This is a genomic window from Pseudonocardia petroleophila (assembly GCF_014235185.1).
GTDB lineage: Bacteria > Actinomycetota > Actinomycetes > Mycobacteriales > Pseudonocardiaceae > Pseudonocardia > Pseudonocardia petroleophila.
In genome coordinates, this window is record NZ_CP060131.1 from 6,439,527 (window position 1) to 6,490,139 (window position 50,613).

Consider the following 50,613-nt stretch of genomic DNA (forward strand, 5'->3'; position numbering starts at 1 on the left):
GGCGCCATGAGCATCGACTGGACCCACGAGCTCGTGGAGCAGCTGGAGTGGCACTGGCAGGGCCAGCTCCGGCCGCGCCTGAGCGGGCTCACCGACGAGGAGTACTTCCACGAACCCGCGCCCGGCGCGTGGAGCGTACGGCCGCGGGGCACGTCGAGCGCCCCCGTCCAGGCGGGCAGCGGGGCGTTCACGATCGACTTCGCGTTCCCGCCGCCCGAACCCGCCCCCGTCACGACGATCGCGTGGCGGCTGGCGCACGTCGTCGTCGGGGTGTTCGGGGCGCGGGTGCACAGCCACTTCGGCGGCCCGCCGTACGACTACGACGGCCACGACTACGCGGGCTCCGCGCAGGAGGCGCTGCGGCAGCTCGACGCGACCCACGACGCGTGGATCGACGGCGTCCGCCGGCTCGACGACGCCGCGCTCGCGCGCCCGGTGGGGCCGACGGAGGGGCCGTTCGCCGAGCACCCGATGGCCACCCTGGTGCTGCACATCCACCGCGAGGCCATCCACCACGGGGCGGAGATCGCGCTGCTCCGCGACCTGTACGCGGCCACTGCGGGTTGATCCCAGTACGACATCCGGGGTAATCGGGGTCCGACGACGAGCGGAGAGGCGCCCGGGCGGGCAAGGTCTCCCCATGGGCGTGGCACGTGACGCAGGACACGGTGGGGCACGACGCGACGGGGGTGCCGCCGTCGCCGAGACCCTCGCCGCGAACGGCGTCGACACCGCCTTCGGCACTCCCGGCCATCCGCTCGTCGGGCACCTGCTGGCCGCCGGGCTCTCGGTGGTCGGGCTGCCCGACGACGACGCCGCCGAGCGCGCGGCCGTGGCCTACGCGCGGGTCAGCGGCCGTCCCGGGGTGGTCGCCTCGGTCGACGGGCCCGCCGGCGCCGGGTCCCACTCGCTGCTGTTCCTCACCGCCCACGGCGGAGGCACGGTCCGCACCGCCGACGCGGCGGTCGACACCGTCGCGGGCGCGCTCACCGCGATGCACCGGGGACGGCCGCGGGCCGTGCAGGTCGACGTGCCGCCGGAGGTCCTGGACCAGGACTGGAGCGGGAGCCCCCGTTGGGTCACCCCGGCGGCACCGCTCGTCGCCGACGCCGACGGGATCCGGCGGGCCGCGGAGCTGCTGGAGGCCGCGGAGCGTCCGCTGGTCATCGCGGGCGGGGGTGCGGTCGACGCGTCCGACGAGATCACCGCCCTGATCCAGGCGCTCGGCTCCCCGGTGGCCACCACCGCGGGCGGCAAGGGCGTCGTCGACGACGGTCACCCGCTCTCGGCGGGCGCGTCGGGCCGCTTCCGCGCGGTGGCGGAGGCGGCGGCCGACAGCGACGTCGTCCTCGTCGTGGGCAGCGGGTTCACCTGTCCCGACGGGGTGGCCGCGATCCGCATCGACGTGGACGAGGACCGACTGCCCCACAACGGCTCGGGCGTCGGCCTGCTCGGCGACGCCACCGCGACCGTCGCCGCCCTGCGCGGGGCGCTGCCCCCGTGGCGGACGGCGATCGGGGTCGTCCGCGCCGCGGCGCTGCGGGCGGCCTGCCGGGAGCAGGCCCGGGCCGACGGCCGCGCGTTCGAGCTGGTCAACGACGTCCTGCGCGACGCCCTCCCACCCCACGGGGTGCTGGTCGGCGGCAGCACCCCGGTCACCCGGCTCGGCTCGGTGCACTTCTTCCCGGTGCCCGCGCCCCGGCTGTTCTGCCCCGGCGGGGTGCCCGCGGCCATCGGCGCGTCCGTGGCCCGCCCGGCCCGCCCGGTCGCCGTGCTGCTCGGCACCGGTGCGTTCGCCGCCGCGGCCGAGGAACTGGCCGCCGCGGTGGAGCTCGGTCTCGCGCTGCCCGTCGTGGTGGTGCGCGACGGCAGCGACGACGGGCCCGCCGTCGGCCGTTCCCCGCTCGACGTCGGGGCGCTGGAGGTGCGCGCGGACGAGCCCGACGACCTGGTCGACCTCGTCGCCGACGCGTTCGAGGCCGACCGGCCCACGGTCATCCGACTGGGGTGATGGCGGCCACGTCCTGCTGAACCGCGCCCGGTGGCGCACACTCCCCGCTCATGTGGGCCCTCGCGCAGTACCAGCAGGATCCCGAGGCGGTGGGCGGGCTCGGCCTGTCCGCTCTCGTCTCGGTCCTCCCGCTCGCCGTCGTCCTCGTCCTGCTGGGTGCGCTGCGGGTGCGGGCGCACTGGGCCGCGCTGGCCGGGCTGGGCACCGCGCTGGTCGTCGCGATCGCCGGGTTCGGGATGCCGTTCGGCATGTCGCTGTCGGCCGCGGCGCACGGCGCCGTGTTCGGCCTGTTCCCGATCCTGTGGATCGTGGTCAACGCCCTGTGGGTGTTCAACATGACCGTCGCCACCGGGCACTTCGACGTGCTGCGCCGCAGCTTCGGCACGCTCTCGATCGACACCCGGACCCAGGCCATCCTCGTCGCGTTCTGCTTCGGCGGGCTGCTGGAGGCGCTCGCCGGGTTCGGGGCGCCCGTCGCGATCACCTCGGTGATGCTCGTGGCGCTGGGCTTCGCCCCGGTCAAGGCCGCGGTCGTGGCGCTGGTGGCCAACACCGCGCCCGTCGCGTTCGGGGCGATGGGGGTCCCGGTCATCACGCTCGCGCAGGTCACCGGCCTGCCGCTGGACGTGGTGTCGTCCACCGTGGGGCGGCAGACCCCGCTGCTCGCCCTGTTCGTCCCGCTGGTGCTGGTGTTCATCGTCGACGGGCGGCGCGGCCTGCGCGAGGCGTGGGTGCCCGCGCTCGGCTGCGGTGTCGTGTTCGCGCTCGGCCAGTTCCTGACCTCGAACTTCTTCTCCGTCGAGCTCACCGACATCGTGGCGTCGCTGGCCGGGGCCGTCACCGTCTTCGCGCTGGCCCGCGTGCAGCCGAACGCGGTGTGGGCGGCGCGGAAGCCGGCCCTCACCACCGGCGGCTCCTCCACCGGCACCCCCTCCACCGGCGGCGGCTCCACCGGCGACGGCGACCGCGATCCCGAGGAGACGCCCGACTCCCCCGCCGAGATCCGCAAGGCCTACGCCCCGTACGCGATCATCATCGTCGTCTTCGCGCTGGCCCAGCTGCCCGGCATCAAGGACCTGCTGGCCTCGGTGAAGATCGCGTTCGCCTGGCCCGGCCTCGACGTGCTGACCCCCGACGGCGCCCGCGACAAGGTCAACGACTTCTCCTTCGCCGTGCTGTCGACCGCGGGCACGCTGATGGTCGTCGCCGCGGTGATCGTCGCGGTGGTGCTCGGCGTCGGTGCCCGCCGCACGATCACCACCTGGACGACGACCGTCGGCGAGCTCAAGTGGGCGATCCTCACCGTCGCCTCGGTGCTGGCGCTGGCCTACGTCATGAACGCCTCGGGCCAGACGACCTCGATCGGCCTGTTCGTCGCCGGAGCCGGTGCCGCCCTCGCGTTCCTGTCCCCCGTCCTCGGCTGGTTCGCGGTCGCCGTGACCGGCTCCGACACCTCGGCCAACGCCCTGTTCGGCTCGCTCCAGGTGACCGCGGCCCAGGGCGCCGGCCTGCCCCCGGAGCTGCTGGCCAGCGCCAACTCCTCGGGCGGGGTGCTGGGCAAGATGCTCAGCCCCCAGAACCTCACCATCGCCGCCGCGGCGGTGAAGCTGGACGGCCAGGAGGGCACGCTCCTCCGCAAGGTCATCGGCTGGAGCCTGGGGATGCTCCTGATCCTGTCGACGCTCATCGCCCTGCAGGCCTCGCCGGTCCTGAGCTGGATGCTGCCCTGAGCACACGGATACCCGGCGGTGGCCGTGGCGGGCCGCGCGGGCTCCCGTCACACGACCCGACCGTGCCGGTGGGCGGGCACCGACCGCAGCCGTGACGGCCGAGCGGAACTCCGTTGCTGTTCCCGGCGGTCCGCACGGCAACCCGGTTCCGTTCACGCAGGACGGCGGGGCAGCGAACAGCACCGGGCGGCAGGCAACAGCGCCACGGCGGGCGGCGGCGGTGCAGGGCGCGTGCAGAGGGCGGCGCAAGGCGCGGTGCAGGGCACGGCGCGATGCAGGGGGCCGCTCCTCCGGTGGGGACCGGGCTCGGCTGATCAGCGGTGGTCGTGGGGTTCGGTGCGGTAGGTGTGCCCGGTCGGGGTGGTCCACTCCAGTGACCGGTCCGGGTGCAGGGTGACCTGCCAGCCGGGTTGTTCCTTGAGGTCGTGGTGGGCGGTGCACAGGCAGGCCAGGTTGTCCTCCGACGTGGTCCCGCCGTCCGCCCAGGCGATGACGTGGTCGAGTTCGCAGGTGGTCGCGGCCCGGCGGCAGCCCGGGGCCCGACAGGTCACGTCCCGGGCCCGGACGTGGTCGGCCAACGCGGCGGGTGGTCGGTAGGTGGCGCGGCCGTGATCGAGCACCGCGCCCGAGAGCGGGTCGGTGACCAGGCGCCGCCACACCGCGTCGGCGGCGATGTCGCGGGCCAGGTGGGCGGGGATCGGGCCGTACCCGGTGATCTCGCACGGCCCCTCATCCGCCCCGATCAACGTGGAGTAGGGGACCACGACGGTGATCAACGGCTTCCCCGGTGTCACCGGAGCCACGACCGTCGGGTCCGCGGTGGGGTCGCGGATGACCAGCTTCCCGGTGAGTGCGGCGGCGGCGAGGTCGGCACGGCGCTGGTCCAGCGTCCGCGGGTCGTCGGCGCCCATGCCGCGGGCCAGACGGGTCAGCCACTGGAACGACGACGCGGCGTCCGGGGCGGACATCCGCGCCCACACCGTCGCCATCCCGTCCTCACCCGGGAACACGTCCACCCGGCGTTCCTTCCGTGCCGCCTGATGACGTTCCGCGGCCCCGTCCGGGTCGACGGTGAGGATCGCCCGGCGCAGCGCCGCGGACAACTGCGCCCACGTCTGACCGGGCGCCGCAGGCAGCACCCGCTCCTGCACCGCGGCCGCGTGAAGGTCGGACAGGACCGCGAGCCGGTCCAGGATCAACCGCACCCTCGGCACATCGAGCCGGCCTGCTTCCAGGAGGTCTCTGGTCGGGCGCAGCACCCCGTCGAGCCGGATCGCCTGCGCCAACCGCACCTCACCGGCCCCCGGCGACAAGGTCAACGCCATGGCCACCTCGGGCCCGGCCCACTCCCGCGCCGGGACCGCAGCGGTCACCGGCCGGATGGATCCGTCCCCGCCCCGCCGGGAGAACTCGGCGAGAACGGCGAACTGGCGGGCCGCAGCCCAGGAGACCATCGACTCGAACCCGACCACGGCATCCACCAGATCGGCGTCGGACAACAGCGTGAGATCGCTGGTGGTGAGATCGAGTTCGAGCCCGAGGACACCGGACGGAACCGGATCGGGCACGACTCCCTGTGGAGGATCGGGATCGAGAACGGAGGGGAACATGCGTTCGATTCTATCGGTCTGACGTGCGCAGAACTACGAATCGACCGAAGAAAGGTGCAGCAGCACACGTAACCACGGGACCCGGACCGGAAGCACCGATGTCCACCTAACGGGAGAAGTGCTCCCACCCCGCCGGCCCACCCTCATAGGGCCGCCCGTCCACCAGAACAGCAGCGGCCCCGGCCCGCACCTCCCCGATCACCAGCCATCCCTCCGGAACGGAACCGGGGAAGGCGGCGGCGAGGGCGTGGTCCTCCCCGCCGGTCAGGATCCAGTGCAGGGGGTCCACGCCGAGGGCCTGCCCCACGTCGGCCAACCGCCCGGTCACCGAGAACGCCGCGGACCGCACGTCCACCACCACCCCCGACGCCACGGCGACGTGCCCCAGATCGGCCAGCAGCCCGTCCGACACGTCGATCATCGCCGTGGCCCCGGCCCGCGCCGCCTGCGGACCGGCCGCGTACGGCGGCTCCGGCACCCGGTGCGCCCCGACGACCGCCACCGGCGACCGGAACCCCCGCCCGAGCACCGCGAGACCTGCCGCCGACCACCCCAGCCGCCCCGCCACCGCGAGCACGTCTCCCGGCCGGGCCCCGCTGCGCGTGACGGGATCGAGCCCGTCCAGCGACCCGAGGGCGGTCACGGACAGCACCAGCTGCGCCGACGCGGCGACGTCGCCGCCCACCACCCCGGCCCCGGCCGCCTCGGCCTCGGCCCACAGCCCGTCGGTGAGCCCCTGCAGCAGCTCGACGTCGGTGTCGGCCGGGCAGGCCAGCCCCACCAGCAGCGCCGTCGGCACCGCCCCCATCGCCGCGACGTCGGCCAGGTTGGCCGCGGCCGCCTTGCGCCCCACCTGCTCGGGCGTCGACCAGTCCATCCGGAAGTGCACGCCCTCGACCAGCACGTCGGTGCACGCGACGACCCGCCCGTCGGGCGCCGCGACCACCGCGGCGTCGTCCCCGGGACCCAGCAGCGTCGACGCCGGCTGCGTCCGGCCGGCCGTCACGCTCGCGATCAGGCCGAACTCACCGAGTGAAGCAAGGGTGATCTTCTTCTCCGCAGGGGTCGACGATGTGGGCAACGGGGTCTCCTCCGGTACGTTCGGCGTCCGACCTTCCTCCCCACGGACGGTCCCGGACGTAGTCAGAGCTCAGTGGAAGGGGCACGACGTGGTGCAGGCGTACATCTTGGTCCAGACCGAGGTCGGGAAGGCCGCGGCCGTGGCCTCCTCGATCGCCGGGATCACCGGGGTGATCTCGGCGGAGGACGTCACCGGGCCCTACGACGTCATCGTGCGCGCGGAGGCCGACGATGTCGACCTCCTCGGGCAGCTCGTCGTCGCACAGGTGCAGGGCGTCAACGGGATCACCCGGACGCTCACGTGCCCGGTGGTCCACCTGGCCGGCTGAGCATCCCGGTGCCCGCCGCCACCCGTCCGCCGCTGCCGGTCCTCATCGCGATCGCGCTGCCGGTGCTGCTCGCCGTGGTGGTGGCGGGCATCGGGATCACGGCCCGCTTCGCCGGGTCCGAGACCCCCGCGCCCGACACCACGCCGCTGGCCACTCCCCCCGTCGACGCACCCGACGCCGCGGGCCCGGAGTGCACCTCGCTGCTCGCGAACCTCGACGGCGACCTCCCGTCCGGCGACGCGACCCTCCCCGTCCGCGCCCTCGCCGATCCCGCTCCGGACGGCGTCCGCGCCTGGGCGGCCGCGCCGCGCCCGGTCGTGCTGCGCTGCGGGCTGCCGCGGCCGCAGGAGCTGACGCCGACCTCGGCGCTGCTCGAGATCGACGGCGTCCAGTGGCTGCAGCTCGACGACGGCGTGCCGGAGCCGGTGATCGTCAGCTACGTGGCCGTCGACCGGCCCGTCTACGTCGTGCTGACCACGCCCGTCGACGCGGGCAGCGGCCCGCTGCAGGCCGTGTCCGACGTGGTGCGGGACACACTGCCCGCCACCCCCGTCGTGGTCCGGTAGGGGCGTTCTACGCTCGACGCATGGTGACGATGTCCCGGGCCACCGAGGACTACCTCAAGGCGATCTACACGCTCGCCCATCACGGGGGCCCCGTCACCACCAGCACGCTCGCCCACGAGCTGGGGGTCTCGTCGCCGTCGGTGTCGGCGATGCTCAAGCGCCTGGAGGACGGCGCGCTGCTCGACCGGCCCGACCACCGCACCGTCGCCCTCACCGCCGCGGGCGAGCAGGCGGCGCTGCGGGTCGTGCGGCGCCACCGGCTGCTGGAGACCTTCCTCGCGCAGGTCCTCGACGTGCCGTGGGACGAGGTGCACGCCGAGGCCGAGCTCCTCGAGCACGCGCTGTCCGAGCGGCTGGAGGACCGGATCGACGCCGCGCTCGGCCACCCCACCCACGATCCGCACGGCGACCCGATCCCGCCCCGCGACGGCCCGCACGTCGAGGTACGCGGCACGCCGCTGGACGCGGTGCCCGCGGGGTCGCGGTTCCGCGTCGAACGGGTGTCCGACCGCGACAGCGCCGCCCTGCGCTACCTGGGCGGCCTGGGCATCGTCCCCGGGGCGGAGCTGACGGTCGAGGAGCAGGCGCCGTTCGGCGGCCCGCACTGGGTCCGCGTCGGCGACGACCGGCACGCGCTCGGCCCGACCCTGACCCAGCTCGTCCACGGGCACGTCGTCTCGTCGTGAGACACCTCTTGTCGACGTGATCAGGCCCGCCTGACGTCCCGCTTCATGGTGACGACGGCCCGCGGCGGTGACGGCACGCCGTCGCCGTCGGTGCAGGAGATGCGGCGCAGGCCCGGGCTGCGCGGACGGCTGGCGTTCTTCGGGCCGGCGTTCGTCGCGAGCTCGTCAACCGCCGCGCCACCACCGCGGTCGCCGGGCTGGCCGCCCTGGTGATCATCGGGCTGAACGGGTTCCTGATCTGGCAGACGGTGACCGGCGGCTAGCGCAGGCCGGTGCCCCGGGCGAGCGCGGTCTCGACCAGCGTGGACAGCAGGGCCGGGTAGTCGAGGCCGGTGACGGCCCAGACCCGCGGGAACATCGAGATCGGCGTGAAGCCGGGCATGGTGTTGACCTCGTTGACGGTCAGCTCGCCGTCGGCGCCCACGAAGAAGTCGACGCGGGCGAGGCCCTGGCCGTCGAGCGCGCGGAAGGCGGCGACCGCCATCTCGCGGACGCGGTCGGCGACGTCGTCGTCGAGCTTGGCCGGGATGTCGAACTCGCAGACGTCGTCGAGGTACTTGGCGTCGAAGTCGTACCACTCCGCGTCGCCGACGATCCGGATCTCGGCCGCGACGCTCGCGCGGACCGAGCCGTCGGGGAGCTCCAGCACCCCGACCTCCACCTCGCGCCCGACAACCGCGGCCTCCACCAGCACCTTCGGGTCGTGCTCGCGGGCCGTCGCGATCGCCGTGTCGAGGTCGGCCCAGTCGGTGACGCGGGTGATCCCGACCGACGAGCCCGCCCGGGCCGGCTTCACGAACGCCGGCAGCCCGACGCGCTCGCGCTGCTCCGCCGTCAGCGTCGCCGTGCCCGGCCGAAGCACGACGACGGTGCCGATCGGCAGGCCGTCGGCGGCGAGGAGCTTCTTGGTGAACTCCTTGTCCATGCCCGCCGCGCTCGCCAGCACCCCGGCGCCGACGTAGGGCAGGCCCGCCATCTCCAGCAGCCCCTGGATCGTGCCGTCCTCGCCGTAGGGCCCGTGCAGGACGGGGAACACGACGTCGACGCCGGAGAACACCTCGCCGGCGCGGTCGGGGTCGAGGACGACCAGGCCGCCGCGGGTGGGGTCACCGGGCAGGGCCAGCGCGGTGCGGGAGCCGTCGACCGACGGCAGCGCGCGGCCGGAGATCGCCAGCTCGCGGACGTCGTCGGTGCCCAGGACCCAGGCCCCGTCCGGGGTGATCCCGACGGGGACGACCTCGAACCGCTCGGGGTCGAGGTGGGCCAGCACGCTGCCCGCGGACACGCACGAGATCGCGTGCTCGCTGCTGCGCCCGCCGAACACCACCGCCACCCGGACCCTGGTCATGGGGCCCGAGGGTAGGCCGGACGCGCTTCCGCACCGGGATCGGGGGCGGCGGCGGGGGTCAGGGCGCGAAGCGCCGTTCCAGGTCGCGGACCTCGGGCAGGCCGATGAGGTCGGTGAAGCCGTCGAAGGTCGGCAGGTCGGGCAGGGTCGCGGCGGGGGTGCCGTCGCGGTGCAGCGTCCGCAGGAACGCCTGGATGCCCGCGGTGGCCGCGAGCAGCGTGCCGATCGGGTAGAGCACGAGCGAGAAGCCCAGCTCGCGGATCCGGTCGAGCGGGATCGGCGGGGTGCGCCCGCCCTCGGCCCAGTTGAACACCAGCGGGGCGACGCCCTTCAGCTCGGTCGCCACCCGCTCGATGTCGGCGTCGCTCACGGGAGCCTCGACGAACAGCACGTCGGCCCCCGCCTCGGCGTAGGCACGGGCGCGGGCGATCGCCGCGTCCAGCCCCTCGACGGCGGCGGAGTCGGTGCGGGCGATGAGCAGGAAGTCGGGGTCGTGCCGGGCCGCGACGGCCGCGCGGATCTTGCCCGCCATCTCCTCGACGCCGATCACGGCCTTGCCGCTCATGTGCCCGCACTTCTTCGGCATCACCTGGTCCTCCAGGTGGATGCCGGCGACCCCGGCCTGCTCGTAGAGCTGCACGGTGCGCACGACGTTGATCGCGTTGCCGTAGCCGGTGTCGGCGTCGGCGATCACCGGCACGTCGACGGCCGCGACGATCCGCCGCGCGTTGTCGACCATCTCGGTCCCGGTCAGCAGCCCGACGTCGGGCCGCCCCACCAGCGAGGCCGTGGTGCCGAACCCGGTCATGTAGACGACGTCGAACCCGGCCTGCTCGACGAGCCGCGCCGACAGCGCGTCGTAGGCGCCGGGGGCGACGAGCGTGCCGGGCGCGGCGAGCAGCTCACGGAGCCGCGCGCGGGGCGCACTCGGTCGCGACAACAGATCTCCCACGTGCTTCCTTCCGCCGAATGTATGCAAAGTAACCCCGAAGCCTGGACGAGGGAACCTCCACGTCCTAGTTTGCACACAATCTCGCGACAGGAGGTCGGGTGACCCGGGCATCGGAACGCGCCACCGGCGCCGTGCGGGAGCTGATCCTGCGCGGGGAGTTCGCGGCCGGTGCGCGGCTCGGCGAGGTCGAGCTGGCCGAGCGCCTGGGCGTCAGCCGCACCCCCGTCCGCGAGGCGCTGGCCCGCCTGGCGTCGGAGGGGCTGGTCGAGATCGTGCCCAACCGGGGGGCGCGGGTCAGCAGCTGGACGGTCGCCGAGCTGGAGGAGGTGTTCGACCTGCGCGCCGCCCTCGAGCCCCGGCTCACCGCGCTGGCCGTCCCGAACGCGGGCCCGGCCGACGTCGACGCGCTCGACGACCTCGCCCACCGCATGCTCGACGCCGAACTGGACGACCTCGTCCCGCTCAACCGCGCGTTCCACGGCCGGCTCGTGGAGCTGGCCGCGCACCCGGCGCTGGCAGGTGCGCTCGCCGGGGCGGTCCACGCCCCGATCGTGCTCCGCAACTTCCACGCCTACGACGACGCGTCGCTGCGTCGCAGCCTCGCCCACCACGTCGAGATCGTCGCCGCGGTGCGCGCCGGTGATCCCGTCTGGGCGCAGGCCGTCATGACCGCACACATCCACAACGCCCGGGCCGTGATGGTCCGAACCGCCCGTGAGCAGGAGGATTCATGAGCTATCGACTCGGGGTCGACGTCGGCGGCACCTTCACCGACGTGCTGCTGGTCGAAGAGGCCAGCGGCGCCACCTGGCGCGCGAAGACCGCGTCCACCCCCGCCGACCAGGCCGTCGGCGTGCTGAACGGCATCGGCAAGGTCTGCGCGGAGGCCGGGATCTCGCTGGCCGAGGTCGACCAGGTGCTGCACGGCACGACCGTCGCCACCAACGCGATCCTGGAGGGCAAGGGCGCCACCGTCGGGCTGGTGACGACGAAGGGGTTCCGGCAGGTCCTGCAGATCGCGCGGTCCTACGTGCCCGGCGGGCTGGCCGGCTGGATCATCTGGCCCAAGCCCGAGCCGCTGGCCGCGCTGGAGAACACCGTGGAGGTCTCCGAGCGCCTGGCCTCCGACGGCGCCGTGATCCGCCCCCTCGACGAGGACGACGTGCGCGCGCAGCTCGGGACGCTCTCGGGCATCGAGGCGCTGGCCGTCTCCCTGATCAACTCCTTCGCCGACCCCGCGCACGAGCGGCGGATCGCCGAGATCGCCGCGGAGGTCCTGCCCGGGGTGCCGGTGTCGCTGTCCAGCGACGTCCTGCCCGAGCTGCGCGAGTACGAGCGCACCGTCACGACCGTGGCCAACGGGTACGTCCAGCCGCAGGTCAAGCGGTACGTCCAGACCCTCGCCACGCAGCTCCGCGACGGCGGGGTGACCGGCGAGCTGGCCATCCTGCGCAGCGACGGCGGGCTGTCCTCGGCGCAGGCCGCGATCGACTCCCCGGTCACGATGCTGCTGTCCGGCCCGGCCGGCGGCGTCACCGGCGCGGTGTGGGTCGCCGAGCAGTGCGGGTTCTCCGACCTCATCACCTTCGACATGGGCGGCACCTCCACCGACGTCGCGCTGGTCCAGGGGCTCACGCCGCGGATCGGGCGCGAGACCAAGGTCGGCGACCTCACGGTGCGCGCCTCGTCGGTCGACGTCCGCACGGTCGGCGCGGGCGGCGGCTCGATCGCGCACGTCCCCGAGCTGACGAAGGCGCTGCGCGTCGGGCCGCAGTCGGCCGGCGCCGACCCGGGACCGGCGGCGTACGGGAAGGGCGGCACCGAGCCGACCGTCACCGACGCCAACGTCGTCCTCGGCTACCTGCCGTCCTCGCTGGCCGGCGGCGAGATCACCCTCGACGTCGACGCGGCCCGCACCGCCGTCGCGTCGGTGGCCGACGCGATGGGGCTCAAGTCCCCGGAGGCCGCGGCCGCGGGGATCGTCGACATCGTCAACGAGAACATGCTCGGCGGCCTGCGCCTGGTGTCGGTGCAGCAGGGCTTCGACCCGCGCGACTTCGCGCTCGTCGCCTTCGGCGGGGCCGGTCCGCTGCACGCCAACGCCCTCGGCGTCCTGACGGGTGCCTGGCCGGTGATCGTCCCGCCGTCGCCGGGGGTGCTGTGCGCGCTCGGCGACGCGACGACGTCGAAGCGGGCGGAGTCGGCCCGCACCGTGCTGCGCCGCTTCGCCGACCTCACCGGCGGCGAGCTGGCGACCGTGCTCACCGAGCTGGCGCAGGAGGCGGGCGACCGGCTCGCGCAGCAGGGCGTGGACGACCCGACCGTCACCTTCCAGGTCGACGTCCGCTACCACGGGCAGGGCTTCGAGATCCCGATCGAGGTGCCCACCCTCGACGGCGACCCGCTCGCGGCGCTGGCCGCCGACTTCGACGTCGAGCACGAGCGCCTGTTCTCCTTCCTGCTCGGCACCGACCACGAGCTGGTCAACGCCCGCGCGACGGTGTCCGGGCCGCGCCCGTCCGTCGCGGCGGTGACGCTCCCCGAGTCCGAGGGCCCGCCGACGCCGATCGACACCCACCCGGTCCACGTCTCCGGCGGCTCCGTCGACGCACACGTCTACGACCGCACCGCGCTGCGCGCCGGCGACGTGGTCGCCGGGCCCGCGATCGTCGTCGAGATGGACTCGACGACGTTGGTCCTGCCCGGCCACGCGGCCACCGTCCACCCGTCCGGTTCGCTCCTCATCCGCCCGGAGGCCTGAGTCATGGCACGCATCGTCGAGACCGCAACGGGCACGATCGAGAAGGCCGAGGTCGACCCCGTCGTCCTGGACCTCATCGAGAACGGCCTGCGCAACGCCCGCTACGAGATGGACGAGGTGCTGTTCCGCACCGCCCTGTCCCCCGGCATCCGCGAGCAGCACGACGAGTTCCCGCTGATCGGCGACCCGAGCGGGAAGATGGTCGTCGGCCAGTTCGGGCTCTCCATCCCCGACTTCCTCGAGGGCTTCGACGACACCGTCGAGGAGGGCGACGTCCTGCTGACCTCCGACCCGTACGCCTGCGGCGCCGCGATCAGCCACGCCAACGACTGGCTGATCGTCGTGCCGATCTTCAAGGACGGGCGCGTGGTCGGGTGGGCGTCGATGTTCGGGCACATGTCCGACGTCGGCGGCAAGACGCCCTGCTCGATGCCGACCGACGCCCGCACGATCTACGAGGAGGGCGTGGTCATCCCGCCCTTCAAGCTGTACTCGAAGGGGAGGCTCAACGAGGACGCGCTGCGGATCATCCTCAACCAGGTCCGGATGCCCGACTGGAACCGCGCCGACCTCAACGGTCTCGTCGCGGCCTGCCGCACGGCGAGCCGCCGGGTCGTCGAGATGTGCGACCGCTTCGGCACCGCGACCTACCTCTCCGCCCTCGACGCCCTGCTGCAGCGCAACTACGACGCGATGAAGGCGCTGCTCGGGATGGTGTTCGAGGAGGGCCGGACGCTGTCGTTCACCGACTGGATCTGCGACGACGGCGTCGGGAACGGCCCGTACGAGCTGAAGCTCTCGCTCACCCGCACCGGGGAGAAGGTGCACCTGGACTTCACCGGGTCGAGCCCGCAGGCGGCCGGGCCGATCAACTACTACATCAACGAGAACCTCACCCGCATGTTCTTCGGGATCTACATGATCACCGTGGCGGACCCGCAGATCCTGTGGAACGACGGCTTCTACCCGCTCGTCGACGTCACGATCCCGGACGGCTCGTACTGGAAGCCGAAGCACCCGGCGTCGCTCAACGGCCGCAACCACGGCATCGGGCGGGTGTTCGACCTGTTCGGCGGGCTGCTCGGGCAGACCAACCCGGCGCTGCTCAACGCGGCGGGCTTCTCGTCGTCGCCGCACTTCATGTACTCCGGCAACTACTCCACGGGTGAGCGCAAGGGCGAGTGGTTCCAGCTCTACTCCATCGGCTTCGGCGGCATCCCCGGCCGCCCGCTCGGTGACGGGCCGGACGGCCACTCGCTGTGGCCGAGCTTCGTCAACATCCCGTGCGAGTACCTGGAGTCCTACTACCCGCTGCGGATCGAGAAGTGGGAGACGGTCTCCGACACCGGCGGGGCGGGCCTGCACCGCGGCGGCAACGGCGTCGACGTCGCGTACGTGTTCGAGGAGCCCGGCACCATCGCCATCCACGACGACCGCTGGCTGACCTACCCGTGGGGCGTCAACGGCGGCGCGCCCGGGGCCCGGGGCACGAAGTGGCTGGAGCGGCCCGACGGGTCCCGGCAGGTGCTGCCGAGCAAGTGCCACGACGTGCCGGTCTCCCCCGGCGACGTGCTGCACTTCGTCACCTGGGGCGGCGGCGGCTGGGGCGACCCGCTGGAGCGCGACCCGGCCCTGGTGGAGCTGGAGGTGCGGCGCGGGCTGGTGACGGCCGAGGGCGCCCGGCGCTACGGGGTGGTGGTCGGCGACGAGGCGGCGACGACCGCCCTGCGCGAGGAGATGCGGGCGTCACGGCCCGCCGAGCTCCCGGTGTTCGACATGGGCCCGCCGATGGCGGAGATCCTGGCCAACTGCGAGGCCGAGACCGGCCTGCCCGCGCCGAAGCAGCCGGTGTGGAGCTGACCCGCCCGTGCGCGGAGACGGCTGCCCCGGCCGCCGTTCCCGCGCACGAGGGGGCGGCGTGACCGGCCCGCACGGCACCGCGTTCTCCGGACGGGTCGGGTGGGGCGAGCGGCCCGCGCTGGTCGTCGTCGACCTCGTGCGGGCCTACACCGAGACGGGCGGGCCGTTCCTGCTGCCCGATGCGGCGCCGGCCGTGGCCGCCACGGCCGAGCTGGTGGACGCCGCCCGCACCGCCGGGCGGCCCGTCGTCTGGACGGTGGTGCGCTACGACCGCGGCCTGTCCGACGGCGGGCTGTTCGTCCGCAAGGTGCCCGCGCTGGCCGCCTTCGCCGACGGGGCCGAGGGCGGGTGGGGCGGGCTCGTACTGGAGCCCGCCGCCGGGGAGCCGGTCGTCGCCAAGCAGTACGCGAGCGCGTTCTTCGGCACCTCGCTCGCGGCCACGCTGCACGCGGCGGGCGTCGACACGGTGGTGATCACCGGCGTGTCCACCTCCGGCTGCGTCCGCGCCACCGCCACCGACGCCCTGAACCACGGCTTCCGCCCCCAGGTCGTGCGCGACGCCTGCGCCGACCGCACCCCGGAGCTGCACGACCAGAACCTCCGCGACCTCGACGCCAAGTACGCCGACGTCACCGACCTCGCCGACGCCCTGGCCCACCTGCGCCGCTGACGGTCAGCGGCGCGAGCGCCTGCGCGCCGGGCGCGCCGTGCCGATCCCGGCCAGGTGCAGCGCGACGCAGAGCAGGCCGGCGGTGGTGAGCGTCTGCGGGGTGACGACCGAGAGGCTGGTGCCGGCGAGCTCGAGGATCAGGGCGAGACCGAACAGCACCGCGGCGGCGATGGCGACCATGGGGACGTCCTTCGGGTGGGAGGAGGGGGCCGCCAGGATCGGGGATCGGCGGGCCGTCCGCCGGGTCCGGTGCCGAGATGTGACCTCCGCGGGTAGCGTCGGTCCATGACCGATCTCGCCGACGTCCGCCGCATCGTCGCCCAGGACAGCGGGCTCGCGAGCGTGAGCGTGGTGCGCGCCGACGGCACCCCGCACGCGTCGCTCGTCAACGCCGGGGTGCTCGACCACCCGGTCACCGGCGAGCCCGTCGTCGGCTACGTGACCTACGGCCCGGTCAAGCTCCGCACCCTGCGCGCCCGCCCCGCCACGTCGATCCTGTGGCGCGCGGGCTGGCGCTGGGCCGCGGTCGACGGCGACAGCGAGCTGATCGGCCCCGGCGACGTCGACGCCGAGCAGCTGCGGCTGCTGCTGCGCGCGGTGTTCGCCGCGTGCGGCGGCACCCACGACGACTGGGACGCCTACGACCGCGCGATGCTCGACGAGGGCCGGGTCGCGGTGCTGGTGAGCCCTCGGAAGGTCTACGGCAACGCGTGACCGGGGATCAGCCCCTCGTGAGCAGGGACCGGGCGAAGAAGGCCAGGTTGGCCGGGCGCTCGGCCAGTCGCCGGACGAAGTAGCCGTACCACTCGGTGCCGTAGGGCAGGTAGACGCGCACGGTCTCCCCCGCGGCGGCCAGTTCGCGCTGCTCCCGCGGCCGGACGCCGTGCAGCATCTGGATCTCGTAGGCCCGGCCGCGGCCGAGGTGCCGCGCGATGTCGATCAGCACGGGGTCGTGCGTGGCGACCATCGGCAGCCCGTACCCGCTCCCCCGGCCACCGGCCATGAGGACCTCCAGGCAGCGGACGTAGGACAGGTCGACGTCACGGCGTGCGCGGAACGCGACCGACGCCGGCTCGTCGTAGGCGCCCTTGCACAGCCGCACGCGGGACCCGGCCAGGTCACGGCAGTCGCCCTCGGTGCGCCGCAGCGCCGCCTGCACGACGGCGCCGACCCACGGGTGGTCGACGCGCAGGTCGCGCACGATCTGGAGCGTCGAGTCGGTCGTGGTGTGGTCCTCCATGTCGACGGTCACCGTGGTGCCGGCGGCGTGCGCGGCCTCGCAGATCTGCCGCGCGTGGTCGAGCGCGATCTTCTCCCCGTCGGCGCCGGGCAGGGCCTGCCCGAGCGCGGAGAGCTTCACCGACACCTCGACGCGCGGGGCGAGCCCGTCGTCGCCGAGGCGGCGCAGCAGGGTGCGGTAGGCGTCGGTGTTCGCGGCGGCGCGGGAGCGGTCGGTGGTGTCCTCGCCCAGGTGGTCGACGGTGACGAGCCGGTCGGCGGTGAGCGCGCGGGCCGCCGCCACCGCCTCGTCCAGGGTCGTGCCGGCGACGAACCGGTCGACGACGGGGCGCAGCAGCGGGGTGTCCTCGGCGAACGTGCGCAACGGGCCCGAACGGGACGCGGCCAGCATCAGCGACCTCAGCATGGGCCGGAACGTTAGGGCGGTCACCCCGTCGCCGGTTCGTCCGAGCGGACAACGAATCAGGGGTCGGTCAGTACGATCCGCCCATGGAGCCCACCCTCGCCCGGGTGCTGGCCGCGCTCGGCTCACCCCTGGTCGACGTGCGGGTGGCCCCGGCCGGCCTGGACGCCCCGGTCACCGGCGTCGCGATCCTCGACCCCGACGACGACCCGGCCGACCATCCCGGGCGCCTCGTCCTGCTGATCGGCGCCCGCGGCCACGACGCCGTGCGGCCGCTGCGGGCGGCGGCCCGGCACGGGGCCGTCGCGGTGGCCGTCAAGCCCGGTCCCGGCTCCGACGACGAGCTGGTCGCCGCGGCCGCCGACGCGGGCGTCGCCCTGCTCGCCGTCCGCACCGACGCGCGCTGGGACCAGGTCGAGTCGCTGGTCCACGGCGTCCTCGACGACGGCACCCCGCCGGCCGACGGCGACGCGGGCGACCTCTACTCCCTCGCCCAGACCGTCGGGCTGCTCACCGGCGGGCTGGTCAGCATCGAGGACACCGCGAGCCGGGTGCTCGCCTACTCCCGCTCCGACGCGACCGCCCCCGACGAGCTGCGGCGGCTGTCGATCCTGGGCTGGCAGGGCCCGGCCGACTACCTCGCGACGCTGCGCGGGTGGGGCGTGTTCGACCGGCTGCGCACCGGCGAGGACGTCGTCCGCGTCGACGAGCACGCCGAGCTCGGGATCCGGCGCCGGCTCGCCGTGGGCATCCACGCCGGGCAGCGCCAGCTCGGCACGATCTGGGTGCAGGAGGGGGCGACGCCGTTCGCGGAGCGGGCGGAGAGCGTGCTGGTCGGGGCGGCGCGGGTGGCGGCGGGACACCTGGTCCGGCGGCGCTCGCAGCAGTCGCCGGGCGCCCGCTGGAGCCGCGACGTCGTCGCCGGGCTGCTCGACGGCCGGGTCGGGGCCGACCTGGTGGCCGCCACCTTCGGGCTGGACCCGGACGAGCCCGCGGTGGTCGTGGCGTTCGCCGCGTCGTCGGAGCCGGGGAAGGCGGAGCCGGGGGTGGCGGAGCTGGGGGTGGCGGAGCTGACCGAGGTGGTGGCGGTGCACGCCGCGACGTTCCGGCGGGGCGCGCTCACCGCCCCGGTCGGGACCCGGGTGTACGCGGTGCTGCCTGCCGCGGGGACCGGGCGGGCGCTCACCGCGATGTGCGCGGAGGTCGTCGCGATCGCCGGGCGGCGGGCCGGTGCGCGGGTGCGGGCCGGGATCGGGTCGGGCGTCGGCGGGCTGGCCGGGGTGCCCGACTCGCGCGTCGACGCCGACCGCGTGCTCGACGCCATGCCGCCCGGCGCCGACGTGGCCGCGATCGGCGACCTGCGCGCGGAGATCCTGCTCGACGAGACCCTCGCCCGGCTCGCCGACCTGCACGATCCCGGCGCGGCCGCCCTCCTCGCCCACGACGCCGAGCACGGCGGCGACCTCGCGCCGAGCGTGCTGTCCTACCTCGACGCGCTCGGCGACGTCCGCACCGCGGCGGCCCGCCTCACCGTGCACCCCAACACGCTGCGCTACCGCCTGCGCCGGGCGTCGGCGGTGGCGGGGCTGCGCCTGGACGACCCGAGCGCCCGCCTCGTCCACCACCTGCACCTGCTGCGCGCCGCCCGCGAGGTCACCGCCGGGCCGCGGCGAACCGGCGCCACACCCACGCCCCCGGCTCCCGCCGCCCGGTGAGGACGTAGCCGGCGGCCACGGCGTCGGTGAGCGTCCGGTCCAGCGACCGGCGCGCCGACGGGTGCCCGACCAGCAGCAGCTCGTCGCCCGCCCGCAGCGCGACGTCGTCGCCGGGGGCCACGTCCGCGTCGTCGCCGCGCAGCACGAGCAGGACGACCGCGCACACCCGCTCGTCGCGGGCGCCGGGGTCGCGCAGCAGGTCGCCCAGCGCGACCCCGGTCGTCAGCGGTCCCCGCAGCGCGGGGGCCTGCGCGTCGTCGAGGCGGACCTTCCAGATCGCCTGCAGGCGCGGCCCGCACAGCGCGGTGAGCCGGTCGACGAGACCGGCGGCCCACGCGTCGTCGTGCTCGGGGGCCGCGCGCAGGAACCGCCACAGCAGCGGCGTGCTCAGCTGCGCGTACGCCTCGTGCGCCACGACCTCGGTGGGCACCAGCAGCGCGTCGACGGCCATCGCCCGGAACAGCGGCGCCCCCGCGTCCCGGTTCTGCCGGGCCGCGACGAACAGGTCCGGGTTCGCGCGCCGCGCCGCGGCCACCAGGGACAGGTTGGCCGCGTCGTTGTCGGTGGCGGCGACGAAGCCCACCGCGTCGCCGAGGTCGGCGCCGGCCAGCACCCGCGGGTCGGACCCGTCCCCGACGATCACGGGCCGGTCCTCGTCCCCGTCGGGCTCCGGCTCGATCACGGTCACCTCCAGGCCCGCCGCGTCGAGGTCGTCGGTGAGCCCGCGCCCGAACCGCCCGTACCCGCAGACGACCCAGCGCCCGTCCCGCGGCGGCGTCCCGCGCGGCGGGAGGTCGGCCCCCGGGCCGCTCTCCAGCCACGTCATCAGCTGGTAGGTCGCCGGGGCCCGCAGCGCGATCCGCAGGTGGCGGCCGAACGCGGCGAACGGGTTGACGACCGTCGGCGTCCCGAACGCCCGCATCCGGTCCGCGACCAGCGGGGACGCCGTGCGCGCCACCACCGGCAGGTCGGGCCTCGGCAGGGCGGCGGCCATCGTGACGGTCAGGTTCGCCTCGTCGTCGTTGGTGAGCGCGAGTACCCCGGCGCACCACGGGTGCTCCAGCCCGGCCGCGGTGAGCCGGTCCGCGTCGCGGGCGTCCCCCGCGAGCCCGGGCACGTCGGCGCGGTAGGGGGCGAGGTCGAGGCCCTCGATGCGCCCCCGGTCGATGTCGAGCACCACGAAGCGGCGGCCGAGGCGGTCGAACGCCCGCCCGAGCAGCTCGCCGGTGACGCCGTACCCGGCGATGAGCAGGAACGGCTCGCGCAGCCGGGCGACCTTGCGGGAGAAGTGCGCCGTCCGGACCGCCTGCCGGAAGCTCCGGTCGCGCAGCAGCGCGAGCAGCGACCCGATCGCGTACGCCCAGCCGATGACGGTCAGGAAGATCGTCGCGGTGACCCAGAGCCGCTGGGCGTAGGTGAAGGGGTAGGGGAGCTCGCCGAACCCGATCGTCGACGCGGTGTAGCTCATGAAGTAGAAGGCGTCGAGGAAGCCCATGTGGTGCGGGGCGCCCAGCTCGTCGCGCCCGGGCACCAGCGTCAGCCCGAGCACCCCGACCGCGAAGATCACGATCAGCGTGATCAGCGGCGCCCGCATCCGGCGCATGACCAGGAAGACCGTGGCCGAGGGACGCGGCTCACCCATCGCGGCCGCCGGTCAGGACCGGCTGAGGGACACGGTCTCGGACACGAGCAGCACCACCGACACCGCGTTGGCCAGCAGCGCACCGGCCGCCAGCGACACGACCGCCGTCGTGCCCGACGCGTCCAGCCCGTCCGGCGAGGCGTTGGCGAGGAACCCCCACACCGTCGCCGCGGCGACGAGCTGCAGGTCGGCGACGAGGCTGGTGGCCAGGTGCACCGCCCCCAGCTGGGTCCGGTCGCCGAACTTGAGCACGGTCGCGACCAGGCTCACCACGAGCGCCGCGAACAGCTCGTAGACGTTGTGCTGCGCCGGGTCGGTCAGGTCCCCCAGCACGAAGCCGAAGTTCACGGTGGCGGCCAGGAGCACGAAGAAGCCGAAGACCACCTTCTCCAGGTTCATCGCGTCCCCCGTCGTCGGACGCCCGGACCGTAGCGCCGCGGCGCCGTTCCCGCCGGATCACGCGATCTCGGCGGCCCTCCTGCCCCGGTCGAGGCGGCGCATGATCGGGGTGGCGGCGACGCCGTGGACCGTCACCGAGAGCACCACGACGAAGCCCACCGCGGCCCAGATCTGCTCGGCCCCCGCGAACGGCGCCTGCGACGTCGCGTAGGCGAGGTAGTAGAACGAGCCGATCCCGCGGATCCCGAACACCGCGATCGCCGTGCGCTCCTCGCCCGACCCGGTCGCGCCGCGCAGGGCCAGCCAGGCCGTCACCGGGCGCACGACCAGCACGAGGGCGACGCCCACGGCGACCATCGGCCAGGTCAGCGGGCCGAGCAGGCCGCGGACCACCGCGCCGCCGAACAGCACCAGCAGCAGCACGGTGAGCAGCCGCTCGATCTGCTCCACGAAGTCGTGCAGGACCTGGTGGTACTCGTGGTCGCGCTCGCTCGCGCGGATGGAGCGGGCGCAGACGAACACGGCCAGGAACCCGTACCCGCCCGCGACCTCGGTGAGGCCGTAGGCGAGGAACGTCGCGGCGAGCGCGATGAACCCCTCCGCGTGCGAGGCCAGCTTCAGCCGCTCCGACCGGGCGCGGAAGAACAGCAGCCCCAGGCCCCGCCCCACCACCACTCCCCCGACGACGCCGACCGCGATCTTGACGAGCACGTCGGTGAGCGCCCACTCGGCGACCCAGCCGAACGGGTCGGCCCCGGCCAGCGCGATCGCGATCGACGCGTAGACGAACGGGAACGCCAGCGCGTCGTTGAGGCCGGCCTCCGAGGTGAGGGCGAAGCGGACCTCGTCCTCGCCCTGCTCCGCGCCGCCCGGCTCGCCGACCTGCACGTCGGAGGCCAGCACCGGGTCGGTCGGGGCGAGCGCCGACCCGAACAGCAGCGCGGCGGCCGGGGCGAGGCCGAGCGCCCACCAGCCCAGCAGCGCGGTGGCGGCGATCATCAGCGGCATCCCGATCGCGAGCAGCCGCCAGGTCGAGGACCAGGAGCGCCACCCGATCGGCCGGTCCAGCTTCAGCCCGGCCCCCATCAGGGCGATGACGACCACGACCTCGGTGAGGTGCTCGGCGATCCCGGGGTGCGCGAGCGGGTCGGGGGCGGGCAGGGCGGGCACGGCGGCGAAGACCGCCATCCCCAGCCCGAGGAACACGATCGGCAGCGACAGGGGGCGGCCGGCCAGGAGCCGGGGCAGCAGGCCGGCCGCGAGCGCGCCGATCCCGACGAGCGCGAAGGTCAGGTCGATCAGGTCCATGGGGTCCGTTCACGGGGGTGGGCAACCTGCCCGGATGCCCGCTGCGGCCGGACCGAAACCCGTCGGCCCGGCGAGCCCCCCGCTGTCCGCGCCGATCGGACACCGGAGCACCCCCGATGCTGTGCGATCGGACAAGCCGTCGATCGCGCCGGCCTCCTACCGTTCCCCCATGGACGCCCTCACCCGCACCCCGGCGCCGCGCAACGAGCCGGTCCGCGACTACGCCCCCGGTTCCCCGGAGCGGGCCTCGCTGCAGGCCGCGCTCGCCGAGCTGGGCGACCGGCACCACGAGCTGACCGTCACGATCGACGGCGAGCAGCACGTCGCGGGGGGCACCCCGTTCGACGTCGTCGCCCCGCACGCCCACGCGCACGTGCTCGGTACGGGTGCGAACGCCACCCGCGAGGACGCGAAGTCGGCGGTCGAGGCGGCCCTGCGCGCGGCCCCGGCCTGGCGCGACCTCCCCTTCGACGAGCGCGCCGCCGTCCTGCTGCGCGCCGCCGACCTGCTCACCGGCCCGTGGCGCGACCGCATCAACGCGGCCACCATGCTCGGCCAGTCCAAGACCTGCTTCCAGGCCGAGATCGACTCCGCGTGCGAGCTCGCCGACTTCTGGCGCTTCAACGTCGCCTTCGCCCGCGAGATCCACGCGAACCAGCCGCAGAGCAGCCCCGGCGTGTGGAACCGCACGGACTACCGCCCGCTGGAGGGCTTCGTCTACGCGATCACGCCGTTCAACTTCACCGCGATCGCCGGCAACCTGCCCACCGCGCCCGCGCTCATGGGCAACACCGTGATCTGGAAGCCCTCGCCCACGCAGAGCCTCGCGGCCCACCTGACGATGCGGCTGCTCGAGGAGGCCGGGATGCCGCCCGGGGTGGTCAACCTCCTCACCGGCGACGGGCGCGAGGTCTCCGAGGTGCTGCTCGCCGACGCCCACCTGGCGGGCATCCACTTCACCGGGAGCTCGGCGACGTTCCAGCACCTGTGGGGGCGGGTCGGGGCGAACATCTCCGGCTACCGCACCTACCCGCGGCTCGTCGGGGAGACCGGGGGCAAGGACTTCGTGCTCGCCCACCCCAGCGCCGACGTCGACGTGCTCCGGACGGCGCTCGTCCGCGGCGCCTTCGAGTACCAGGGCCAGAAGTGCTCGGCCGCGAGCCGCGCGTTCGTGCCGCGCAGCGTGTGGGCACGCCTGCGCGACGACCTGGCCGCCGAGGTCGACGCGCTGCGGATGGGCGACGTCGCCGACTTCTCGAACTTCCTGGGCGCGGTGATCGACCGCCGCGCCTACGACAAGGTGACGGCGGCGCAGGAGATGGCCCGCACCGAGCTCCACGTGCTCGCCGGCGGCACGGCCGACGACAGCGTCGGCTACTTCGTGCGCCCCACGGTCGTCGTCGGGGCGGACCCGACGCACGAGGTGTTCCGCACCGAGTACTTCGGCCCGCTGCTCGCGGTGCACGTCTACGACGACGGCGACTTCGAGACCGTCCTGAAGCAGGTCGACGCGGGCTCCCCGTACGGCCTCACCGGTGCGGTGATCGCCCGGGACCGGGCCGCGGTCGCCCGGGCGAGCGAGTCGCTGAGGTTCGCCGCAGGCAACTTCTACGTCAACGACAAGCCGACCGGCGCGGTCGTCGGCCAGCAGCCCTTCGGCGGCGGCCGGGCGAGCGGCACCAACGACAAGGCGGGTTCGATCTACAACCTGCTGCGCTGGACGAGCCCCCGGACGATCAAGGAGACCTCGGTCGCCGCGACCGCGAGCGGCTACCCCCACCAGGGCTGACCCTTACGTCGGATTCGTCCCCGACGTGGGGCGGATCACCGCCGACCAGCGCTTTCCCGTTCCCGGACCAGGTGCTTAGCTATAGCAATCAATCACCCGTCCGTGGGAGCTGCCGTGCCCTACAAGTGGATCGCCCTGTCGAACACGACGTTGGGTCTGTTGATGGCGACGATCAACTCCTCGATCGTCCTCATCGCCCTGCCCGACATCTTCCGGGGCATCGGGATCGACCCGCTCGCGCCCGGCAACACCGGCTACCTGCTGTGGATGATCATGGGGTTCCTGGTCGTCACCGCGGTGCTGGTGGTCGGCTTCGGCCGCCTCGGCGACATGTACGGGCGCGTGCGGATGTACAACCTCGGCTTCGTGGTCTTCACGGTCGCGTCGATCCTGCTGGCCGTCACCTGGCAGTCCGGCGACGCCGCAGCGCTGTGGCTCATCGGCTGGCGCGTGGTGCAGGGCGTCGGCGGGGCGTTCATCATGGCCAACTCCAGCGCGATCCTCACCGACGCGTTCCCGGTCGAGCAGCGCGGACTCGCCCTGGGCATCAACGGCGTCGCCGCCATCGCGGGGTCGTTCCTCGGACTGGTGATCGGCGGGCTGCTCGGGCCCGTCAACTGGCACCTGGTCTTCCTGGTGTCCGTGCCGTTCGGGGTGTTCGGCACCGTCTGGGGCTACCTCAAGCTGCGCGACACCGGGCAGCGGACGCCCGCGCGCATGGACTGGTGGGGCAACCTCACCTTCGCCGTCGGCCTGATCGCGCTGCTCGTCGGCATCACCTACGGCATCCAGCCCTACGGCGACGACGTCATGGGCTGGGCGAGCCCGTTCGTCCTGACCTGCATCGTCGGCGGGGTCCTCGTGCTCGCCGCGTTCGTGCTGATCGAGCGCCGCGTCGCCCAACCGCTGTTCGCGATCGACCTGTTCGCCAACCGCGCGTTCACCCTCGGCAACGCCGCGAACCTGCTGGCCTCGCTCGGCCGGGGCGGGCTGCAGTTCGTCCTCATCATCTGGTTGCAGGGCATCTGGCTGCCGCGCCACGGTTACTCCTTCGAGCAGACGCCGCTGTGGGCCGGGATCTACATGCTGCCGCTGACGGTCGGGTTCCTCGTGGCCGCGCCGGTCTCCGGCGTGCTGTCCGACCGGTACGGCGCGCGCTGGTTCGCCACCGGCGGCATGGTGCTGTCGGCGGCCAGCTTCGCGCTGCTCGACGTGCTCCCGATCGACTTCGGCTACCCGGCGTTCGCGGCGATCCTGCTGCTCAACGGCATCGGGATGGGCCTGTTCACCTCGCCCAACCGGGCCGACGTCATGAACAGCCTCCCCGCGCGGGCCCGCGGCGCGGGCGCGGGCATGACGGCGACGTTCCAGAACTCCGCGATGGTGCTCTCGATCGGCTTCTTCTTCAGCCTGATGATCATCGGGCTGTCCCAGGACCTGCCCGCGGTGATGGCGCAGGGGCTCACCGAGCACGCCGTGCCCGCGGCCGACGCCGCCCGGATCGCGGAGCTGCCGCCGGTCGGGGTGCTGTTCGCGGCGTTCCTCGGCTACAACCCCGTCCAGCAGCTGCTCGGCGGCGTCCTGCCGACGCTGCCGCCCGACCAGGCCGCCTACCTCACCGGCCGCAGCTTCTTCCCCGAGCTGATCTCCGGGCCGTTCTCCGCCGGGCTGACGGCCGCCTTCGCGTTCGCGGTGATCGCGTGCATGGTGGCCGCGGTGGCGTCGTGGTTCGCCGGGAACGGCAGGCGGACCGAGGAGCTCGGAGCGGAGCTCGCCGCCGGGGCGGGCGAGGCGGGTGGCCCGTCGCAGCTGGTCAGCCCTTCGGCCGCCACTGGTTCGCCCGCTCGTTGACCTCGGCCTTCTCCGCGGTCTCGGCGATCCGCCTCGCGCGGGTCCCCGGTCGCTTCGCCTGCACGATCCACTCCAGGATCCCGCGGCGGGCCGATCGCGGGAACGCGTCCCAGTGGGCGCGCCCGACCTCGGAGAACGCGGCCGCGAGGTCGTCGGGCACGACCAGGTCCTCGACGTCGTCGAGCAGCGTCCAGGATCCGTCCGCCTTCGCCGCCTCGACCAGGGCGAGACCGGCCGGCTCCATCAGCCCCTCGGCGATCAGTCGCTCGATCCGCATCTTGTTGGTGCGCGCCCACCCGCTGCGGGGCTTGCGCGGCGCGAACCAGAGCATCGTGCGCTCGGCGTCCAGCTTGTTGCCCGTGCTGTCCACCCAGCCGAAGCACAGCGCCTGCTCGACCGACTCCTCGTAGGTGATCCGCGGCCCGCCGGTGCCCGCCCGCCGCGTCACGAGCCACACCCCGACCCCGCGGCCGTGGTGGCGCGCCAGCCAGTCGCGCCACTCGGCCAGGGACGCGGGCTCGAACCGCTCGGCGTCCTCCCTCACCCGAGTGCCCCCGCGAACGCCGCGAACACGTCGTCCCCGAAGAGCCAGAAGCGCGCCTCGACCACCGACGGGTGCTCGGCGAGCGCCGCCGCCGTGGTGGCGATCGCGAGCGGGGCGGCGAGCTCGAGGGGGTAGCCGTAGATCCCGCAGCTGATCGCCGGGAACGCCACGCGGGCGCACCCGTGCCCGGCGGCGAGCGCGATCGCGCGACGGTGGCAGGACGCGAGCAGCTCCGGCTCGCCGTCGTCGCCGCCGTGCCACACCGGGCCGACGGTGTGGATCACGTGCCGGACCGGCAGGTCGCCCGCGCCGGTGATCACGGCGTCCCCGGTGTCGCAGCCGCCGATCCGCCGGCACTCGGCCAGGAGCGCGGGACCGGCCGCGCGGTGGATCGCGCCGTCGACCCCTCCCCCGCCGAGCAGGCTCGAGTTCGCCGCGTTGACGATCGCGTCGGCCGCGGCGTCGGTGGTGATGTCGCCGCGGTGCAGGGTGATGGGCATCGTCAGACCGTAGCGCCGGCGGCCAGTGCCGCCGCCGCGATCGGCAGCGCCCGCAGCAGCTCGGCCCGCGACGGTCCGGCGTAGCCCAGGACGATCCCGCTCGTACCGGGGGTCAGGCCGTGGTGCCGGGCCAGGCCGTCGAGGTGGACGCCGTGCCGGGCCGCCCCGGCGATCGCCGCGCGCTCGGCGGCGGCGTCCGGGAGCAGGGCGACGACGTGCGCACCCGCCTCCTCCCCGGTGACCCTCCCGCCCAGCGCCTCCACGACGGCCGCGCGCCGTCCGGCGAGCTCGCGGCGCAGCCGCCGCAGGTGCCGGGCGAGGTCGCCGTGGGCGGCGAGCGCGACGAACACGCGCTGCCCGGCCCGGGCGGGGCGCAGCCCGGTGGTGTCGCGACCGGCCCGGACCGCGTCGACGACCGCGGGCGGCGCCACCAGCCAGCCGACGCCGAGCGTCGGGGTGAGCAGCTTGCTCGCGGTGCCGAGGTGCGCGACGACGTCGGGCCCGAGCGCGGCCAGCAGCGGCAGCGGGGCCACGTCGTAGCGCAGCTCGCCGTCGTAGTCGTCCTCGACGACCAGGAAGCCCTCCCGGCGCGCCCGCTCGATCAGCGCCACCCGCCGCGCCGCGGTCAGCCGCCCGCCGAGCGGGTACTGGTGCGCCGGGGTGCAGTAGACCGCGGCCACCCCGGGCGGCACGGCGTCGACGACGAGCCCGGCGGCGTCCACCGGCACCGGCACGACGACGCACCCGGCCGCCTGCAGCGCCGACACGGCCCGCCGGTAGCCCGGTTCCTCCATCGCGACCCGCGCACCCGGGGGGAACGTGCGGGCCAGCTCGGCGACCGCGGCCGTGCTGCCGGACGTGGCGAGCACCGAGCCCGGGTCGGCGGGCAGCCCGCGGTGCCGCAGCAGGTGCTCGACGACGGCCGCGCGGAAGGCGGGGAGCCCGACCGGATCGGGGGCGGCGTCGGGAGGGGCGTCGGCGGCGGCCCGCCACGCCCGCCGCCACGCGGCCGGATCGAGGGCCTCGAGACACGGCGACCCGGCCGTGAGGTCCACCCCGCCCCCCGCCTGCAGCAAGGCCACCTTCATGCCATCCGATTGCGTGAAGGTGGCCTTGCTGCAGTCCGGGGAGGCGGGCGGCGTCTCCTCCACGAACGTCCCCGCCCCGCGCCGGGCACTGACCCAGCCCTCCGCCAGCAGCTGGTCGTACGCCGCCGCCGTCACCGTCCGGCTGACGCCCAGCGTGGCGGCGAGGGCGCGGGTCGACGGCAGCCGGTCCCCCGGACGCAGCACTCCGCCCGCGGTGGCGGCGCGCAGGGCGTCGGCGAGCTGCACCGGCAGCGGGTGCTCACCGTCGCGGTCCAGCACGAGCGGGGGCAGCTCCACGAGTGGCCTTCCGGAAGAGCACGAGAATGGCACTCGCAGGATGCCACCGGGGCGATCAGGATGGAACCATGACGACGCTCTCGCCCACCCCCCGCAGCACGGTCCGGCGCCTCGGGAACCGGGCCCGCACCGACCGCGCCGACCTGTACGCCGTGCTCGACGCGGGCCTGGTCTGCCACCTCGGGGTGGTGCTCGACGGGGCGCCGGTCGTCCTCCCCACCGGCTACGGCCGCCTCGACGACACGCTCTACCTGCACGGATCCACCGGCGCGGCCACGCTGCGGGCGGCCGCGCGGGGCGAGTCGATCTGCGTCACCGTCACGCACCTCGACGGGATCGTGCACGCCCGCGCGGTGTTCCACTTCTCGATGAACTACCGCAGCGCCGTCGTGCACGGCGTGCCGCGGCTGGTCACCGACGACGACGAGCGCCTCGCCGGGCTGCGGGCCATCACCGAGAACCTGGCCCCCGGATCCTGGGACCACGCGCGCGAGCCCACCCGCAAGGAGCTCGCCGCCACCCAGGTCGTGGCCCTCGACCTGGCCGAGGCCAGCGTCAAGATGCGCACCGGCCCGCCCGTCGACGACGACGAGGACGTCGCCGCGGGCGCGGCCTGGGCCGGCGTGCTCCCGGTCCGCACGGTCCACGGCACCCCGGAGCCCTGCCCGCTGCTCCCCGCGGACGTCGAGGTGCCCGGGCACGTCTCAGGTCGGGAAGCACCGGGCGAAGGCGGCCAGCAGGCGGGGTGAGCCCTTCAGCCGGAAGCGGCGCCGGGCCAGCGCCCACGGCAGCGACGCGCGGCCGCCGAGGAACCGCACCCTGGTCGTGGCGTCGGCGTCGAGGCGCAGGGCGTCCTGCGGGGCGCGCCTGACCGCGGCGGACGTCGACGCCCCCCAACCCGACCCACTCCCGACGCGCGTCAGTGCGGCGCGTCGACCATCGGGCGCTCGGTCTCCAGGAGCGTCTTCAGGCCGCTCAGGATGAGCACCCACCCGATCTCGATGCCCGCCGCCGCCGCACCGTCGGGCAGTCCCTCGTGCTCCAGGGTCAGGACGGTCACGCCGGGCGTCGGCATCGGCGGGTCGCTCAGCGTGCAGGTGACGGTCGACTCCGGCAGCGCGGCCACGTCCGGGGTCCACGCCCCGCGGAACGTCGTGCGCAGGCTCCGGCCGGGGTCGACGGCGAGCACGGTCCCGGTGATCATGTCGGCGCCGCCCGCCACGTAGCGGTAGGGGCGCCCGGCCGCGAGATCGAACTCGGCCTCGAAGCCGTAGTAGTACGCCGGGGTCTGCTTGCCGTCGGTCAGCGCGTCGAACACCTGCGCGGCGTCGGCACGGATGGCGATCTGGATCTTCTGAGTGGTGGTCATGCCGGGACGACGGCTCCGGGCCACGGTTTCGACACCTCGGAAGTGAGACCTGGATCACACCCCGCACACTGTCGGGATCCGGGCCCGGGCCCGTCGGACGGGGAGGACCCACCACAGGAGGCGACCGTGCAGTACCTGATCATGGCCATGGAGACCGCGGACGAGTTCGCGGAGCGCGAGGACCCCGAGCGCGGGCCCGAGTACTGGGCCGGCTGGGAGGCCTACCTCGCCGCCCTCGCCGAGAGCGGCGTGCTGACCGGCACCGGCGGGCTGCACCCGCCCGCCACCTCCACCACGGTCCGCCTGCGCGACGGGCAGCGGCTGGTGCACGACGGCCCGTTCGCCGAGACCAAGGAGCAGCTCGGCGGGTACTTCGCGATCGAGGTCCCCGATCTCGACGCCGCGCTGGAGTGGGCGGCGCGCTGCCCGGCGGCGGCACGCGGAGCGGTCGAGGTGCGGCCGCTGATGACGCCGGAGTACTACGCGAGCACCGGTGCCGGCTGACGCCGCGCAGGCCGTCGAGGAGGCCGCCCGCACCTCGTGGGGGAGGCTGCTGGCCCACCTCGCCGCGGGCACCCGCGATCTCGCCGCCGCCGAGGACGCCCTGGCGGAGGCGTTCCTCGCCGCCGTGCGGAGCTGGCCGCGGAGCGGTGTCCCGGACCGCCCCGAGGCCTGGCTGCTCACCGCGGCCCGCCGCACCCTGATCGACGCCGCCCGCCGCCGGGACGTCGCGACCCGCGCGCTGCCGTCCCTGGCGCGCCTCGGCGGGGCGGAGCCCGAGCCGGTCGCCCCGTCGGCCATCCCGGACAAGCGCCTGGAGCTCCTGTTCACCTGCGCCCACCCGGCCATCGCCGTCGGCGTGCGCAGCCCGCTGATGCTCCAGGCCGTCCTGGGCCTCGACGCCGCCCGCATCGCGTCGGCGTTCCTCGTCTCCCCCGCGTCGATGGGCCAGCGCCTGGTGCGCGCCAAGGCCAAGATCAAACAGGCCGGCATCCCGTTCGCGGTGCCCGGACCCGAGCAGCTGCCCGAGCGGCTGGAGTTCGTGCTCGACGCGATCTACGCCGCCTACGGCACCGGCTGGGACGAGCGCTCCGGGCTCGTCGACGAGGCGCTGCGGCTGGCCCGGCTGGTCACCGAGCTGCTGCCCGACGAGCCGGAGGCGCACGGCCTGCTCGCCGCCCTGCTGCACGGCGCGGCGCGCGAAGGCGCCCGCCGCACCGCCGACGGCGCGTTCGTCCCCCTCGACGAGCAGGACGTGCGGCGCTGGTCACCGGTGCTGATGGCCGAGGCGGAGCGGCACCTCCTCCGGGCGACGGCGCCCGGCCCCTACCGGCTCCAGGCCGCGATCCAGTCGGTGCACAACCGCCGCGCGGTCACCGGCACCACCGACTGGACGGCGATCGCCGCGCTCTACGACGCGCTCGTGACCTGCGCGCCGTCGATCGGCGCCCAGGTGGCGCGGGCGGCGGCGCACATGCAGAACGGCGCACCCGCCGCGGCGCTGGCGATGCTCGACGCGCTCGACGCGCCGACCTACCAGCCCTACTGGGTCGTGCGCGCGCACTGCCTGCACCGCACCGGCGCCGACCCGGGCGGGGCGACGCGGACCGCGCTCGGGCTCACCGAGGACCCGGCGCTGCGGGCGCACCTGACGGAGACGTTCCACGACTGGGCGACCGGGCGGTAGGGCCGAGCACCCGGCCCGCCGTCGCTCCCCCTCGGCCCCGCCCCGGACGGGGGGCGGCGCGGCGGCGCCCCGCTGTCGGTCACCGGCCGCCCCACTGGTCGGAAGGGGCGCCCGGCCACACTCCCGGGTGACGTAACCTCGGTCCGCGTGAGCACGCCCTACCCCGCCGCGGAACGCCTGGACCTCGTCGAGACCCTGCACGGCCACCGCGTGGCCGACCCCTACCGCTGGCTGGAGGACGCCGAGGACCCGCGCACGCGGGAGTGGTCGGCCGCGCAGGACGCCCTGACCGGCGAGCACCTCGACGCGCTGCCCGGGCGCGGCCCGCTGGCCGCGCGGCTGCACGACCTGCTCTCCGCCGGCTCGGTGTCGGTGCCGTTGTGGCGGGCCGGGCGCGCGTTCTCGGTGCGCCGCGAGCCGGGGCAGGAGCACGCGGTCGTCCTCGTCCGCGAGCCCGACGGCAGCGAGCGGGTGCTGCTCGACCCGATGGCGATCGACCCCACCGGCCTCACCACCCTCGACGGCTGGGTGCCCGACCTGGAGGGCGGCCGCCTGGCCTACCAGCTCTCCGCGGGCGGCGACGAGCACTCGGTGCTGCACGTCCTCGACGTCGCCACCGGGGAGGACGTGGAGCCGCCGATCGACCGCTGCCGCTACTCCGCCGTCTCCTGGCTGCCGGGCGGCGAGGAGTTCGTGTTCGTCCGGATGGTCGACGCCGCCGAGGCCCCCGAGGGCGAGCAGGCCTTCCACCGCCGCATCTGGCGCCACCGGATCGGCACCCCGACCACCGACGACGTGCTGGTCGACGCCCCCGGCCTCTACGACGACCACACCTACTACGGCGTGCGGGTCTCCCGCGACGGCACCTGGATGGTCGTCACCGCCAACGTCGGCACCGCCCGGCGCGACAGCCTGTGGGTCGGCCGCGTCGACGGCGACCTGGTGCGCGTGCTCACCCAGGACGACGACGTGCAGTGCGCCGCCTGGGTCGACCGCGACGACCTGCTCTACCTGCACACCACCGACGGCGCGCCCCGCTGGCGCCTCGCCGTCACCGACCCCGCGACGCCGCAGCGCGAGCACTGGCGCCCGCTCGTCGCCGAGGACCCGGGCTCCGTGCTCGACGCCGTGCGCCGCCTGGAGGGCCCGGACGGGCCGCGGCTGGCGCTGCTGCGCGCCCGGCACGCCGTCTCCGAGATCGCGCTGCACCACGTCGACGGCACCCCGGACGGCGCGGTCGACCTGCCCGGCACCGGGTCCGTGATCGGCCTGACGGTCGCCGACCTCGACACCCCGGCCGAGCACGGGAAGCTCTGGATCGGCTGGACCGACCTCGTCACCCCGCCGCAGGTCCTGCGCCACGAGGGCGGCACCACGGTCCTGGAGCGCACCGCCCCCGGCTCGGTCGACGTGCCCGACGTCCGCAGCGAGCAGCGCGCGTTCACCTCCGCCGACGGCACCACCGTGCGGATGTTCGTGATCGCCCCCGCCGGGTCGAGCGGGCCGCGCCCGACGCTCGTCACCGGCTACGGCGGCTTCGGGATCAGCCGCGAGCCGTCCTACACCGCCTCCGCGCTCGCCTGGGTGGCGGCCGGCGGGGCGTACGCGCTGGTGTCGCTGCGCGGCGGCGGCGAGGAGGGCGAGGACTGGCACCGCGCCGGCAACCGCGCGCACAAGCAGAACGTGTTCGACGACCTGCACGCCGCCGCGCAGGCGCTGGTCGACGCGGGTGACACCACCCCGGCGCAGCTGTCGATCATGGGCGGGTCCAACGGCGGCCTGCTCGTCGGCGCCGCGCTCGTCCAGCGCCCCGACCTCTACGCGGCGGTCGTCTGCTCGGCCCCGCTGCTGGACATGGTGCGCTACGAGGAGTTCTCGCTCGGGCGCACCTGGAACGAGGAGTACGGCACGGCCGCCGACCCCACCGAGCTGGGCTGGCTGCTGTCCTACTCGCCCTACCACCACGTCACCGACGGCGTCGACTACCCGGCGACGCTGTTCACCGTGTTCGAGTCGGACTCGCGCGTCGACCCGCTGCACGCGCGCAAGATGTGCGCGGCGCTGCAGCACGCGACCGCGGGGCGGGCCCCGGTCCTGCTCCGCCGCGAGACCGACGTGGGCCACGGCGCCCGCTCGGTGTCGCGCACCGTCGGGCTCGCCGCCGACCAGCTCGCCTTCCTGGCCGCTCACACCGGACTGGAGATCCACCACCCATGAACGACCTGCTCCCCGCCCAGCCCGCCTGCGCCTCCGAGGCCGGGACCTGGTGCGCCCGGTTCTACCAGTGGACCAACAACGACTTCCTCGCCCGCTCCGCCGACACGATCATGGGGACCGGGCTCCGGATCGTGCTGATCCTGGTGCTCGCGTTCCTCGCGCGCTTCCTGCTGCACCGCCTGGTCAACCGCGTCGTCGACGGTGCGGCCAACGCCCGGCTCCCCCGCCGCACGCCCGCCGCCGCGTCCGCGACGGCGCCGGTCCGGCGCGCCCAGCGGGCCCGCACCATCGGCTCGGTGCTGCGGTCGACGATCTCGGTGATCGTGCTGACCATCGCCGCGATCATGGTGCTGTCCGAGTTCGGCGTGAACCTCGGCCCGATCCTCGCCTCGGCCGGCATCGTCGGCGTCGCGGTCGGGTTCGGCGCGCAGAACCTCGTCCGCGACTTCCTGTCCGGCATGTTCATGCTGCTGGAGGACCAGTACGGCGTCGGCGACATCGTCGACCTCGGGGAGGCCAGCGGCACCGTCGAGGCGGTCGGGCTGCGGATCACGACGCTGCGCGACATCAACGGCACCGTCTGGTACGTCCGCAACGGCGAGATCCTGCGCGTGGGCAACAAGAGCCAGGGCTACGCCGTCGCCGTCGTCGACATCCCGGTCGCCCACAGCGCCGACATCGCCGAGGCCACCGCGCTGATCGGCACCGTCGCGTCCGAGCGCGTGACGCTCGACGACGTCGCCGAGCACGTCATGGAGCCGGTCGAGGTGCTGGGCGTGGACCGGGTCGGCCCGGAGGGCGTCACGCTGCGGGTCACCGTCAAGGTCGCCCCGGGCAAGCAGTGGCTCGTGCAACGCGCCCTGAACGCCGCGCTCACCGACGCCTTCGACGACGCCCACGTCCCGCGCCCGGGCCTGCTCCCGGCCCTGCCGCCGGCCGGACCACCCCTGACCAAGTGACCCCGCAGACCGAGCGAGGATGATGGACCCGTGACCGATCCGCAGAACTTCTACGCCGAGGTGGGCGGCGCGCCCGTCTTCGAGAAGCTCGTCTCCCGCTTCTACCAGGAGGTCGCCGCCGACGACGTCCTGCTCCCCCTCTACCCGGAGAAGGACCTCGGCCCGGCCGAGGTGCGCCTGCGGATGTTCCTGGAGCAGTACTGGGGCGGCCCGCGCACCTACTCCGAGCAGCGCGGGCACCCGCGGCTGCGGATGCGGCACAACCCGTTCAAGGTCGGGCCGATCGAGCGCGACGCGTGGCTGCGCTGCATGCGCATCGCCGTCGACGAGGCCGGGTTCGACGACGCCCACCGCGAGCAGATCTGGCAGTACATGACCTACGCGGCCGCGAGCATGCAGAACTCCGACTTCTAGCTCACTCGTCGGGGTCGGCCAGCTCCACGGTCGGCCCGTAGTGCCCGCGCCAGGCCGCGAGCGTGCCGGACGTGCCGTCGGTGAACGCGAGCCGGCGCAGCGTCACGGCGATGGCGGCGCGGCTGGCCGGGTCGCCGGGCAGGTCCATCGTCTCCGGCCCGCGCATCGCCCGGACGGCGTCGACGACGTCGGCCGCCACCACCCCGAGCACCGGGTCGCCGTGCCCGGACAGCAGCGCGCGGAACGCGGCGTCGCGCTCGGGGTCGAACGGCACCGGCCGCCCGTCGGGCTCCGCGGCCGGGTGGGCGGGGTGCAGCCGCAGCACCGGGGTCCAGCCGTCGGGAACCGGGATGTGCGCCGCGGGCCCCGGGTCCTGCCGGACCTGGCTGGGCCGCAGCCGCAGCCCCGTGCCGCCGCCGGGTGCGGTGATCTCCATCCGCCCCGCCGCCGTGACGACGACGACGTCCGGTGCCGCGCCGGTGAGCTGCGCGAGCAGCCCGCCGCTGACGGCGTCGCGGCCGACCGCGGCCCGCAGCACCTCCAGCGCCGCGGGATCGGCGGTGCGCACCAGCACGTCGGCGGCGGCGGCCCCGAGGCCCAGGTCGAACAGGGTCCCGGACAGGTCGGCCGGGCGCAGGGCCTCGGCGTCGGGCCCGAGCTCGGTGACGACCCGCCGCCCGGCGCACCGCGCGGCCTCGTCGGGGACGCAGAACGCGACGGCGTGCAGCCAGCGCATCGGGTCGCGCGAGGACGGCGTCTCGTAGGCGACGGCCGTCGCGTCGTCGGGCAGCACGACCCGCAGCCCGCCGCGGGAGGTGACCACGCTGTTCGGCCCGCGCTGCGCCCGCTCGCCGGGCACCCGGGTGAGCCGGGCCAGCGCGCCCGGCGCACCGGCCGACCACGAGGACGTCTCCAGCGCCAGGTGCTCCTCGACCAGGACCCGGACGGGGCCGAGTGCGGGGTCCGTCGTCCGATCCATCGGCAGAGCGTGTCACACGGCGGCGTCGAGTACGACCTCTCCGTCGGGCCCGGTGACCTGGACGAGCGAGGCGTCGTCGCGCAGGACCGAGGAGTTGAGGTTGCAGCGCATCTCCGCGTCCCCCGTGCCGAGGAACTCCCCGGCCCCGACGACCCGTCCCTCGTCGTCGGTGACCGTGACGGCGTACGCCGTGCCGGCGTCGAACCCGGTGGCGGTGAGCGTGAACTCCATCCCCCACGTGTGCGGCACGACGGCGGCCTCGGCGCGGATCGCCGGGTCGAGCGCGCGCACCGCGACCTGCTCGAACGGGACCTCGTCGACCGAACCGCCCACGACGTACCCGACGCCGCCCGCCACCAGCACCGTCGCCGCGGCCGCCGCGACGAGCAGCGCGCGCCGCGGGCGGCGCTGCTGCGGGACCGGCGCGGCCGCCGCCCGGACCTCGGCGATGAGGGAGTCCGGCAGGGGCGGCGGCTGCGGGGCGGGGCCCAGGTCGTCGACGCCGAGGCGGTCGCGGGCGCCGCCGAGCAGCCCCGCCACCGGCGCGATCTCGTCGAGGTCGGCGCGGCAGGCCGCGCAGGACTCCAGGTGGTCGTGCACCGCGTGCCACCGGTCCCCGGTGAGCTGGCCCAGCGCGTAGGCGCCGAGCTGCTCCCGGATCGTCCGATGCGTCTCGGCCGTCACAGCTGCACCCCCATCTCGTCCAGTACCAGTCGCAGTGCCTTGAGCCCGTAGAACACCCGGCTGCGGACCGTGCCGACCGGTACGCCCAGCTCCGCCGAGACCTCACCGTAGGGCCGCCCGCGCAGGTAGGTCTCCACCAGCGCGACGCGGTGCTCCTCGGACAGGCGCCGCAGCGCCTCCTCCACCGTCCAGGCCGTCATCGTCGCCTCGTCGAAGCCGCCGTCGCCACCCGCGAGCGCGACGAGCCGGTCGGCGTCGACCGGCTGCACCGGGCGCACCGCCCGGCGCCGCGTGTGGTCGACGACGAGGTTGCGCGTGATCGCGAACAGCCACGCCCGCAGCGAGCCGCGCCCGGCGTCGAAGGTGTCGGCCGATCGCCAGGCGCGCAGGAACGCCTCCTGGACGACGTCCTCCGCCGCGCCGGCGTCGCGCAGCTGACGCAGGGCGAAGCGGAACAGCTCGCCGGCGTGCTCCCGGTGCGCAGCCCGCAGACCGGCCTCGTCATGCAGGAGGGCACCCCCGATCGCTACCGCTGGTGTGTCCATCGTGGCGTACTACGCGCCGTGACCGGCAATCCGTTCATCCGGGCCGGAAGTTTGACAAGATTCCCCCGTGCAGTGGTGGCGCGAGGCGGTGGTCTACCAGGTCTACGTGCGCAGCTTCACCGACTCCGACGGTGACGGCGTGGGCGACCTGGAGGGCATCCGGTCCCGGCTCGGTTACCTGGAGCTACTCGGCGTCGACGCACTGTGGCTGACCTCGTTCTACACCTCCCCGATGGCCGACCACGGCTACGACGTCGCCGACCCGCGTGACGTCGACCCGGTGTTCGGTGACCTCGCCGTCTTCGACGCGCTCGTGTCCGACGCCCACGACCACGGGCTGAAGATCGTCGTCGACCTGGTGCCCAACCACACCTCCGTCGAGCACGAGTGGTTCCGCGCGGCCCGCGCGTCGGCGCCGGGCAGTCCCGAGCGGGAGCGGTACCACTTCCGGCCGGGCCGGGGCCGCGACGGCGCCGCCCCGCCCAACGACTGGCGGAGCGTGTTCGGCGGGCCGGCGTGGACCCGCGTCCCCGGCGACCCGGAGTGGTACCTGCACCTGTTCTCCCCCGACCAGCCCGACCTGAACTGGACCAACCCCGAGGTCTGGGCCGACCTGGAGAAGACGGTCCGGTTCTGGCTCGACCGCAGCGTCGACGGCTTCCGCGTCGACGTCGCGCACGGCATGAGCAAGCCCGACGGCCTCCCCGACGCCGCGGGCGCACCCGTCGACCCGCGCTTCGACCACGAGGGCGTGCACGACGTGCACCGCATGGTCCGGGCCGTCGTCGACCACTTCCCGCAGTGCCTGCTCGTCGGGCAGGTCTGCGTGCGCGACGACGCCGCGTTCGCCCGGTACGTGCGCGCCGACGAGCTCCACGTCGGGCTCACCTACCGGTTGCTGGAGTGCCCGTTCGACGCCGACGCCGTGCGGGACGCGATCGAGGACTCCTTCGACGCCGTGGCCGGCACCCCGTCGCCGCCGTCGTGGGTGCTGGCCGACCACGACACGCCGCGGCCGGTCACCCGCTACGGCGGCGTCGCGCGGGCCCGCGCGATGGCGATGGTGACGCTCGCGCTCCCCGGCACGGTGTTCCTCTACAACGGTGAGGAGCTGGGCCTGCCCGACGTCGAGCTGCCCGACGACGCGCTGCAGGACCCGCGCTGGCTGCAGTCCGGGCGCACCGACCGCGGCCGCGACGGCTGCCGCGTCCCGCTGCCGTGGGAGGGTTCCGGGCCCGGGTTCGGCTTCACCGCGGGCCGGCCGTGGCTGCCCATCCCGGACGAGTGGGCCGACCGGCTGGTCGCCGACCAGCTGGAGGACACCGCGTCGACGCTGTCGGTCTACCGCCGCGCCCTGGAGCTGCGCCGCTGCCACCCGGGGTTCACCGGCCGCGACCTGGAGTGGTTCGGGGCCCCCGAGGGCTGCCTGGCGTTCCGGCGCGCCGGGTCCACCCTGGTCTGCGCCCTGAACACCGGCGACGAGCCCGTCCCGCTGCCCCCGGGCGACGTCCTGCTCTCCAGCAGCCCGCTGTCGGGCGGGCTGCTCCCGCCGGACACCGCGGTGTGGCTGGCCTGACGGCGCCCGACCTCAGGCCAGCAGCAGCGGCAGCCCGGTGAGCCTGCGGCGCACGACGGCGCCGTAGCGGGCGTCGAGGCGCAGCCAGGTGCCGGTGGCCGACACGCGCACCGCGTCGCCCGCGTCCCCGGCGACGAACCCCATCCCGGACAGTGCGAACAGGCAGCGCATCGGCACCTTCACCGCCGGGCCCGTGTCCGCGGTGACGGTGAGCACCGTCTGGTCGAGCAGGGACGCGGGCGGCCCCATCGGGCCGGCGTTCTCCCGGGCGACCGCGAGCCCGCGCTCGGTGAGCTTCTCGATCTCCTCGGCCGGCACCGCGTCCACCGCCCCCCACCCGTCGACGGGCGGCAGCTCGCCCTGCCACAGCCCGCCCGATCCCGGGTCGACGACCCCGGCCCGCTCCACCGACAGGGCCGTGAGCAGCGACGACGCCGGCAGCGTGACGTCCGCGGGGTCCAGCGACCCGTGCACGGAGCGGGTGGCGAGCACGTCGAACGGGGTCGACGCCCACGCCGTGACCACCCCGTTCGCCGCCCGCAGCCGGACGATCGCCACGGGGTCGAGGCGCACGACCCGGCCGATGAAGGCGCCGAGGTCGCCCCGCTCGTCGGCGTCGGGGATCTCCAGTGCGGTCACGCCCACTCCCCCAGCCACGACTTCTCGTCGTCGGTGAGCCGCCGCGGGCGCTGCGCGGCGAGGTCGAACGGAGCCATCCGGGTGTGCGCGGTGATCGCCACCGGCGCGTCGTCGCCCGGCCCGTCGTGCAGGGCGTAGCGGATGACGAAGGTCGCGGCCCGCACCTGCTCGACGGTCATCGCGACGCGCAGCGTGTGCGCCCGGTAGGCGACCTGGCGCTTGTACTCGACCCCCAGCCCGACGACCAGCAGCCCCGACGAGAACGTCCCGACGCCGTCGGCGGCGGCGCGGTCGAAGAACAGCGCGATCCGCGCCTCCTCCAGCAGCGTCACCGCGCGCGCGTGGTTGAGGTGCCGGTAGGAGTCCTGGTCGGTCCAGCGCAGGGGCACCTGCGCCACGAATGCGGTCACACCGTGCACCCTCTCACCCGCGGTCAGCGGGCCAGGCCCCGGAGCTGCCGGGAGACGACCGAGAGCGTCGCCAGGTCCAGCTGCCCCGCCGTGCCGACCTCGTAGAGGGCCGCACGGGCCCGCACCAGCCGGCTCGCGTTGGCCTGCTCCCACTGCGCGATGGCGTCCTCGACCGGGGTGCCGGGGGCGGCCTCCCGCAGCGCGTCGAGGGTGACCGCGCGCAGCGACCCGTACAGGTCGTCGCGCAGGGCGAGGCGGGCCAGCGCGTGCCAGCGGTCGCCGCGCTCCAGCGCGCTGACCGAGGTCAGCGCCAGGTCGATGCCCAGGTGCTCGGACAGCGCGTAGTACAGCTCGGCCACCTCACGCGGCTCCCGCGGCTCCCGGTCGCGCTCGGAGAGCTCCACCAGCTCGACGACGTCGAGCAGCCCGTAGCCGTACATGAGCGCGCCCGAGCGGGTGGCGCAGTCCGCGCCGACGCCCGCCCCCGCGAGCTGCCGCGCCCGGTCCTGCACGGCCTCGAGCTCCCGGCCGCGCAGCAGCCCGGACAGCTGACCGCGCAGCTCCCGGACCGTGGCCGCGAACCGCGCGACCTCCGCCCCGACGGCCAGCGGCTGCGGCCGGTTGGTGAGGAACCAGCGCGAGCCGCGGTCGAGCAGCCGCCGCGACTCCAGCACGATCTCGTCGGACACCGCCGTCGGGATGCGGGGGTCGCCCAGCTCGGCCCACAGGGCGGGCAGGTCGAACACCGCGGTCGTGACGGCGTACGCCCGCACCGCGTCGGTCGCCGACGCCGCGGTCTCCTCCCCGAGCCGGAACACGTACGTCATCCCGGCGCCGTCGACCATCTCGTTGACCAGCTGCGTCGTCACGATCTCGCGGCGCAGCGGGTGCCCGGCGATCGCGCGGGGGAACCGCTCACGGATCGCGTGCGGGAAGTACTCCGGCAGCCGCGAGGCGAACGCGGCGACGTCGGGGAGGTCGGTGGCGAGCACCTGCGCGGTGAGGTCGAGCTTCGTGTGCGCGAGCAGCGTCGAGAGCTCCGGGCTGCTCAGCCCCTGCCCGGCCGCCTCGAGCGCGGCGAAGCCCGCCGTGTCGGGGAGGACCTCCAGCTTCCGGACGAGCCCGTAGCGCTCCTCGAGGTCGGCGGTGAGCCGGCCGTGCACCCCGGCCATGTCGGCCGCGTGCGCCCTGGCGATCCCGAGCACGGCGTTCTGCTCGCGGTTGTCGGCGAGCACCAGCTCCGACACCTCGTCGGTCATCTCGACGAGCACGGCGTTGCGGTCGCCCCGCTCGAGCTCCCCCGCCGCGACGAGCCGGTCGAGCAGGATCTTGATGTTGACCTCGTGGTCGGAGCAGTCGACGCCCGCCGAGTTGTCGATCGCATCGGTGTTGATCTTGCCGCCGGCCCGCGCGAACTCGATGCGGCCCTTCTGCGTCAGGCCGAGGTTGCCGCCCTCGCCGACGACCTTGACCCGCAGCTCCACCCCGTCGGCGCGGACGGGGTCGTTGGCCTTGTCGCCCGCGGCCTCGTGCGTCTCGTCGGCGGCCTTGACGTAGGTGCCGATCCCGCCGTTCCACAGCAGGTCGGCGGGGGCGCGCAGGATCGCGGCGATCAGCTCGGGCGGGCTCAGCCGCGTGACGTCGTCGGCGAGGCCGAGCGCGGCCCGGATCTCCGCCCCCACCGGCACCGACTTCTCGGTGCGCGCCCACACGCCGCCGCCCGCGCTGATCAGCGACCGGTCGTAGTCGTCCCACGACGAGCGCGGCAGCGCGAACATCCGCTCGCGCTCGGCGAAGCTCGTGGCGGCGTCGGGCGTCGGGTCCACGAAGACGTGCCGGTGGTCGAACGCCGCGACCAGCCGGATGTGGCGCGAGAGCAGCATCCCGTTGCCGAAGACGTCGCCGGACATGTCGCCGACGCCGACGACCGTGAACTCCTGCGTCTGGGTGTCGACGCCGAGCTCGCGGAAGTGCCGCTTGACGCTCTCCCACGCGCCCTTCGCGGTGATCCCCATGGCCTTGTGGTCGTAGCCGACGGAGCCGCCCGAGGCGAACGCGTCGCCGAGCCAGAACCCGTAGGAGGCCGCGACCTCGTTGGCGGTGTCGGAGAACCGCGCGGTGCCCTTGTCCGCGGCGACGACCAGGTACGAGTCGTCCCCGTCGTGGCGGACCACGTCCGGCGGCGGGACGGTCGCGCCGTCGACGAGGTTGTCGGTGACGTCGAGCAGGCCCGAGATGAACATGCGGTAGCAGGCCTCGACCTCGGCCGGGTCCGGCTGCGCGGCGCGGACGAAGAACCCGCCCTTCGCCCCGACCGGCACGATCACCGCGTTCTTCACCGCCTGCGCCTTGACCAGCCCGAGTATCTCGGTGCGGAAGTCCTGCGGCCGGTCCGACCAGCGCAGACCGCCGCGGGCGACGGCCCCGAACCGCAGGTGCACGCCCTCGACCCGCGGCGAGTACACCCAGATCTCGAACCGCGGACGCGGCGCCGGCATGTCCGGCACGGCCGACGGGTCGATCTTGAAGGAGAAGAAGTCGCGCCGGCGGAACCAGTTGGTGCGCAGCGTCGCGGTGATCATCGCGAGGTAGCCGCGCAGGATCCGGTCGGCGTCGAGGCCGGTGACGGCGTCGATCAGCCCGCGGGCCTGCGCGAGCGCGGCGGACTCGGCCCGCTCGCGGTCGGGGACCGCCGGGTCGAACCGCGCCCGGAACACCCCGACCAGTGCCGCCGCCACCGCGGGCTGCATGAGCAGCGTGTCGGCCATGTACTGCGGGCTGTACGGGCTCCCGAGCTGGCGCGCGTAGCGGGCGTAGGCGCGCAGCACCGCCACCTCGCGCCACGGCAGGCCCGCGCGGAGCACGAGCGCGGAGAACCGGTCGGTCTCGGCGTCACCGCGCCAGGCCGCGCTGAACGCCTCGCTGAACCCGGTCTCCACCTCCGCCTCGGTCCGCCCGGCCAGCGCGGTGCGGGTGGCCTCGTCGACGCGGACGCCGAACTCGTAGAGGAAGCAGCGCAGCCCGTCGGGCCGCACGAACTCCGACGGGCGCTCGTCGAGGACCTCCACGCCGAGCTGCTGCAACAGCGGCAGCACCGCCGTCAGCGTCGCGGGGGCCCCGGCGAGGTAGAGGCCGAAGCGCCGCATGCCGCCGGGCCGGGCGTCGTGCAGGCGCACGGAGAAGTCGCCGGGGCCGCTCAGCGCGGCGATGCGGCGCAGGTCGGCCACGGCGTGCTGCGGGTCGACCGCGGCCTTGTAGGTCTCCGGAACGCCCGTCAGGAGCGCGGCGACCTCGGCGCCCTCGGGGGTCGACTGCAGCCGGTCGTCCCAGGTGCGGACGGCCTCGGTCAGTTCGTCCTGCAGCACCGGCACGTCGACGTCACCGAAGCCGGCGGCGTCGGCCGGGGCGTGCACGGTGAACTGGACCAGCGCGAGCGCCGACTCCGAGACGCGCGCGGTGTGGTCGACGCTGGTGCCGCCGAGGCGGCGCAGCAGGACCTCCGCCATCGCGAGGCGCGACGAGGTCGTGTAGCGGTCGCGCGGCAGGTAGACCAGGCACGACACGAAGCGCCGGTACGGGTCGGGGCGCAGGAACACCCGGACCGCGCGCCGCCCGGCGACGGCGAGCACCCCGACCGCGGTGTCGTGCAGCTGCTCGACGCCCGCGCTGAACAGCTCCTCGCGCGGCAGCTCGGACAGCACCTCGAGCATCTGCTGGCCGGAGTAGGACTCCAGCGGGAACCCGGCCCGGTGGACGGCGTCGCGGACGCGGCGCGCGATCACCGGGATGTCGAGGACGCTCTCGTAGAGCGCCGGCACCGTGAGCAGGCCCAGGAAGCGGTGCTCGCCGGTGAGCCGGCCCTCGGCGTCGACGGTGGCCACCGCCAGGTAGTACGGGTGCTCGGGGCGCAGCGGGCCCGTCTCGCTCGCCCGCGTGATGACCAGCAGGTCGGGGCGGCCGGGGGCGGTGTCGACGTGCGGGGCGAACGCGCGGGCGGCGGCGTCGCGGCGGAGCACGCCGAGGCCGGACCCGGGCTCGGCGACCAGCTCGCCGTCGGGGGTGGCGCGGTAGTGGCGGTACCCGAGGAAGGTGACGTGGCCGTCGGCGAGCCAGCGCAGCAGCTCCGCGACGTCCCGGGGCTGCACGGTGGCGTCGGCCGGGGCCCGCGAGGGCAGGCCGTCGGCGATGCGCAGGGCGGTCGCGATCATCGGTTCGGCGTCGTCGACGATCTCGCGGACCTCGCGCAGGACCTCGGACAGCCGTGCGGCCAGCTCCTCGTGCGAGAGGTCCAGCGGCTCCAGGTCGAGGTGGATCCACGACTCGACGGTGCCGTCGACGGGCGGCGCGGCCGCGTCGGCGTCGGTGAGCACGTCCTCGAGCCGCCCGTCGGCGTCGCGGCGGACCACGACGATGGGGTGGATCACCCGCGTGACCTCGCCCCCGACCCGGGCGACCGCCGCGAGCAGCGACTGCACCAGGAACGGCATGTCGTCGGTGACGACCTCGACCACGGGCCCCGTCGTCGGGCCTCCGGCGGGGAGGGCGTCGCGGACCCGGATCAGCGGCTCCCCCGCCGCCCGGCGCCCGGCCAGCTCGACGTGCGAGCGGGCCGCGTCGAGCAGCATCGGGAGGTGGTCGCCGGAGAGTCGCTCCAGGTCGGGGGCGTGCCGAGCGTAGAGCGCACGCAGGGCCGTCAGTTCGGGGCCGGGCTTCGTCGCCCGCTCGCCGGTGGTCACATGCGGCTCCGGGGTTGGATGATCGGGGACGGGGCCACCCTATGCCCACGCGTCCTCGCCGTGCCCCCCGGTCGGGTGACGGCCCGGTGACGCTCCGGCACCGCTCAGATGCCCCGGTACGCCGCGAGCGCCCCGGCCAGCAGGTCGGCCAGCCCCAGCCCCTCGGTCGAGGACGGGCCCGCAGACTCCCGCTCCCCTGCCTGATCCGGCTCTGGTCCGGTGGGTCCGGTCGAGCCCGGCGCCGACCCGGACGCCCGTCGTGGGCCGGCACCCGCGCCCCGCGGACCCGCGTCGCTCCCGTCGGCAGCCGGCGCACCGGCGGCGTCGCCGGGCGACGACGCAGTGCGGGGTGCGCCTCCGGGATCGGCGTCCTCGGCGTCGCCCCGGGGGGCGGCGCTGCGCGGGCCGGGGCCTCGGCCGTCCGTGGGGTGGGGGTGCGCGCCCCGGCGATCGGGCCGGCCGGAGCCGGGGTCGTGGAGGTCGTCGGCGCCGAGGGGGTCCACACCGAGGGGGTCGGCGCCTCGGTCCGTGCCGCGGGTGTCGGCGCCGCGCACGTCACCAGCGCGGGGGCCGACACCGAGCGGATCGGCTCCGAGGGGGTCGGTACCGCGGTCCGTACCGCGGGGGTCGGCGCCGCGCGCGTCAGCACCGCGGGGGCCGGTACCGAGGGGGCCGGTACCGAGTGGATCGGCACCGAGAGGGTCGATCCCGTCGGCCCCCGGTCCGGACGCGTCCCCGCGGCGGTGGCGGCGTCCACCGGATCCCGGCCGGACCACCACGCCGTCGGGCAGGTACGGCCGGCGCCCGCTCGACTCGTCGTGGCGCCCCGGCACGGCACGGCCCGCGTCCTGCTGCGAGGAACCGGACCCCGGAGAGCCGAGCACGTCGCGGGGCGGATCGGGCTGGTCGGCGGGCTGCGCCCGCCGTGACGCGGTCGCCGCGGGGTCCCCGCTCGGGCGGGCCCGGCCGCCGTCGAGGCGCTGCAGCACCTGCGCTCCCACCACGCCGTGCTCGTCGTGCACCGCGGCGCGCAGCAGCGCCCCCTGCACGGCGGCGTCGACGGCCAGTCCGTCGACGAGCGCCGGGACGACCCAGCGCATCCACTCCGCGGCGGCCCCCCGGTCGCCGTCGGCCAGCACCACGGACACGGCGTCCGCCGCGTCGCGGTCCAACCGGCCCCCGGCCGGCAGCCGCTGCGCGAGGCGGCGCGCGATGCGGCGCACGGTCGGTGCCGATTCGTCGGCCGGCAGGCGTTCCCCGGCCCGGGCCAGGTCGACCACGACGACGCACTCCGGGGCCGCGGCCGGATCGCCGGACGCCCCGCCGGGCGGCCGCTCGGTGACGGGCGCGTCCGTGAGCACCGCGTCCGTGATGGGCGCGTCGGTGACCGAGGCGCCGGCGCCCTCCCGGTCGGCGTCTGCAGGGGCAGCGTCGTCCGAGTCGGGCCGCCGGCCCCAGATCCGGTCGAGGTCGGCGAGCGCCGACGCCAACCAGGCCTCGGGGTCGGCCAGCGCCGACGCGACCGCCGCCCGACCCGAGTTCCCGTCGACCGGCCCGTCGGGCTCCGCGGGCGCGCCCGACACCGGCGAGGTGTCCCCGCCGACGACCGCACCGGCGGGACGCGGCACAGGACCGGTCCCGGCCCGGTGCCCGGGCGTTCCCTCCGCGTTCGCCGTCCCGGTCGACCACACACCCGTCGACCACGGATCGAGACCTGGACCGGCGCGATCGGCCCGTGCGCGCGAGTCGGGAGCACGATCAGGCGCGGCAGCGATCGACCGGGCGTCGAGCCCGTCCGACCCGGCCTCGCGATCGCTCCCCCGGTCCCCGCCGACTGCCCCACCCGGATCGGCGTCGTTCCCGCCGTCGTCCGGCCCACGGGTGCTCACGACCGGAGGTGTCGACCGCGGCCGGTCCGAATCCCGCCCGTTCGAGCCCAGCCCGTTCGAGCCCAGCCCGTTCGAACCCAGCCCGTTCGAACCCCGCCCGTTCGAACCCAGCCCGTTCGAACCCCGCCCGGTCGAACCCTGCCCGTTCGAACCCCGGCCGGTCGAGCCCAGCCCGGTCGAACCCCGGCCGTCGCCGTCCTGGGTGTTCGGGTCGCGACCGCCCGAGACCTGCCCGCCCGCCCAGGGCATCGCCCCCCAGACCGACAGGTCGGCGGCGGTCTCGCCCTCGCTCTCCGCCCGACGCCTGCGCCGCCCCGGCTTCGCGCCGCCGGGTGCGGCCTCCGGCGGGCGGTGCTCGGCCATCGACGCGGTCTGCACCGCCCGGAGCCTGGCGGTGCGATCGGCCGACCCGGGCGGCGCGGTGTCGCCGGCCGGGGTGTGCGGTGCGTCGGCGACGGACCCGTCGGGGGCACCGGCCCGCCGCCGGTTCTCCGCCTCGCTGACGATCCGGCGGATCTCCCGGACCCGTCGGTCCTCCTTGCTCCCGCCCGGTACGACGTCCCCACCCGGTACGACGGACGGAGGCGGGACGGCGGGACCCGTGACGAGTTCGGGCAGCGAGACGAGAGCAGTGCGGAACCGGGCGGCGCGCACCCGGTGGCGGCGGTCGGCGACGACCGCGAGCCGCAGGGACTCGCGCGCGGCCTCCGGCCGGCCGGCGATCTCGTGGACCTCCCCGAGCGCGGTGCGGCAGATGTGCTCCAGCTGCGGGGTGTCGCTGGTGGCCGCCTCGTGGGCGGCCCGCTCCAGCTCGCGTGCGACATCGGGCGCGGCGTCACCCGCCTCGGCCGCGGCCACACGCGTGAGGGTGAGCCGCAACAGGGCCAGCTGCCGGGTGGGGCGGGCGTGCTCGACGAGCCGCTCCCGCAGCGGCCTGCTCCCCTCGCTCGCTTGCTCGGACCGGCCCGCCGCGATCAACGACGAGATCCACTCGGCGGCCAGTGCGGCGGCCAGGTGGGGTGACGGGCTCAGCGCGCGCGGCGAGGTCCTGGCCCGGTCGAGTCGGCCGAGCCCGTCGACCGCCCTCGTCACCGCCTTGTCGGAGCGGTCGCGCCTGCGGTCCGACGACGCGGCGACCAGCAGCACGGCCGCCGAGCCGACCTGCCGTGCCGGACTCCCGACGCCCTCCCACGCCACCAGTGCGTCGGTCGGGTCGAGCGGCCCGTCGTCGCGGCAGCGCAGCCGGGCCGTCGCGAGGTCGGCCGTCAGCTCCGGGTCGCCGTCGGTGGTGACGGTGTCGAGCAGCGCCTGCGCGGGACCGGTCTCGCCCGCGTCATGGCCGAGCACCGCCAGCTCGAGCCGGAGCCGTACTCCGGACGGCGCCATCAGCGCGCCGGCCCCCCACCTCGGCAGGGACTCCAGCACCTCCGAGGCGATCTCCCGTCCGTCGCCCACCGCGGCCGCGGCGTGCACCCGCCATCCGGCGGCCGCGAGCCATGCGTCCCGGTCGGCGTCCGCGTCGGCCGACTCCATCAGGTGCTCGGCCAACGCCCCCGCGAGATCGGGCCGGGTCCACCGGAGCGCAGTGGCCGCGGCGAACACCTGAGGTGCGGGCACCGACCGGGGGACCGCCGATCCATGGGCACTCGCCGACTCCACGTGACCTCCTGCCGTGCCGAGGCACCCCCGGATGAGCCAGCCGACTCCACCGGCCGGGGTTGCGCCCGCGCTCAGTCGCGCGTGAGCTTACGGTGGGTCACCCGATGGGGCCGCGCCGCCTCCGGTCCGAGCCGCTGCAGCTTGTTGGCCTCGTAGGCCTCGAAGTTGCCCTCGAACCAGAACCACGACGCCGGGTTCTCGTCGGTGCCCTCCCACGCCAGGATGTGGGTGCAGACCCGGTCGAGGAACCACCGGTCGTGGGAGATCACGACCGCGCAGCCGGGGAACTGCTCGAGCGCGTTCTCCAGCGAACCGAGCGTCTCGACGTCCAGGTCGTTGGTGGGCTCGTCGAGGAGGATGAGGTTGCCGCCCTCCTTGAGCGTGAGCGCGAGGTTGAGCCGGTTGCGCTCTCCACCGGACAGGACACCGGCCGGCTTCTGCTGGTCGGGGCCCTTGAACCCGAACGCCGCGACGTACGCGCGGGACGGCATCTCCGTCTGCCCGACCTGGATGTGGTCGAGCCCGTCGGACACGACCTCCCAGACGTTCTTCTTCGGGTCGATGCCGCCGCGGTTCTGGTCGACGTAGGACAGCTTGACCGTGTCGCCGACCTTCACCACGCCCGAGTCGGCGTGCTCCAGACCCACGATGGTCTTGAACAGGGTCGTCTTGCCGACGCCGTTGGGCCCGATGACCCCCACGATGCCGTTGCGGGGCAACGAGAAGGACAGGTCCTTGATGAGGAGACGGCCGTCGAACCCCTTGTCGAGGTGGTCGACCTCGACGACGGTGTTGCCCAGGCGCGGGCCCGGCGGGATCTGGATCTCCTCGAAGTCGAGCTTGCGGTGCTTGTCGGCCTCGGCGGCCATCTCCTCGTAGCGCTGCAGGCGGGCACGGCTCTTGGCCTGCCGCGCCTTCGCACCGGAGCGGACCCAGGCGAGCTCGTCGGTGAGCCGCTTCGCCAGCTTCGCGTCCTTGCGCCCCTGGACGGAGACGCGCTCGGCCTTCTTCTCCAGGTACGTCGAGTAGTTGCCCTGGTAGCCGATCGCGCGACCGCGGTCCAGCTCCATGATCCACTCAGCGACGTTGTCGAGGAAGTACCGGTCGTGGGTGACGGCCAGGACGGCGCCCGCGTAGCTCGCGAGGTGCTGCTCCAGCCACAGGACGCTCTCCGCGTCGAGGTGGTTGGTGGGCTCGTCGAGGAGCAGGAGGTCCGGCTTCGCCAGCAGGAGCTTGCACAGGGCCACCCGCCGCCGCTCACCCCCGGAGAGGATGTCGACCGGGGAGTCCGGCGGCGGGCACCGCAGGGCGTCCATGGCCTGCTCGAGCTGGGAGTCGAGCTCCCAGGCGTCGTTGTGGTCGAGGATCTCCTGGAGCTGACCCATCTCCTCCATCAGCTCGTCGGTGTAGTCGGTCGCCATCTGCTCGGCGATCTCGTTGTACCGGTCGAGCTGCTGCTTGATCTCTCCCAGACCCTCCTCGACGTTGCCGAGGACGGTCTTCTCCTCGTTCAGCGGCGGCTCCTGCTGGAGGATGCCGACCGTCGCACCGGGGGCGAGCATGGCTTCGCCGTTGTTCGCGTGCTCCAGCCCGGCCATGATCTTCAGCACGGTGGACTTGCCGGCTCCGTTCGGGCCGACGACGCCGATCTTGGCGCCCGGAAGGAAGTTCAGCGACACGTCATCGAGGATGACCTTGTCTCCGTGGGCCTTCCGGACCTTCTGCATGCTGTAGATGAACTCCGCCACGTCCACGATGGTAGTTCGCAGCGGTTCAGGCGCCCGAGGCCGGTAGGGCGCCGGCCAGCTCGCGCCCGGGGTCCTCGGCTCCCGCCGGCCCGCGCTCGGACCAGGGATCGTCCGATGCCGGGGCCTGCTCCCCGGACGACGGGGCGACCGCGGGCGCCGTGCCGGGCGACTGCTCCGGGGCCTCCGCGCGTCGCGTGCGCGTGACATGGGCGGTGCACCACGTCAGATCGGGCCCGACGGCGTCGGCCTCCATCTCGGTGACGGTGGTCCGGCGACCTTCCGCGGTGTCGTAGCTGCGCGTCAGCAGCCGGCCCAGGACCACCACCGGGTCCCCGCTGCGCAGCGACCGGCAGACGTTCTCGGCGAGCCGACGCCAGCAGGTGACGGAGACGAAGAACGAGTCCTTGTCGACCCACTCGTTGGTCTCGCGGTCGCGCCGCCGCTCGTTGCAGGCGATGCGGAAGGTCGTGACGGGGATGCCGTCGGGGGTGTGGCGGATCTGCACGGGGGTGATCACGTTGCCGGCGGCGATCAGCGTGTTCTGGTTCATCGTCTCTCCTCGTCCGGTGGACCTTGCGACGAGATCGAGCCTGCGCCGACGACGCAGCCCGTTCCATCCCCACCGGATTTCTGGGGATGGAGCGAAGACGATGTGGACAACCCGGTACGGAAGGCACGGAACTGTCGGAGCCCGATGAGATACTGAAGGGTCCGAGACACAAAG

The 50,613-nt window shown here is 74.8% G+C and carries 44 protein-coding genes; 22 read left to right on the top strand and 22 right to left on the bottom strand.

The window, feature by feature from the left end:
* Nucleotides 1-6 precede the first annotated feature (6 nt).
* From H6H00_RS31505 to H6H00_RS31515, 3 genes are all read left to right on the top strand, one after another.
* The gene (locus tag H6H00_RS31505; protein WP_185719277.1) at nt 7-567 is read left to right on the top strand and encodes a DinB family protein; all 561 of its coding nucleotides are present in this window, start codon (nt 7-9) and stop codon (nt 565-567) included.
* Between the two features lie 73 nt (nt 568-640).
* Nucleotides 641-2,011, top strand: coding sequence for a thiamine pyrophosphate-binding protein (locus H6H00_RS31510; RefSeq protein WP_185719278.1), 1,371 nt, complete (start codon nt 641-643; stop codon nt 2,009-2,011).
* Nucleotides 2,012-2,061: 50 nt separating this feature from the next.
* A complete protein-coding gene (locus H6H00_RS31515; protein WP_185719280.1) occupies nt 2,062-3,741 on the top strand; it encodes an L-lactate permease in 1,680 nt (559 codons plus the stop codon).
* Nucleotides 3,742-4,055: 314 nt separating this feature from the next.
* Here H6H00_RS31515 and H6H00_RS31520 read toward each other — a convergent pair whose 3' ends face one another.
* Entirely contained in the window at nt 4,056-5,351 is a 1,296-nt protein-coding gene (locus tag H6H00_RS31520) for an HNH endonuclease signature motif containing protein (RefSeq protein ID WP_185719281.1), read from the bottom strand.
* 106 nt (nt 5,352-5,457) lie between these two features.
* Entirely contained in the window at nt 5,458-6,432 is a 975-nt protein-coding gene (locus H6H00_RS31525; protein WP_185719283.1) for a thiamine-phosphate kinase, read from the bottom strand.
* 88 nt (nt 6,433-6,520) lie between these two features.
* Between H6H00_RS31525 and H6H00_RS31530 the strand changes: the two genes are divergently transcribed.
* From H6H00_RS31530 to H6H00_RS31545, 4 genes are read left to right on the top strand one after another with little or no spacing between them, the layout of a single operon-like run.
* Entirely contained in the window at nt 6,521-6,760 is a 240-nt protein-coding gene (locus tag H6H00_RS31530) for an Lrp/AsnC ligand binding domain-containing protein (protein ID WP_141279762.1), read from the top strand.
* 8 nt (nt 6,761-6,768) lie between these two features.
* Complete coding sequence (locus H6H00_RS31535) at nt 6,769-7,326, top strand: DUF3515 domain-containing protein (protein ID WP_185719285.1); 558 nt, start codon at nt 6,769-6,771, stop codon at nt 7,324-7,326.
* Nucleotides 7,327-7,346: 20 nt separating this feature from the next.
* Nucleotides 7,347-8,012 (top strand): metal-dependent transcriptional regulator, encoded by a 666-nt coding sequence (locus H6H00_RS31540; RefSeq protein ID WP_185719287.1) that lies wholly within the window; start codon nt 7,347-7,349, stop codon nt 8,010-8,012.
* Between the two features lie 45 nt (nt 8,013-8,057).
* Entirely contained in the window at nt 8,058-8,225 is a 168-nt protein-coding gene (locus tag H6H00_RS31545; protein WP_185719288.1) for a hypothetical protein, read from the top strand.
* Nucleotides 8,226-8,271: 46 nt separating this feature from the next.
* Here the strand turns inward: H6H00_RS31545 and H6H00_RS31550 are convergent, their stop codons facing one another.
* Together H6H00_RS31550 and H6H00_RS31555 are read right to left on the bottom strand one after the other, a co-directional pair.
* Complete coding sequence (locus H6H00_RS31550; RefSeq protein WP_185719290.1) at nt 8,272-9,360, bottom strand: D-alanine--D-alanine ligase family protein; 1,089 nt, start codon at nt 9,358-9,360, stop codon at nt 8,272-8,274.
* A 58-nt stretch (nt 9,361-9,418) separates the two neighbouring features.
* Nucleotides 9,419-10,300 (bottom strand): isocitrate lyase/PEP mutase family protein, encoded by an 882-nt coding sequence (locus H6H00_RS31555; protein WP_255425487.1) that lies wholly within the window; start codon nt 10,298-10,300, stop codon nt 9,419-9,421.
* A 110-nt stretch (nt 10,301-10,410) separates the two neighbouring features.
* On the opposite strand from H6H00_RS31555, the gene H6H00_RS31560 reads away from it, so the two are divergent.
* From H6H00_RS31560 to H6H00_RS31575, 4 genes are read left to right on the top strand one after another with little or no spacing between them, the layout of a single operon-like run.
* Nucleotides 10,411-11,046: a GntR family transcriptional regulator gene (locus H6H00_RS31560; RefSeq protein WP_185719292.1), complete on the top strand. Its 636-nt coding sequence runs from the start codon at nt 10,411-10,413 to the stop codon at nt 11,044-11,046.
* Nucleotides 11,043-13,073, top strand: coding sequence for a hydantoinase/oxoprolinase family protein (locus tag H6H00_RS31565; RefSeq protein ID WP_185719294.1), 2,031 nt, complete (start codon nt 11,043-11,045; stop codon nt 13,071-13,073). Before H6H00_RS31560 ends, H6H00_RS31565 begins: the two co-directional genes overlap by 4 nt.
* 3 nt (nt 13,074-13,076) lie before the next feature.
* The gene (locus H6H00_RS31570) at nt 13,077-14,933 is read left to right on the top strand and encodes a hydantoinase B/oxoprolinase family protein (RefSeq protein WP_185719296.1); all 1,857 of its coding nucleotides are present in this window, start codon (nt 13,077-13,079) and stop codon (nt 14,931-14,933) included.
* A gap of 58 nt (nt 14,934-14,991) precedes the next feature.
* A complete protein-coding gene (locus H6H00_RS31575) occupies nt 14,992-15,603 on the top strand; it encodes an isochorismatase family protein (protein WP_185719297.1) in 612 nt (203 codons plus the stop codon).
* Nucleotides 15,604-15,606: 3 nt separating this feature from the next.
* On the opposite strand, the gene H6H00_RS31580 is transcribed toward H6H00_RS31575, so the two are convergent.
* The gene (locus H6H00_RS31580) at nt 15,607-15,783 is read right to left on the bottom strand and encodes a hypothetical protein (protein WP_185719299.1); all 177 of its coding nucleotides are present in this window, start codon (nt 15,781-15,783) and stop codon (nt 15,607-15,609) included.
* Between the two features lie 105 nt (nt 15,784-15,888).
* On the opposite strand from H6H00_RS31580, the gene H6H00_RS31585 reads away from it, so the two are divergent.
* Entirely contained in the window at nt 15,889-16,317 is a 429-nt protein-coding gene (locus H6H00_RS31585) for a pyridoxamine 5'-phosphate oxidase family protein (RefSeq protein WP_185719301.1), read from the top strand.
* A 7-nt stretch (nt 16,318-16,324) separates the two neighbouring features.
* Here the strand turns inward: H6H00_RS31585 and H6H00_RS31590 are convergent, their stop codons facing one another.
* Nucleotides 16,325-17,248 (bottom strand): proline dehydrogenase family protein, encoded by a 924-nt coding sequence (locus H6H00_RS31590; protein ID WP_185719303.1) that lies wholly within the window; start codon nt 17,246-17,248, stop codon nt 16,325-16,327.
* 83 nt (nt 17,249-17,331) lie between these two features.
* Between H6H00_RS31590 and H6H00_RS31595 the strand changes: the two genes are divergently transcribed.
* Entirely contained in the window at nt 17,332-18,960 is a 1,629-nt protein-coding gene (locus tag H6H00_RS31595) for a PucR family transcriptional regulator (protein WP_185719305.1), read from the top strand.
* Here the strand turns inward: H6H00_RS31595 and H6H00_RS31600 are convergent.
* The 3 genes from H6H00_RS31600 to H6H00_RS31610 are packed head-to-tail and all read right to left on the bottom strand — an operon-like array spanning nt 18,899 to nt 22,309.
* Entirely contained in the window at nt 18,899-20,602 is a 1,704-nt protein-coding gene (locus H6H00_RS31600; RefSeq protein ID WP_185719307.1) for a potassium channel family protein, read from the bottom strand. The genes H6H00_RS31595 and H6H00_RS31600 overlap by 62 nt on opposite strands.
* A gap of 12 nt (nt 20,603-20,614) precedes the next feature.
* Nucleotides 20,615-21,001: a DUF6394 family protein gene (locus H6H00_RS31605; RefSeq protein WP_185719308.1), complete on the bottom strand. Its 387-nt coding sequence runs from the start codon at nt 20,999-21,001 to the stop codon at nt 20,615-20,617.
* A gap of 57 nt (nt 21,002-21,058) precedes the next feature.
* On the bottom strand, nt 21,059-22,309 hold the full coding sequence (locus tag H6H00_RS31610) for a cation:proton antiporter (protein WP_185719310.1): 1,251 nt from the start codon (nt 22,307-22,309) through the stop codon (nt 21,059-21,061).
* A gap of 169 nt (nt 22,310-22,478) precedes the next feature.
* Here H6H00_RS31610 and pruA point away from each other — a divergent pair, with 169 nt between their 5' ends.
* Both pruA and H6H00_RS31620 read left to right on the top strand, forming a co-directional pair.
* A complete protein-coding gene (gene pruA / locus H6H00_RS31615; RefSeq protein ID WP_185719311.1) occupies nt 22,479-24,098 on the top strand; it encodes an L-glutamate gamma-semialdehyde dehydrogenase in 1,620 nt (539 codons plus the stop codon).
* 114 nt (nt 24,099-24,212) lie between these two features.
* Nucleotides 24,213-25,949 carry an MFS transporter gene (locus H6H00_RS31620; protein ID WP_344735304.1) on the top strand — a complete coding sequence of 579 codons (1,737 nt, stop codon included), beginning with the start codon at nt 24,213-24,215 and terminating at the stop codon, nt 25,947-25,949.
* Here the strand turns inward: H6H00_RS31620 and H6H00_RS31625 are convergent.
* From H6H00_RS31625 to pdxR, 3 genes are read right to left on the bottom strand one after another with little or no spacing between them, the layout of a single operon-like run.
* Nucleotides 25,912-26,493 carry a YdeI/OmpD-associated family protein gene (locus H6H00_RS31625; RefSeq protein WP_185719313.1) on the bottom strand — a complete coding sequence of 194 codons (582 nt, stop codon included), beginning with the start codon at nt 26,491-26,493 and terminating at the stop codon, nt 25,912-25,914. The two genes, H6H00_RS31620 and H6H00_RS31625, sit on opposite strands and share 38 nt — an antisense overlap.
* On the bottom strand, nt 26,490-26,993 hold the full coding sequence (locus H6H00_RS31630; protein WP_185719315.1) for an O-acetyl-ADP-ribose deacetylase: 504 nt from the start codon (nt 26,991-26,993) through the stop codon (nt 26,490-26,492). Before H6H00_RS31630 ends, H6H00_RS31625 begins: the two co-directional genes overlap by 4 nt.
* A gap of 2 nt (nt 26,994-26,995) precedes the next feature.
* A complete protein-coding gene (gene pdxR, locus H6H00_RS31635; RefSeq protein WP_185719317.1) occupies nt 26,996-28,378 on the bottom strand; it encodes a MocR-like pyridoxine biosynthesis transcription factor PdxR in 1,383 nt (460 codons plus the stop codon).
* Between the two features lie 68 nt (nt 28,379-28,446).
* Between pdxR and H6H00_RS31640 the strand changes: the two genes are divergently transcribed.
* Complete coding sequence (locus tag H6H00_RS31640; protein ID WP_185719318.1) at nt 28,447-29,127, top strand: pyridoxamine 5'-phosphate oxidase family protein; 681 nt, start codon at nt 28,447-28,449, stop codon at nt 29,125-29,127.
* A 170-nt stretch (nt 29,128-29,297) separates the two neighbouring features.
* On the opposite strand, the gene H6H00_RS31645 is transcribed toward H6H00_RS31640, so the two are convergent.
* Nucleotides 29,298-29,747, bottom strand: a complete 450-nt coding sequence (locus H6H00_RS31645) for an SRPBCC domain-containing protein (RefSeq protein ID WP_185719320.1) — start codon at nt 29,745-29,747, stop codon at nt 29,298-29,300.
* Nucleotides 29,748-29,873: 126 nt separating this feature from the next.
* Here H6H00_RS31645 and H6H00_RS31650 point away from each other — a divergent pair, with 126 nt between their 5' ends.
* The 5 genes from H6H00_RS31650 to H6H00_RS31670 all read left to right on the top strand — a co-directional run bounded on the left by H6H00_RS31650 (nt 29,874) and on the right by H6H00_RS31670 (nt 35,024).
* Nucleotides 29,874-30,251 carry a YciI family protein gene (locus H6H00_RS31650; protein WP_185719321.1) on the top strand — a complete coding sequence of 126 codons (378 nt, stop codon included), beginning with the start codon at nt 29,874-29,876 and terminating at the stop codon, nt 30,249-30,251.
* Nucleotides 30,241-31,434 carry an RNA polymerase sigma factor gene (locus H6H00_RS31655; protein ID WP_185719323.1) on the top strand — a complete coding sequence of 398 codons (1,194 nt, stop codon included), beginning with the start codon at nt 30,241-30,243 and terminating at the stop codon, nt 31,432-31,434. The genes H6H00_RS31650 and H6H00_RS31655 overlap by 11 nt, the downstream gene beginning before the upstream one ends.
* Nucleotides 31,435-31,581: 147 nt before the next feature.
* Nucleotides 31,582-33,651, top strand: coding sequence for a prolyl oligopeptidase family serine peptidase (locus tag H6H00_RS31660; protein ID WP_185719325.1), 2,070 nt, complete (start codon nt 31,582-31,584; stop codon nt 33,649-33,651).
* Nucleotides 33,648-34,610, top strand: a complete 963-nt coding sequence (locus tag H6H00_RS31665; RefSeq protein WP_185719327.1) for a mechanosensitive ion channel family protein — start codon at nt 33,648-33,650, stop codon at nt 34,608-34,610. The genes H6H00_RS31660 and H6H00_RS31665 overlap by 4 nt, the downstream gene beginning before the upstream one ends.
* 30 nt (nt 34,611-34,640) lie before the next feature.
* Entirely contained in the window at nt 34,641-35,024 is a 384-nt protein-coding gene (locus tag H6H00_RS31670; protein WP_185719329.1) for a globin, read from the top strand.
* Between the two features lies 1 nt (nt 35,025).
* Here H6H00_RS31670 and H6H00_RS31675 read toward each other — a convergent pair whose 3' ends face one another.
* The 3 genes from H6H00_RS31675 to H6H00_RS31685 are packed head-to-tail and all read right to left on the bottom strand — an operon-like array spanning nt 35,026 to nt 37,232.
* Nucleotides 35,026-36,003: a DUF6925 family protein gene (locus tag H6H00_RS31675; protein WP_185719331.1), complete on the bottom strand. Its 978-nt coding sequence runs from the start codon at nt 36,001-36,003 to the stop codon at nt 35,026-35,028.
* Between the two features lie 12 nt (nt 36,004-36,015).
* Nucleotides 36,016-36,687 (bottom strand): anti-sigma factor family protein, encoded by a 672-nt coding sequence (locus H6H00_RS31680; protein ID WP_185719333.1) that lies wholly within the window; start codon nt 36,685-36,687, stop codon nt 36,016-36,018.
* Entirely contained in the window at nt 36,684-37,232 is a 549-nt protein-coding gene (locus tag H6H00_RS31685) for a sigma-70 family RNA polymerase sigma factor (RefSeq protein WP_185719335.1), read from the bottom strand. The genes H6H00_RS31680 and H6H00_RS31685 overlap by 4 nt, the downstream gene beginning before the upstream one ends.
* Before the next feature lie 67 nt (nt 37,233-37,299).
* Between H6H00_RS31685 and H6H00_RS31690 the strand changes: the two genes are divergently transcribed.
* Nucleotides 37,300-38,808 (top strand): glycoside hydrolase family 13 protein, encoded by a 1,509-nt coding sequence (locus H6H00_RS31690; RefSeq protein ID WP_185719337.1) that lies wholly within the window; start codon nt 37,300-37,302, stop codon nt 38,806-38,808.
* A gap of 12 nt (nt 38,809-38,820) precedes the next feature.
* On the opposite strand, the gene H6H00_RS31695 is transcribed toward H6H00_RS31690, so the two are convergent.
* The 6 genes from H6H00_RS31695 to ssb form a co-directional block, all read right to left on the bottom strand.
* Nucleotides 38,821-39,447 carry a DUF8185 domain-containing protein gene (locus H6H00_RS31695; RefSeq protein ID WP_185719339.1) on the bottom strand — a complete coding sequence of 209 codons (627 nt, stop codon included), beginning with the start codon at nt 39,445-39,447 and terminating at the stop codon, nt 38,821-38,823.
* Nucleotides 39,444-39,857, bottom strand: a complete 414-nt coding sequence (locus H6H00_RS31700) for an acyl-CoA thioesterase (RefSeq protein ID WP_185719341.1) — start codon at nt 39,855-39,857, stop codon at nt 39,444-39,446. The genes H6H00_RS31695 and H6H00_RS31700 overlap by 4 nt, the downstream gene beginning before the upstream one ends.
* Before the next feature lie 23 nt (nt 39,858-39,880).
* On the bottom strand, nt 39,881-44,593 hold the full coding sequence (locus tag H6H00_RS31705) for an NAD-glutamate dehydrogenase (protein ID WP_255425488.1): 4,713 nt from the start codon (nt 44,591-44,593) through the stop codon (nt 39,881-39,883).
* 104 nt (nt 44,594-44,697) lie between these two features.
* A complete protein-coding gene (locus H6H00_RS31710; RefSeq protein ID WP_185719343.1) occupies nt 44,698-48,099 on the bottom strand; it encodes a hypothetical protein in 3,402 nt (1,133 codons plus the stop codon).
* A 113-nt stretch (nt 48,100-48,212) separates the two neighbouring features.
* Nucleotides 48,213-49,889: an energy-dependent translational throttle protein EttA gene (gene ettA, locus H6H00_RS31715; RefSeq protein ID WP_185719345.1), complete on the bottom strand. Its 1,677-nt coding sequence runs from the start codon at nt 49,887-49,889 to the stop codon at nt 48,213-48,215.
* Between the two features lie 25 nt (nt 49,890-49,914).
* On the bottom strand, nt 49,915-50,439 hold the full coding sequence (ssb, locus tag H6H00_RS31720) for a single-stranded DNA-binding protein (protein WP_185719347.1): 525 nt from the start codon (nt 50,437-50,439) through the stop codon (nt 49,915-49,917).
* Between the last annotated feature and the right edge of the window lie 174 nt (nt 50,440-50,613).

Coding starts and splice junctions, on each gene's coding strand:
- H6H00_RS31505 (WP_185719277.1), top strand. CDS start 7: ATGAGCATCGACTGGACCCACGAGCTCGTGGAGCAGCTGGAGTGGCAC.
- H6H00_RS31510 (WP_185719278.1), top strand. CDS start 641: ATGGGCGTGGCACGTGACGCAGGACACGGTGGGGCACGACGCGACGGG.
- H6H00_RS31515 (WP_185719280.1), top strand. CDS start 2,062: ATGTGGGCCCTCGCGCAGTACCAGCAGGATCCCGAGGCGGTGGGCGGG.
- H6H00_RS31520 (WP_185719281.1), bottom strand. CDS start 5,351: ATGTTCCCCTCCGTTCTCGATCCCGATCCTCCACAGGGAGTCGTGCCC.
- H6H00_RS31540 (WP_185719287.1), top strand. CDS start 7,347: ATGGTGACGATGTCCCGGGCCACCGAGGACTACCTCAAGGCGATCTAC.
- H6H00_RS31545 (WP_185719288.1), top strand. CDS start 8,058: ATGGTGACGACGGCCCGCGGCGGTGACGGCACGCCGTCGCCGTCGGTG.
- H6H00_RS31550 (WP_185719290.1), bottom strand. CDS start 9,360: ATGACCAGGGTCCGGGTGGCGGTGGTGTTCGGCGGGCGCAGCAGCGAG.
- H6H00_RS31565 (WP_185719294.1), top strand. CDS start 11,043: ATGAGCTATCGACTCGGGGTCGACGTCGGCGGCACCTTCACCGACGTG.
- H6H00_RS31570 (WP_185719296.1), top strand. CDS start 13,077: ATGGCACGCATCGTCGAGACCGCAACGGGCACGATCGAGAAGGCCGAG.
- H6H00_RS31580 (WP_185719299.1), bottom strand. CDS start 15,783: ATGGTCGCCATCGCCGCCGCGGTGCTGTTCGGTCTCGCCCTGATCCTC.
- H6H00_RS31585 (WP_185719301.1), top strand. CDS start 15,889: ATGACCGATCTCGCCGACGTCCGCCGCATCGTCGCCCAGGACAGCGGG.
- H6H00_RS31590 (WP_185719303.1), bottom strand. CDS start 17,248: ATGCTGAGGTCGCTGATGCTGGCCGCGTCCCGTTCGGGCCCGTTGCGC.
- H6H00_RS31595 (WP_185719305.1), top strand. CDS start 17,332: ATGGAGCCCACCCTCGCCCGGGTGCTGGCCGCGCTCGGCTCACCCCTG.
- H6H00_RS31600 (WP_185719307.1), bottom strand. CDS start 20,602: ATGGGTGAGCCGCGTCCCTCGGCCACGGTCTTCCTGGTCATGCGCCGG.
- H6H00_RS31605 (WP_185719308.1), bottom strand. CDS start 21,001: ATGAACCTGGAGAAGGTGGTCTTCGGCTTCTTCGTGCTCCTGGCCGCC.
- H6H00_RS31610 (WP_185719310.1), bottom strand. CDS start 22,309: ATGGACCTGATCGACCTGACCTTCGCGCTCGTCGGGATCGGCGCGCTC.
- pruA (WP_185719311.1), top strand. CDS start 22,479: ATGGACGCCCTCACCCGCACCCCGGCGCCGCGCAACGAGCCGGTCCGC.
- H6H00_RS31630 (WP_185719315.1), bottom strand. CDS start 26,993: ATGCCCATCACCCTGCACCGCGGCGACATCACCACCGACGCCGCGGCC.
- H6H00_RS31640 (WP_185719318.1), top strand. CDS start 28,447: ATGACGACGCTCTCGCCCACCCCCCGCAGCACGGTCCGGCGCCTCGGG.
- H6H00_RS31645 (WP_185719320.1), bottom strand. CDS start 29,747: ATGACCACCACTCAGAAGATCCAGATCGCCATCCGTGCCGACGCCGCG.
- H6H00_RS31665 (WP_185719327.1), top strand. CDS start 33,648: ATGAACGACCTGCTCCCCGCCCAGCCCGCCTGCGCCTCCGAGGCCGGG.
- H6H00_RS31675 (WP_185719331.1), bottom strand. CDS start 36,003: ATGGATCGGACGACGGACCCCGCACTCGGCCCCGTCCGGGTCCTGGTC.
- H6H00_RS31685 (WP_185719335.1), bottom strand. CDS start 37,232: ATGGACACACCAGCGGTAGCGATCGGGGGTGCCCTCCTGCATGACGAG.
- ssb (WP_185719347.1), bottom strand. CDS start 50,439: ATGAACCAGAACACGCTGATCGCCGCCGGCAACGTGATCACCCCCGTG.